This window comes from Modestobacter sp. VKM Ac-2978 (genome assembly GCF_026968025.1).
GTDB lineage: Bacteria > Actinomycetota > Actinomycetes > Mycobacteriales > Geodermatophilaceae > Modestobacter.
The window spans coordinates 55,015-110,597 of sequence record NZ_JAPVBP010000006.1; the positions used below are offsets into that span (position 1 = coordinate 55,015).

The 55,583-nt window shown below is 73.7% G+C and carries 56 protein-coding genes and 1 pseudogene (1 of these 57 running past the window's edge); 36 read left to right on the forward strand and 21 right to left on the reverse strand.

Translation table 11 applies throughout. The features are described from left to right. Positions 1–575, reverse strand: the 5' portion of a protein-coding gene (locus O2W53_RS15425) for a carbohydrate ABC transporter permease (RefSeq protein WP_269163942.1). Its footprint begins 391 nt before the window's first position; 575 of the gene's 966 nt are visible here — the first part of the coding sequence; the start codon lies at positions 573–575; its stop codon lies off the left edge, out of view. Between the two features lie 413 nt (positions 576–988). On the opposite strand from O2W53_RS15425, the gene O2W53_RS15430 reads away from it, so the two are divergent. From O2W53_RS15430 to O2W53_RS15445, 4 genes are read left to right on the forward strand one after another with little or no spacing between them, the layout of a single operon-like run. Further along, on the forward strand, positions 989–2,182 hold the full coding sequence (locus O2W53_RS15430; protein WP_269163943.1) for a Gfo/Idh/MocA family protein: 1,194 nt from the start codon (positions 989–991) through the stop codon (positions 2,180–2,182). Positions 2,183–2,184: 2 nt separating this feature from the next. Then, positions 2,185–3,102, forward strand: a complete 918-nt coding sequence (locus O2W53_RS15435; protein ID WP_269163944.1) for a PmoA family protein — start codon at positions 2,185–2,187, stop codon at positions 3,100–3,102. After that, on the forward strand, positions 3,099–4,196 hold the full coding sequence (locus O2W53_RS15440) for a LacI family DNA-binding transcriptional regulator (RefSeq protein WP_269163945.1): 1,098 nt from the start codon (positions 3,099–3,101) through the stop codon (positions 4,194–4,196). The genes O2W53_RS15435 and O2W53_RS15440 overlap by 4 nt, the downstream gene beginning before the upstream one ends. A gap of 18 nt (positions 4,197–4,214) precedes the next feature. After that, on the forward strand, positions 4,215–5,306 hold the full coding sequence (locus O2W53_RS15445) for a M24 family metallopeptidase (protein WP_269163946.1): 1,092 nt from the start codon (positions 4,215–4,217) through the stop codon (positions 5,304–5,306). Between the two features lie 42 nt (positions 5,307–5,348). On the opposite strand, the gene O2W53_RS15450 is transcribed toward O2W53_RS15445, so the two are convergent. Then, positions 5,349–6,533: a pectate lyase family protein gene (locus O2W53_RS15450; RefSeq protein WP_331253804.1), complete on the reverse strand. Its 1,185-nt coding sequence runs from the start codon at positions 6,531–6,533 to the stop codon at positions 5,349–5,351. Positions 6,534–6,818: 285 nt separating this feature from the next. Then, a complete protein-coding gene (locus O2W53_RS15455; protein ID WP_269163948.1) occupies positions 6,819–8,567 on the reverse strand; it encodes an ABC transporter ATP-binding protein in 1,749 nt (582 codons plus the stop codon). Positions 8,568–8,730: 163 nt separating this feature from the next. On the opposite strand from O2W53_RS15455, the gene O2W53_RS15460 reads away from it, so the two are divergent. After that, positions 8,731–9,147: a MarR family winged helix-turn-helix transcriptional regulator gene (locus tag O2W53_RS15460; protein ID WP_269163949.1), complete on the forward strand. Its 417-nt coding sequence runs from the start codon at positions 8,731–8,733 to the stop codon at positions 9,145–9,147. 43 nt (positions 9,148–9,190) lie between these two features. Here O2W53_RS15460 and O2W53_RS15465 read toward each other — a convergent pair whose 3' ends face one another. The 4 genes from O2W53_RS15465 to O2W53_RS15480 form a co-directional block, all read right to left on the reverse strand. Beyond that, a complete protein-coding gene (locus O2W53_RS15465) occupies positions 9,191–10,108 on the reverse strand; it encodes a hypothetical protein (protein ID WP_269163950.1) in 918 nt (305 codons plus the stop codon). 710 nt (positions 10,109–10,818) lie between these two features. Next, positions 10,819–11,442 (reverse strand): dihydrofolate reductase family protein, encoded by a 624-nt coding sequence (locus O2W53_RS15470; RefSeq protein ID WP_269163951.1) that lies wholly within the window; start codon positions 11,440–11,442, stop codon positions 10,819–10,821. Between the two features lie 87 nt (positions 11,443–11,529). Further along, positions 11,530–12,402 (reverse strand): metallophosphoesterase, encoded by an 873-nt coding sequence (locus O2W53_RS15475; RefSeq protein ID WP_269163952.1) that lies wholly within the window; start codon positions 12,400–12,402, stop codon positions 11,530–11,532. Further along, positions 12,399–13,886, reverse strand: a complete 1,488-nt coding sequence (locus tag O2W53_RS15480) for a phosphatase PAP2 family protein (RefSeq protein ID WP_269163953.1) — start codon at positions 13,884–13,886, stop codon at positions 12,399–12,401. Before O2W53_RS15480 ends, O2W53_RS15475 begins: the two co-directional genes overlap by 4 nt. A gap of 135 nt (positions 13,887–14,021) precedes the next feature. On the opposite strand from O2W53_RS15480, the gene O2W53_RS15485 reads away from it, so the two are divergent. The 4 genes and pseudogenes from O2W53_RS15485 (at position 14,022) to O2W53_RS23940 (ending at position 16,520) form a co-directional block, all read left to right on the forward strand. After that, positions 14,022–14,636: a hypothetical protein gene (locus O2W53_RS15485; RefSeq protein WP_269163954.1), complete on the forward strand. Its 615-nt coding sequence runs from the start codon at positions 14,022–14,024 to the stop codon at positions 14,634–14,636. A gap of 108 nt (positions 14,637–14,744) precedes the next feature. After that, a complete protein-coding gene (locus O2W53_RS15490; RefSeq protein WP_269163955.1) occupies positions 14,745–15,359 on the forward strand; it encodes a hypothetical protein in 615 nt (204 codons plus the stop codon). Between the two features lie 313 nt (positions 15,360–15,672). Next, positions 15,673–16,215, forward strand: a pseudogene (locus O2W53_RS23935) (alpha/beta fold hydrolase); the annotation flags it as partial. 101 nt (positions 16,216–16,316) lie between these two features. Beyond that, positions 16,317–16,520 (forward strand): alpha/beta fold hydrolase, encoded by a 204-nt coding sequence (locus O2W53_RS23940; RefSeq protein ID WP_442929286.1) that lies wholly within the window; start codon positions 16,317–16,319, stop codon positions 16,518–16,520. 15 nt (positions 16,521–16,535) lie between these two features. Here the strand turns inward: O2W53_RS23940 and O2W53_RS15500 are convergent, their stop codons facing one another. Then, entirely contained in the window at positions 16,536–18,110 is a 1,575-nt protein-coding gene (locus tag O2W53_RS15500) for a molybdopterin-dependent oxidoreductase (protein ID WP_269163957.1), read from the reverse strand. Between the two features lie 183 nt (positions 18,111–18,293). Between O2W53_RS15500 and O2W53_RS15505 the strand changes: the two genes are divergently transcribed. Both O2W53_RS15505 and O2W53_RS15510 read left to right on the forward strand, forming a co-directional pair. After that, positions 18,294–19,121: a dienelactone hydrolase family protein gene (locus tag O2W53_RS15505; protein WP_269163958.1), complete on the forward strand. Its 828-nt coding sequence runs from the start codon at positions 18,294–18,296 to the stop codon at positions 19,119–19,121. Positions 19,122–19,230: 109 nt separating this feature from the next. Next, positions 19,231–19,641 (forward strand): hypothetical protein, encoded by a 411-nt coding sequence (locus O2W53_RS15510; RefSeq protein ID WP_269163959.1) that lies wholly within the window; start codon positions 19,231–19,233, stop codon positions 19,639–19,641. 16 nt (positions 19,642–19,657) lie between these two features. On the opposite strand, the gene O2W53_RS15515 is transcribed toward O2W53_RS15510, so the two are convergent. The 3 genes from O2W53_RS15515 to O2W53_RS15525 all read right to left on the reverse strand — a co-directional run bounded on the left by O2W53_RS15515 (position 19,658) and on the right by O2W53_RS15525 (position 21,935). Next, entirely contained in the window at positions 19,658–20,014 is a 357-nt protein-coding gene (locus tag O2W53_RS15515) for a VOC family protein (RefSeq protein ID WP_269163960.1), read from the reverse strand. 22 nt (positions 20,015–20,036) lie between these two features. Beyond that, positions 20,037–20,546 carry a hemerythrin domain-containing protein gene (locus O2W53_RS15520; RefSeq protein WP_269163961.1) on the reverse strand — a complete coding sequence of 170 codons (510 nt, stop codon included), beginning with the start codon at positions 20,544–20,546 and terminating at the stop codon, positions 20,037–20,039. A gap of 108 nt (positions 20,547–20,654) precedes the next feature. Next, positions 20,655–21,935, reverse strand: coding sequence for a right-handed parallel beta-helix repeat-containing protein (locus O2W53_RS15525; protein ID WP_269163962.1), 1,281 nt, complete (start codon positions 21,933–21,935; stop codon positions 20,655–20,657). 335 nt (positions 21,936–22,270) lie between these two features. Here O2W53_RS15525 and O2W53_RS15530 point away from each other — a divergent pair, with 335 nt between their 5' ends. Then, positions 22,271–23,293, forward strand: coding sequence for an ABC transporter ATP-binding protein (locus tag O2W53_RS15530; RefSeq protein ID WP_269163963.1), 1,023 nt, complete (start codon positions 22,271–22,273; stop codon positions 23,291–23,293). Then, on the forward strand, positions 23,290–24,216 hold the full coding sequence (locus tag O2W53_RS15535; RefSeq protein WP_269163964.1) for an ABC transporter permease subunit: 927 nt from the start codon (positions 23,290–23,292) through the stop codon (positions 24,214–24,216). The genes O2W53_RS15530 and O2W53_RS15535 overlap by 4 nt, the downstream gene beginning before the upstream one ends. Before the next feature lie 39 nt (positions 24,217–24,255). Here O2W53_RS15535 and O2W53_RS15540 read toward each other — a convergent pair whose 3' ends face one another. The 3 genes from O2W53_RS15540 to O2W53_RS15550 all read right to left on the reverse strand — a co-directional run bounded on the left by O2W53_RS15540 (position 24,256) and on the right by O2W53_RS15550 (position 26,839). Further along, positions 24,256–25,050 (reverse strand): aminoglycoside N(3)-acetyltransferase, encoded by a 795-nt coding sequence (locus O2W53_RS15540; RefSeq protein ID WP_269163965.1) that lies wholly within the window; start codon positions 25,048–25,050, stop codon positions 24,256–24,258. A 50-nt stretch (positions 25,051–25,100) separates the two neighbouring features. After that, complete coding sequence (locus O2W53_RS15545) at positions 25,101–25,916, reverse strand: response regulator transcription factor (protein WP_269163966.1); 816 nt, start codon at positions 25,914–25,916, stop codon at positions 25,101–25,103. A 134-nt stretch (positions 25,917–26,050) separates the two neighbouring features. Next, a complete protein-coding gene (locus tag O2W53_RS15550; protein ID WP_269163967.1) occupies positions 26,051–26,839 on the reverse strand; it encodes a LuxR C-terminal-related transcriptional regulator in 789 nt (262 codons plus the stop codon). A 379-nt stretch (positions 26,840–27,218) separates the two neighbouring features. Between O2W53_RS15550 and O2W53_RS15555 the strand changes: the two genes are divergently transcribed. From O2W53_RS15555 to O2W53_RS15625, 15 genes are all read left to right on the forward strand, one after another. After that, positions 27,219–27,545 carry a TcmI family type II polyketide cyclase gene (locus O2W53_RS15555; protein ID WP_269163968.1) on the forward strand — a complete coding sequence of 109 codons (327 nt, stop codon included), beginning with the start codon at positions 27,219–27,221 and terminating at the stop codon, positions 27,543–27,545. 47 nt (positions 27,546–27,592) lie between these two features. Beyond that, on the forward strand, positions 27,593–29,308 hold the full coding sequence (gene accA, locus O2W53_RS15560) for an acetyl-CoA carboxylase carboxyltransferase subunit alpha/beta (protein WP_269163969.1): 1,716 nt from the start codon (positions 27,593–27,595) through the stop codon (positions 29,306–29,308). A gap of 1 nt (position 29,309) precedes the next feature. Continuing rightward, complete coding sequence (locus tag O2W53_RS15565; RefSeq protein WP_269163970.1) at positions 29,310–29,834, forward strand: acetyl-CoA carboxylase biotin carboxyl carrier protein; 525 nt, start codon at positions 29,310–29,312, stop codon at positions 29,832–29,834. Further along, positions 29,831–31,336, forward strand: a complete 1,506-nt coding sequence (locus tag O2W53_RS15570; RefSeq protein WP_269163971.1) for an acetyl-CoA carboxylase biotin carboxylase subunit — start codon at positions 29,831–29,833, stop codon at positions 31,334–31,336. Before O2W53_RS15565 ends, O2W53_RS15570 begins: the two co-directional genes overlap by 4 nt. Beyond that, positions 31,318–31,587 (forward strand): acyl carrier protein, encoded by a 270-nt coding sequence (locus tag O2W53_RS15575; protein ID WP_269163972.1) that lies wholly within the window; start codon positions 31,318–31,320, stop codon positions 31,585–31,587. The genes O2W53_RS15570 and O2W53_RS15575 overlap by 19 nt, the downstream gene beginning before the upstream one ends. A 99-nt stretch (positions 31,588–31,686) precedes the next feature. Continuing rightward, a complete protein-coding gene (locus O2W53_RS15580) occupies positions 31,687–32,181 on the forward strand; it encodes an SRPBCC family protein (protein ID WP_269163973.1) in 495 nt (164 codons plus the stop codon). Further along, complete coding sequence (locus O2W53_RS15585; RefSeq protein ID WP_269163974.1) at positions 32,178–33,152, forward strand: ACP S-malonyltransferase; 975 nt, start codon at positions 32,178–32,180, stop codon at positions 33,150–33,152. The genes O2W53_RS15580 and O2W53_RS15585 overlap by 4 nt, the downstream gene beginning before the upstream one ends. Next, positions 33,149–33,580 (forward strand): cupin domain-containing protein, encoded by a 432-nt coding sequence (locus tag O2W53_RS15590; RefSeq protein WP_269163975.1) that lies wholly within the window; start codon positions 33,149–33,151, stop codon positions 33,578–33,580. Before O2W53_RS15585 ends, O2W53_RS15590 begins: the two co-directional genes overlap by 4 nt. Continuing rightward, positions 33,577–34,866 (forward strand): beta-ketoacyl-[acyl-carrier-protein] synthase family protein, encoded by a 1,290-nt coding sequence (locus O2W53_RS15595; RefSeq protein ID WP_269163976.1) that lies wholly within the window; start codon positions 33,577–33,579, stop codon positions 34,864–34,866. The genes O2W53_RS15590 and O2W53_RS15595 overlap by 4 nt, the downstream gene beginning before the upstream one ends. Beyond that, positions 34,863–36,104: a beta-ketoacyl synthase N-terminal-like domain-containing protein gene (locus O2W53_RS15600; protein WP_269163977.1), complete on the forward strand. Its 1,242-nt coding sequence runs from the start codon at positions 34,863–34,865 to the stop codon at positions 36,102–36,104. The genes O2W53_RS15595 and O2W53_RS15600 overlap by 4 nt, the downstream gene beginning before the upstream one ends. After that, positions 36,101–38,533 carry an FAD-dependent oxidoreductase gene (locus tag O2W53_RS15605; RefSeq protein WP_269163978.1) on the forward strand — a complete coding sequence of 811 codons (2,433 nt, stop codon included), beginning with the start codon at positions 36,101–36,103 and terminating at the stop codon, positions 38,531–38,533. The genes O2W53_RS15600 and O2W53_RS15605 overlap by 4 nt, the downstream gene beginning before the upstream one ends. Positions 38,534–38,645: 112 nt before the next feature. Continuing rightward, complete coding sequence (locus O2W53_RS15610; protein ID WP_269163979.1) at positions 38,646–40,709, forward strand: hydantoinase/oxoprolinase family protein; 2,064 nt, start codon at positions 38,646–38,648, stop codon at positions 40,707–40,709. Then, entirely contained in the window at positions 40,706–42,595 is a 1,890-nt protein-coding gene (locus O2W53_RS15615; RefSeq protein ID WP_269163980.1) for a hydantoinase B/oxoprolinase family protein, read from the forward strand. The genes O2W53_RS15610 and O2W53_RS15615 overlap by 4 nt, the downstream gene beginning before the upstream one ends. 51 nt (positions 42,596–42,646) lie before the next feature. Next, complete coding sequence (locus tag O2W53_RS15620) at positions 42,647–42,787, forward strand: hypothetical protein (RefSeq protein ID WP_269163981.1); 141 nt, start codon at positions 42,647–42,649, stop codon at positions 42,785–42,787. A 151-nt stretch (positions 42,788–42,938) separates the two neighbouring features. Beyond that, positions 42,939–43,508: a hypothetical protein gene (locus O2W53_RS15625; RefSeq protein WP_269163982.1), complete on the forward strand. Its 570-nt coding sequence runs from the start codon at positions 42,939–42,941 to the stop codon at positions 43,506–43,508. Positions 43,509–43,637: 129 nt separating this feature from the next. On the opposite strand, the gene O2W53_RS15630 is transcribed toward O2W53_RS15625, so the two are convergent. Beyond that, positions 43,638–44,123, reverse strand: a complete 486-nt coding sequence (locus tag O2W53_RS15630; protein ID WP_269163983.1) for a J-domain-containing protein — start codon at positions 44,121–44,123, stop codon at positions 43,638–43,640. A gap of 39 nt (positions 44,124–44,162) precedes the next feature. Here O2W53_RS15630 and O2W53_RS15635 point away from each other — a divergent pair, with 39 nt between their 5' ends. The 3 genes from O2W53_RS15635 to O2W53_RS15645 all read left to right on the forward strand — a co-directional run bounded on the left by O2W53_RS15635 (position 44,163) and on the right by O2W53_RS15645 (position 45,396). Continuing rightward, the gene (locus O2W53_RS15635; protein WP_269163984.1) at positions 44,163–44,702 is read left to right on the forward strand and encodes an NUDIX domain-containing protein; all 540 of its coding nucleotides are present in this window, start codon (positions 44,163–44,165) and stop codon (positions 44,700–44,702) included. Between the two features lie 29 nt (positions 44,703–44,731). Next, complete coding sequence (locus O2W53_RS15640) at positions 44,732–45,127, forward strand: STAS domain-containing protein (protein WP_269163985.1); 396 nt, start codon at positions 44,732–44,734, stop codon at positions 45,125–45,127. An 89-nt stretch (positions 45,128–45,216) separates the two neighbouring features. Further along, positions 45,217–45,396, forward strand: a complete 180-nt coding sequence (locus O2W53_RS15645; RefSeq protein WP_269163986.1) for a hypothetical protein — start codon at positions 45,217–45,219, stop codon at positions 45,394–45,396. Between the two features lie 88 nt (positions 45,397–45,484). Here the strand turns inward: O2W53_RS15645 and O2W53_RS15650 are convergent, their stop codons facing one another. The 4 genes from O2W53_RS15650 to O2W53_RS15665 all read right to left on the reverse strand — a co-directional run bounded on the left by O2W53_RS15650 (position 45,485) and on the right by O2W53_RS15665 (position 49,388). Further along, positions 45,485–46,051: a MarR family winged helix-turn-helix transcriptional regulator gene (locus tag O2W53_RS15650; RefSeq protein ID WP_269163987.1), complete on the reverse strand. Its 567-nt coding sequence runs from the start codon at positions 46,049–46,051 to the stop codon at positions 45,485–45,487. Then, positions 46,048–46,896, reverse strand: a complete 849-nt coding sequence (locus O2W53_RS15655) for an SDR family oxidoreductase (RefSeq protein WP_269163988.1) — start codon at positions 46,894–46,896, stop codon at positions 46,048–46,050. Before O2W53_RS15655 ends, O2W53_RS15650 begins: the two co-directional genes overlap by 4 nt. A gap of 105 nt (positions 46,897–47,001) precedes the next feature. Continuing rightward, positions 47,002–48,012, reverse strand: a complete 1,011-nt coding sequence (locus O2W53_RS15660; protein WP_269163989.1) for a sensor histidine kinase — start codon at positions 48,010–48,012, stop codon at positions 47,002–47,004. 173 nt (positions 48,013–48,185) lie between these two features. Then, positions 48,186–49,388: a DUF6986 family protein gene (locus O2W53_RS15665; RefSeq protein ID WP_269163990.1), complete on the reverse strand. Its 1,203-nt coding sequence runs from the start codon at positions 49,386–49,388 to the stop codon at positions 48,186–48,188. Positions 49,389–49,408: 20 nt separating this feature from the next. On the opposite strand from O2W53_RS15665, the gene uraD reads away from it, so the two are divergent. From uraD to O2W53_RS15685, 4 genes are all read left to right on the forward strand, one after another. Beyond that, positions 49,409–49,912, forward strand: a complete 504-nt coding sequence (uraD, locus tag O2W53_RS15670; RefSeq protein WP_269163991.1) for a 2-oxo-4-hydroxy-4-carboxy-5-ureidoimidazoline decarboxylase — start codon at positions 49,409–49,411, stop codon at positions 49,910–49,912. Positions 49,913–49,985: 73 nt separating this feature from the next. After that, positions 49,986–50,303: a hydroxyisourate hydrolase gene (gene uraH, locus O2W53_RS15675; RefSeq protein ID WP_269157566.1), complete on the forward strand. Its 318-nt coding sequence runs from the start codon at positions 49,986–49,988 to the stop codon at positions 50,301–50,303. A 54-nt stretch (positions 50,304–50,357) separates the two neighbouring features. Continuing rightward, on the forward strand, positions 50,358–51,263 hold the full coding sequence (pucL, locus tag O2W53_RS15680) for a factor-independent urate hydroxylase (RefSeq protein ID WP_269163992.1): 906 nt from the start codon (positions 50,358–50,360) through the stop codon (positions 51,261–51,263). A 106-nt stretch (positions 51,264–51,369) separates the two neighbouring features. Beyond that, entirely contained in the window at positions 51,370–52,104 is a 735-nt protein-coding gene (locus O2W53_RS15685) for an ANTAR domain-containing protein (RefSeq protein ID WP_269163993.1), read from the forward strand. A gap of 37 nt (positions 52,105–52,141) precedes the next feature. On the opposite strand, the gene O2W53_RS15690 is transcribed toward O2W53_RS15685, so the two are convergent. After that, a complete protein-coding gene (locus O2W53_RS15690) occupies positions 52,142–53,752 on the reverse strand; it encodes a methyl-accepting chemotaxis protein (RefSeq protein ID WP_269163994.1) in 1,611 nt (536 codons plus the stop codon). A gap of 195 nt (positions 53,753–53,947) precedes the next feature. On the opposite strand from O2W53_RS15690, the gene O2W53_RS15695 reads away from it, so the two are divergent. Next, the gene (locus O2W53_RS15695) at positions 53,948–54,439 is read left to right on the forward strand and encodes a phosphoribosyltransferase (RefSeq protein ID WP_269163995.1); all 492 of its coding nucleotides are present in this window, start codon (positions 53,948–53,950) and stop codon (positions 54,437–54,439) included. 13 nt (positions 54,440–54,452) lie between these two features. On the opposite strand, the gene O2W53_RS15700 is transcribed toward O2W53_RS15695, so the two are convergent. Further along, positions 54,453–55,574, reverse strand: a complete 1,122-nt coding sequence (locus O2W53_RS15700) for a class I SAM-dependent methyltransferase (protein WP_269163996.1) — start codon at positions 55,572–55,574, stop codon at positions 54,453–54,455. Positions 55,575–55,583 lie beyond the last annotated feature (9 nt).

Consider the following 55,583-nt stretch of genomic DNA (forward strand, 5'->3'; position numbering starts at 1 on the left):
CAGACGTTCAGGATGATCAGCGTGCCGAGGGCGTAGTCGGGGTCGGAGACCCAGCCGGGCGGGTTCTCGAACCCCACGAACCGGAGCACCTGGTTGAGCAGCCCGTCGGAGCCGAAGATCTGCCGCCACAGGATGGCGATCGCGACGCTGCCGCCGATCAGCGAGGGCAGGTAGTAGATCGACCGGTACAGCGCCAGGCCGCGCAGGCCGCGGTCCAGGATCATCGCCAGGAACAGGGCGAACGCCAGCTGGATCGGCACGGAGACGACGACGTAGATGAACGTGACCTTCAGCGACTGGTAGAACCGCGGGTCGTCGAACATCCGCTCGAAGTTGGCCAGCCCGATCCACTCGGGCGCCCCGATGAGGCTGTAGTCGGTGAAGGACAGGTACGCCGAGGCGGCGATCGGCCCGGCGGTGATGAACAGCAGGCCGGCGAACCACGGGGCGAGGAACAGGTACGGCGTGAGCCGACGCGTCCACCACTTCCGCCCACGGGGCGCAGCACGACCCGTGGCTCCGGGAGCCTCGTCGTGCGAGCGTTCGCGCGACTTGACGTCGAGCGTTGACGACACGGGCTCTCACCTCTCTGTGCAGCTCGTCGGACGACGTCGTCCGGTGCGTCGGATGTGCAGTGGCTCACATGTTGGTAAGCGCTTTCTAGACCCCCGGCCGAACTGCTGTCAACGCTCGACGAGACCGCCCGGACCACCCGGCTGCCGCTGTGCTCTGCCTCACAAGTGGGTAAGCGCTTTCTACTCGGGTCCGCTCGGGCATGTCAACGAGTCGACTCGGGCCACTCGGTCACGATCCGGCCACAAGAGTGACGTCGTCCAGCTGACCAGCGCGTTCGCGTCGACCGACGATCCCGAGTCCGACGCGCCCGGGCCGACTCCTCGGCAAGCCCTTTCCCATCTCGGCAGGTCTGGCTACGCTCAGCATCCCGTCGGCGACTGCGCCGACGACTGGCTCGGTCAAGGGGGATCACGTGCCAGAACAGTCCCGAACCGCCGGCCGGGTGGTGCTCGTCGGAGCCCACGGCCACGGTCGCTGGCACCTGCAGAACCTGCGCCGGCTGGCTGCGGCCGGCGAGGTCCGTCTGGTCGGGATCTGCGACCCGCGGCCGCTGGACGACGAGTTGCGTGCACTGGCCGGCGACGTCCCCGTCGCCGCCTCGCTGGACGAGCTGCTCGCAGCGACCAGCCCCGACGTGACCATCATCTGCACGCCGATCCACACCCACACCGACCTGGCGCTCACCGCCGCCCGGGCGGGCAGCGCCGTGCTGCTGGAGAAGCCCCCCACCCCGACGCTGGCCGAGTTCGACCGGCTGGTCGAGGGCATCGAGAGCACCGGGGCGGCCTGCCAGATCGGCTTCCAGAGCCTGGGCTCAGCGGCCATCGGCCGGGTGCGCTCGCTGGTCGAGGGCGGGGCGATCGGCACGGTCCGGGGCATCGGCGGCGCCTGCGCGTGGGTCCGGGACGCGTCCTACTACGGCCGGGCCAGCTGGGCCGGGCGGCGCAGCGTCGACGGGGTCCCGGTCGTCGACGGCGCGCTCACCAACCCCTTCGCCCACGCCGTCGCCACCGCCCTGGCCCTCGCCGGGGCCACCGGTGCCGGCTCGCTGGAGTCGATCGAGGTGGAGCTGTACCGGGCCAACCCGATCGAGGCCGACGACACCTCCTGCCTGCGGATCCGCACCGCCGACGGGCTCGTCGTCACCATCGCCGCGACGCTGGCCGCCGAGCACCCGCGGGACCCCGTCCTGGTCGTGCACGGGAGCACCGGGCGGATCACGCTCTCCTACAAGACCGGCGAGGTGCGGCTGCAGGCCGGCGGGGTCGACGAGACCACGACGCACGACGCCGCCGACCTGCTCGAGGACCTGCTGGCCCACCTCCAGGACCGCACCCGGCCGCTGCTCGTCCCCCCGGCGGCGACCCGCTCCTTCATGGAGGTCGTGGAGGCGGTGCGCTGCGCCCCGGACCCGGCAGAGGTCCCGGCCGCGCACCGGCGGGCCGAGGGCGAGGGCACCACCGCCCACCAGGTCGTCCCGGGCATCGACGCGCTGGTCGACCGGGCCGCGGAGGAGCTGCGGCTGTTCTCCGAGCTCGGCGCTCCCTGGGCCACGGCCCCGGCCGTGCGGCGGCCGGGTGCCGCGCCGTCCCCGGTGGGGCACTGACCGTGGCGCTCAAGGCCCTGCACCAGGGGCACGTCCCGGAGGAGCCCTCGCCGCCCGGCACGGTGCTGACCACGCTCACCGTGGCCGGCACGGTGGTCGCCACCTGCTGGGACGGCGCCGGGCTCCCCGGCGTGCTCGCCCCCCGGCCGTTCCTGCACCCGGTCAGCACGCTGGCCGGCACCCCGGTCACCGACGCCCAGCCGGAGGACCACCGCTGGCACCTGGGCGTCTCGGTCACCCTGCAGGACGTCGGCGGGGCGAACGTCTGGGGCGGCCGCACCTACCTCCGCGACCAGGGCTACACCTGGCGCGCCGACCACGGGCGCCAGGTGCACACCGGGTGGACGGCGCAGGCACCCGACGGTTTCCGGGAGACCCTCGACTGGCTGGGCCCGGACGGGCGCACGCTGCTCACCGAGGAGCGCACCGTGCAGGCAGCGCCCGCTCCGCTCGCCGGCGCCTGGACCCTCGACCTGACCACCACCCTGCGCAACGCCACCGACGCCCCGGTGGAGCTGGGCAGCCCCGCCACCAACGGGCGCAGCGGCGCCGGTTACGGCGGGCTGTTCTGGCGGCTCCCCCCGGTGACCGGGGCCCGGGTGTGGAGCCCGGACGCCGAGGGCGAGGACGCCGTGCACGGCACCCGGACGGCCTGGGTGGCCTTCGCCGCGACCGGCCCGGCGCCGTTCACCGTGGCGCTGGCCGGCACCGACGAGACCACCCAGGGCGACCCCTGGTTCGTCCGCGTCGACGACTACCCCGGCCTGGGCTCCCAGCTGGCCGCCGAGCACCCGGTGCGGCTCGCCCCCGGGGCGGCCACCACCCGCAGCTTCCGGGCCCTGGTGGCCGACGGGACGCCGAGCTCCCAGGCCATCGGGGATGCGCTCACGGCCCCGCCGGGCCAAGGTGGACGGCGATGACCGCTGCTCGGGAGAGCCCGACCGGCCGCCGGGCCACGCCGGACGAGGTCGTCGGGGCCCCCGTCGTCCGGCGCAGCGGCCCCGTCCTGCTCTCCGAGGTCGCCGCCCACGCCGGCGTCTCGCTGGCCACCGCCTCCCGGGTGCTCAGCGGCAGCCGCTCGGTCGGTGAACCGCACCGCGGCCGGGTCCTGGCCGCGGCCCAGGAACTCCGGTACACGCCGAACGCCCAGGCCCAGGCGGTGGCCCGGGGGGCCAGCAACGTGGTCGGCCTGATCATCCACGACGTCCTGGACCCGTACTTCTCCAGCATCGCCGGCGGGGTGATGCGGCAGGTCGAGGAGCGCGAGCTCGTGGTGTTCCTGGCCAGCACGCACAGCGACGTCGACCGCGAGCTGGAGTTCGTCCAGACGATGCGCTCCCACCGGGTGCGCGCGCTGATCATCTGCGGCAGCCGCACCACCGACCGGGCGCACAACGAGCGGCTGGCCCACGAGCTCGAGGGCTACGCGGCGGCCGGCGGCCAGGCCGCGGTGATCAGCCAGGACCGGCTGGGCACCCACGCCGTGGTGCCGCAGAACCGGACCGGAGCGCGCGCCCTGGCCCGCGAGCTGTGCCGGCTGGGCCACCGCCGCTTCGCGGTGCTCGCCGGGCCACGCGGGCTGCTGACCTCCCGCGACCGGCTGACCGGCTTCCGGGAGGGGCTGGCCGCCGAGGGGATCGACGTCGCCGACCTGCAGGTGCTGCACGGGGAGTTCACCCGGGAGGGCGGAGAGAGCCTGGCCGCCCGGCTGATCGCCCAGGGCCCGCTGCCGACCTGCGTCTTCGCCGTCAACGACGTGATGGCCCTCGGCGCGCTGGCCGGCTTCCGGGCCGCCGGCGTGCGCGTGCCGGACGACGTCTCGCTGGCCGGCTTCGACGACATCGCCCCGCTGCGCGACGTCGTCCCCTCGCTCACCTCGGTGCACCTGCCGCTGGAGGAGATGGGCGCCCGGGCGGCGCAGCTGGCGCTGGACACCGAACCACAGACCACGAGCCAGGCCGTCAAGGTCCACGCCGAGGTGGTGCTGCGCGACAGCACCCGCCGGCTCGCCTGACCACCACCGGAGGACACCGTGCACCCCCACCTGGACCGACCTTCGGCCGCCGATCGGGCGGTCAAGCGCGAACGCGTCCTCGACCTGCTGCACCGGACCGGGCACGAGCGGCTGGTGCTCACCTCGGTGGGCTCGCTGTCCTGGTACCTGGACGGCGCCCGGCCGGCCGTCAAGCTGTCCGCCGAGAACGGGGTGATCGCCGTCGTGGTCGACGCCGCCGGGGACACCGTGTTCGTGCCGAACAACGAGGCCGACCGGCTCGCCGCCGAGGAGCTGCCCGCCGACGTCCGGGTGCAGGTGACCGACTGGTGGGCACCGCTGCTGGGGCCCGACCTGGCGCCGGGCACCCCGGGGGTGCTGACCGAGGCCGACCCGGTCGCCGCGGAGGGGCTGCGGGCCGCCCGGGCGAGCCTGCTCCCGGTCGAGACCGAGCGGTACCGCCGGCTCGGCCGGGACGCCGCCGAGGCGCTGACCGCGACCGCGCTGTCGCTGCAGCCCCGGACGACCGAGCGCGAGGCCGCGGCCCGGCTGGGCGGTGAGCTGCTCGCCCGCGGGGCCGAGCCGTTCGTCGTCCTGGTCGCCGGGGAGGAGCGGCTGCCCTTCCGGCACGCGCTGCCCACCGACGGGGTGCTCGGCCGGCGGGTGATGCTCGTCGTGTGCGGTCGGCGGCACGGGCTGATCGCGAACGCGACGCGCTGGGTCGCCCTCGCGCCGCCGACCGCCGCGGAGGCCGATGCCGACGCACGGATCCGCGCGGTGGAGACGGCGTTCCTGGCCGCCTCCACCCCCGGACGCCCGCTCGGCGAGGTCTTCGCCGCCGGCGCCAGCGCCTACGCCGACCAGGGCTTCCCGGCCGACGAGTGGACCCGGCACCACCAGGGCGGCCCGACCGGCTACTGGGGGCGCGACCCGGTCGCCACCCCGGACAGCGAGGTCCGGCTGGTGACCGGACAGGCCGTCGCCTGGAACCCGTCCGCCCCCGGCGTGAAGATCGAGGACACCCTGCTGCTGGGCGACGGGGGTCCGGAGGTGCTCACCGCCGACGGCCTGTGGCCGACCACCCGCGACGAGCTGGGGCTGTTGCGCCCCGACGTCCTGGTCCGCCCATGAGACGACGCCTCCCCGCCGGACCGGCGGGGAGGGCGCCCTCGGTCAGCGGAGGCGGCCGGAGCCGGCCTTGACCCTCACCAGCGCCGGCACCGCGACCGTCGGGTCGATCCGCTCCACGAAGGTGGGCGTCCAGCTCACCGTGGTCGGGATGTCCGGGTCGTTCACGGCGTTGTAGGCCTCGACCAGGCTGGTCCGGCGCGGCCAGGAGCGGCTGCTGACCAGCGTCCCCGACTCGTCCAGGCCCGCGCCGTCGAGCACGTCACCGCGCCAGTCCTCGACGAAGGACGCCGGGTCGACCCCGGGGGCCAGCTGGACGAAGTTGTTGTCGGCGACGATCTCGGCCTCCACGCCGACGCCCCAGCTGTACTGGTAGGCCGCCGGGTCGGAGACGACGTACCAGTTGTTGTAGACGTGCACGTCGCCGTAGCGCACCCGGGGCGCGCGCTGGCCGATGTCCTCCCACAGGTTGTGGTGGAAGGTGACCCGCAGCCGGCCGCGGTCGGCGACCCGGCTGTTGGAGGAGCCGACGAGGTTGGTCTTGTCGTGGTCCCGGAACTCGTTCCAGGAGACCGTGACCAGGTCCGAGGAGTTGGTGATGTCCAGCAGGCCGTCGTGCACCTCGAACTTCTGGCCGTAGACGACGGGCAGCGCCTCCGGCGGGTTCTGCCCGTCGTCGAAGGTGTTGTGGTCGACCCAGACGTGGGTGGACTCGGCGAGCCACAGGTTGTCGTAGGCGGCGTTCCAGGCACCGGCGTCGCCGTCGGTCGGGTCCCAGGCGGTGAAGCAGTCGTAGGCGTCGGACAGCCGGAGGTTGCGGATGATCACGTCGTCCGAGCCGCGCACGGTGAGCGCGGCGCCGACGATGCCGGCGTCCCGGCCGACTCCGATGATCGTGACGTTGGAGCCCACGTACTGGCGCACCTGGGCCTCCTGGACGTCCGCGGACGCCGCCCGGGCGTCCTCCAGCGGACCGGTGGGCTCGGTCTCGGTCCCCCCAGACCTCCGGCGCGTAGGCCGCGATGTAGTCGGCCATGTCGAAGCCCTCGACCTCGTAGGACGCACAGTCGACGGCGCCGTCGGCGGTGCGCCGCTGGGCGTCCAGGACGCCGTGGACGTACACGATCCGCGGCGTGGTGTCCCCGCGCGCGGCGTCGCCACCCAGAGCGGCGCGGAACTCCTCCCAGGTGTGGACGTGGAAGACGTGGGCCGGGTCGGCCGTGGACCCACCGGTCGTGCCGCCCTCGGCGGCGGCCCAGCCGTCCTGCGCGCCGAGCACCTCCCGACCGAGGTCCCGGCCCGGGTCGCGGCCGTGCGCCGATGCCGCGGTCGGGGCGAGTGTGACGGCCAGGGCTCCGGCCGCGGTGACGATCAGGGTGCGACGCAGTGCGCGCATGCCACTCCTTCGAGGAGAATGGGAAAGCGGTTTCCCGAGTGATGCGCGTCACGCTAGTTGCGGATCGGAAACGGTGTCAAGACGTCCGAGACGACTCGCCGACCGCCATCCCGGCTCAGTCAGACGGCGAGCACGGCCTCCCGCTCGGCTGCGCCGGCGAGCTCGGCATAGCGGCCGCCCAGCGCCAGCAGCTCCTCGTGGGTGCCCTGCTCGACCACCCGGCCGTGGGCGAGCACCGCGATCAGGTCGGCGTCCCGGACGGTGGAGAGCCGGTGCGCGATGGTGATCGTCGTCCGGCCCTGGCTGGCCTCGTCCAGGGCCGCCTGGACGGCGCGCTCGGTGGTGTTGTCCAGCGCGCTGGTCGCCTCGTCGAGCACCAGCACCCGCGGGTCCCGCAGCAGCGTGCGGGCGATCGCCAGCCGCTGCTTTTCCCCGCCGGAGAAGCGGTGCCCGCGGGCACCGACCACGGTCTCGTAGCCGGCCGGCAGCGCGGCGATGACGTCGTGGACCTGGGCCCGGCGGGCGGCGTCGACCATCTCGGCGTCGGTGGCGTCGGGCTTGGCGTGCCGCAGGTTCTCGGCGATCGTGCCGTGCAGCAGGTAGGTCTCCTGGGCCACGACGCCGACCACGTGGGCCAGGTCGGCCAGGGAGACGTCCCGGACGTCGATGCCGTCGACGGTGACCCGCCCGGCGGTGGGGTCGTTGAGCCGGGCGACCAGGGAGGCGAGCGTGCTCTTGCCCGACCCGGTCTCCCCCACCAGCGCCAGGGTCGCCCCGGCGGGCACGGTGAGGTCGACGTCGTGCAGCGCGTCGCGGGTGCCGTCGGGGTACCGGAAGCCGACGTGGTCGAACCGCACCTCGCCGCGGACCGCGCGCGGGTCGAGGGGCACCGGGCGGGCCGGGTCGTCGATGTCGACCGGCAGGTCGAGGTACTCGAAGACCCGGCTGAACAGCGCCATCGAGGCGGTCAGCGAGACGCCGATGTCCAGCAGGCCCATCAGTGGGCGGAACAGCGCGCCCTGCAGCGCGGTGAACGCGACGAGCGTGCCGATGGTCATCCCGCCCGACGTCGCGGGCAGCCCGGCGATCAGGTAGATCAGCGCCGGGATGCCGGCGAACACGATGCTCATGGTGGCCATCCGCCAGCGGCCGGCGAGCTGGGACCGCACCTCGAGCCCGACCAGGACGTCGGAGGTGCCGGCGAACCGCTGGGACTGGGCCGGGCCCGCGCCGAGGGTCTTGCCCAGCAGCACGCCGCTGACGCTGAGCCCCTCCTCCACCTGGGAGTGCAGGTCGGCCAGGGACCGCTGGCGCTCGGCGGTGATGGCGCGGCGCATCCGGGCCACCCGCCGGGTCAGCCAGACGGCGGGCGGCAGGACGACGAGGGACAGCAGGGACAGCCGCCAGCTCAGCACGGCCATGGCGACGACGGTGCCGATCACGGTGGTGGCGTTGGCGGCGAACGAGGTGGCCGTGGTGGTGACCACCGACTGCATGCCACCGATGTCGTTGGTGAGCCGGGACTGGACCTCACCGCCCTTGGTGCGGGTGAAGAAGCCGAGCGACTGGCGCTGCAGGTGCGTGAACACCGCCGTCCGGAGCCCGTGCATGACGTGCTGGCCGACGGTGGTGGACAGCCAGGTCTGCAGCACGCCGAGGACGGCGGTGACCGCGGCCACGCCGACCATGCCGGCGACCGCCCAGCCGAGCAGGGGCACGTCCTGCTCGGGGATCGCCTCGTCGATGACCAGCCGGATGAGGAACGGCGTGGCCAGCGCGATGGCCGAGCTGGCGACGATGAGCGTGACCACGGTGGCGAGCTGCCGCCGGTACGGGCGGAACAGCCCCGCGACGCGACTCCAGCTCACCGGTGCGCGCTCCAGTTGGGCGCGGTCGGCCGGGTCGGGCCGCCCGCCGGAGCGCCCGCCTCCCCGACCTGGGTCCATGGGGTCGATGGCGACCACCCCTCTCTGCTTTCCTGAGGTTACCTCACCGTGTGGCAACCTCAGGGCCGCAGGTAGCATTCCCGCCGTGACGGACCGCGGCACGGCGACCCTCGGCGACCTGCTCATGCGGGTCGCCCGCACGCTGCGCCGCCGGTTCATCGCCGCGCTCGCACCCTGGGACCTCTCCCCCCACCAGGCCCGGGCGCTCCGGGTGGTCTGCGCCCGCGACGGCGTCCGGCTCTCCGAGCTGGCCGAGGCGCTGCGGATCGCCCCGCGATCGGCGACCGAGGTGGCCGACGGGCTGGAGGAGCGTGGGCTGGTCGAGCGTGCCACCGACCCGGGCGACCGGCGGGCGGTGCGGTTGACGCCGACCGAGACCGGCCGCCGGGTGCAGCGCGAGGTGGACGACGCGCGGGCCGCGGACTCCCAGGAGCTGTTCGCCCGGCTCTCGGCCGCCGACCGCGCCGAGCTGGAACGGATCCTGCGCCAGCTCACCGACTGACCGGCGGGCTCAGCCAGCGGCCTAGGAGCTGCTAACCCGCGAGTCAGCTCGGACAGCGCGTACGCGCTGTCGCTGGCGAAACACTAAGCACGTCGACCCCGACCCTGCGGTGATCGGCCGCAGACCGCCAAAGCACATACCGCCCCCCATGCTCGCCCATGAGGACCCACGGCCGAGACTCGTCGACGGTCCCGCCCTCTACGGCAGCGTCGTCCGCACGGACTGTTGCACACACCCACGAGGGCGTTATCACTGAGAAGTACGGGAGTTCCCGTTCCCGTCGATCCACAGCCACAGCCAGTTCCCGCGCATCATCGACGCCGTCGTTGATGGCGAGGAGAACTGCTGTCAACATTCCCATCACCGCGGCAAGCACGAGAATGGTCGAGCTGACCGCATCGGAACCCAGCAGCCAACGCATCAGTCCGTACAAGCCCGTGACGACCAGCACCGTGGCGAGGGCGACGGCCAGTGGAATGATCCCAACGAGGACCTTCGACATCGTGTCGCCAGCTAGAGCACCGTAGGGCAGTCCTAGACCTGCGGTGTACGCCCAGTGTTCCAGCGATCCCAGCGCGACGGTAAGGCCGCCCAGCAACGTGATAGCCAGCGGGAGTGTCCACGGTGCACTGGTCCCCAGCCGGCGGCTGCGCCACTCGATGACGACTCCTGCACCGAGCAACAGCGAAACGGCCGCCAACACAATTTGCCAGGCCGTCTGGACCGGCTGAGAAAAGAACAAGCGAAGTTCCCAGCTGAGCAAGGCGCAAAGCGCACACAGGGCAGAAATTCTACCTAAGCGCGCCAATCGGGCAGCGTAGGTTCCCTGACTGACGGCAGCGACCAGCACGACTGCTGCGATCGCAATGCCGATGTTCGTGAAGGTCTCCGGCGCCACCGCTCCGAACGCCCCGACCACATAGCTGGTGATCAGGACGATAGGCAAAATGCACAGGTCCACAGCATCCAGTCGGGGACCCGGCGCGACTCCTAGACGCGTAGGCGTCGAAAGGGCGGCGACCTGAAGAACTCTTGCTCCTGGTCGAAGCGAGTGCGCGATGGACTCAGCGACTTTGGGACTCGCGGCCGCCACAGATAGCCCAGCACCCAAGAAGCGAGCCGCCAACGCCCCCCGGACGCTACCGATCGTTTTTCTCTTACCGACCACACCGGCGTCAACCCAGCGGAGCAGTCTGTTCAAGTCGCCCTTCGACCGTAATACGCACCAGCGGGTCCCTGACGGCTCGGGGTCTCGGGGTTTTTCGATGGCCAGCAGATGACTCTCGATGCCGGCCTGGTGCAGGGCTCCGAGAATTTCAGTTGCCCCCTCGGCCCCGGCCGCTGCTCGGGACAAAGGACTCTCCCGGACCGCCACCAGGACCGTGCGACCCGGAGCGAGGTCTGCCAAGCCATCCCGGACGGCGACTCCTAGGCGCTCCAGGAGCACAACTGCGTCTTCTCGGCGCCCGGGCTCTAGCGACAAGTGGAACCAGATCTTCAAGGGCACCCCGCAACCCGACCGGTCCCCGAGCGAGACCACCTCATCATCGTCTTACCGACTCGGGAACAAGGCCAGCAGCGGCCGATCCTCCACCGTTCGCCCGGCTCTCGGCCGCGGACCGCGCCGAGCTGGAACGGATCCTGCGCCAGCTCACCGACTGACCGGCGAGCTCAGCCCTCGTCGAGGGCGAACGAGCCGGTCTCGACCTCGCCGACCCGCTGGTAACTGGCCAGGACGGCCCCGGTGCCGGACACCGTCGACGTGACCAGCCGCCAGGTGCGCGGCACGGTGCCCTCGGCGAACAGCTTCCGCCCGGAGCCGAGGACGACCGGGAAGACGACCAGCCGCAGCTCGTCGACCAGGTCCTCGGCCAGCAGGGTCTGCACCAGTCCGAGGCTGCCGTGCACCTGCAGCTCACCGCCGTCCTCGGCCCTGAGCGCGCGGACGGCGTCGGCGACCTCCCCCTCGATCAGCCGGGCGCCCGACCAGTCGACCGACTCCAGCGTGCGCGAGGCGACGTGCTTGGGCAGCGCGTTCAGCGACCAGGCGATCCGGTCGCCCTCGGTGGGCATCTTCGGCCAGTGCGCGGCGAAGATCTCGTAGGTGCGTCGGCCGAGCAGGAAGTCCTGAGCGGTGGCGAACCAGGCGTCCATCTGGCCGCCCATCACCTCGTCGAAGTGCGGCACCAGCCAGCCGCCGTGGGAGAACCCGCCGGAGGTGTCCTCCTGCGGGCCGCCCGGGGCCTGGGCGACCCCGTCGAGGGTGAGGAACGTGGTGACGACGAGCGGGCGCATGGCAGACCTCCGGAGTCCGGCCGCCCGGATGGCGGCCCGTGCACTCAGAGACCCGGCGGCCGGGCCGAAGTCATCGGCGGGAGGCGCTCACTCCGCCGGCTCCAGCTCGAAGAACACGACCTGCGGCGGGGCGTTGACCCGCATCGGCAGCGCGCTGAACCCGAGCCCGCAGGTGACGTACAGCGCGTTGCCCCCGGCGCCGTACTCCGCCGGTGACCACCCGTCGGCGACCACCTTCTCCTCCTCGGTCAACCCGAGCCAGCTCCAGCGCGGCAGGCCGGGCAGCGCGATCTGCCCGCAGTGGGTGTGCCCGGCCACCGTCAGCGGCGCGCTGCCGGGCGGCATCTCGGGGAAGGCCGTCGGGTTGTGCATCAGGACCACCCGCGGCGCGTCCTCCGGCAGCCCGCTCAGCGCCTGGTCGACGTCGACCAGACCGGGGCGCACCGGGCCGACCCCGACGACGTGCAGCGGGTCGGTGCCGGTGCCGGGGACCGGCACCGACTCGTTGAGCAGCACCGGGACCCCGGCGCCCTCCAGCGCGGTCGTGAGCTCCTCCGCGGCGTCGCTGGCGTAGTCGTGGTTGCCCAGGACGGCGTAGGTGGGGATCCCGGCGTCCAGCAGCGGGGCCAGCAGGTCCAGCGCCGCCGCCACCTCGGGTTCGACGTCCGGACCGGCGTGGTAGACGAAGTCCCCGCCCAGCAGCACGAGGTCGGGCTCGGCCTCCACCACCCGCTCGACCGCCCGCTCGACCATCCCGGTGTTGGCCCACCACATGCCGATCTGCATGTCGGCGAGGAGGGCGACCTCCAGCCCGGCCGCCTCCGCGGACAGCCGGGGGAGCTCCACCTCCTCCCGGTCGTCGTCGAGGACCAACCGCGGTTCGATCAGGACGCCGTAGCCGATGAGCAGGACCAGGGCCGCCAGCAGGGCCAGCCCGACACGGACGGACCAGCGCCTCATGCCCGGCCGGCCATCGCCGCGCCCCGAGCGGGGTGCCGGAGACCTCGGCCGGAGGCGATGCGGAAGGCCCAGGCGCACGCCAGGACCCACACGGTGCCCAGCAGCAGACCGGCGGCGACGTCGGTCGGGAAGTGGGCGGCGACGTAGATCCGGGTGATGCCGATCGCCGGCGCGAGCAGCACCGGCAACGCCAGCACGGCCCACCGCCAGCGACTGACGCCGTAGCCGATGACCAGCGCGGCCAGCGCGCCGTAGAGGGCGACGGCCATCCCGGAGTGGCCGGAGGGCCAGCTGGCGCCGGCCGGCAGCCCCTCGGTCAGGTCGACCACGTCGGGCCGGACACGGCCGACGACCAGGCCGACGACGAAGTAGATGATCACCTCGCCGACGATCACGACGAGGACGAAGACGACGGGGCGCCAGCTGCCCACCCAGGCCAGTGACAGGACCGCCAGGGTGAGCCCGACCGCGATGGCCGCCCGGGTGCCGGACAGCATCCCCACCGCGTCGGCCACCGTGGTGAGCGTCTCGGTGCGCTGGTCGACGAACCAGACGGTGACGCTCTGGTCGAACCGGCCCAGAGCGGTGTCCCTCAGCACGCGGGTGACCAGCAGCCCCAGCCCGACGAGCACGGCGAACAACGCCGCCGCCGCACCGACCAGCTGCAGGACCGTCGTCCGTCCAGCGGGGAGCACCGGCTGGTGGGTGGGCGCCGGCCGCGGGGCCTCCGCGGGGTCGACCTCCAGGGGGTCGAGCGGCTCGTCGCTGTCCTCGTGCCGGTCGTGCTGCCAGCCGCGGAAGGCGATCGTGGTGATCGCCAGCCAGGCCGCCCCCAGCGCCCAGCCGGCCAGCACGTCGGAGACGAAGTGCACGCCGAGGGCCAGCCGGGTGAACCCGATCGCGAACACCAGCAGCGCGAACAGGGCGATCAGCCACGGGCGCACCCGGCGGCTGACCACCGGCAGCAACACCAGCAGCAGCACGCCCCAGGTCACCACGGCGGTCATCGCGTGACCGCTGGGGAAGCTCTGGTTGGCCGGGGTCTCGACCACCGGGTTCAGCACCACCGGGCGGGCCCGGTCGGCCACGTACTTGGTGAGCAGGATGAGGACCGGCAGGCCCATCCCGGTGACCGCGACGAACGCGGCGAGCCGGCGGTGCCGGCGGATGAGCAGGAAGAGCGTCGCCAGCACCGTCACCAGCACCGAGGCGCCGGTGCCCCCGAGGTCGGTCACGGCACGCAGCACGCTCACCGTCACGGACGAGCCGCTGACCGCCTCATTCAGGTCCGCCGCGACCTCGCCGTCGAGGGAGGCCAGCGGCGACCAGCTCTCCTGGACCAGCAGCCACAGCGCGAGGAACGGCACGGCGCCGACGAGGAGGGCCACCAGTCCCAGCACCGCGCGGACGCCGAAGCGACTGGGCGCCTGCGGCGGTTCGCGGTCCGATGGCGCCTGGGTCGAGGTGGTGAGGGGCCGGCTCATGAGGAGCCCGCTACCCAGCTTCGCCGGGGAGCCCGACCATCGTTGCGACACCGTGACCTGAGCGACACGCCTACCGCGCCACCCGCCGGGTAGGCCGCTGGCTGATCCCTGCTCGCCGAGAGAACGGACGTCACCATGACCTCGCACCTCCCCCGGTACCGACGGTGGCCCGGCATCGCGCTCGCCGCCGCGACACCACTGCTGCTCGTGACCGGCTGCGGTGAGACCGAGGACTCCCCCAGCCTGAACGACGACGAGGGCGAGGTCGTGACGGACGAGGGCGGCGAGATCGTCGGCGGCCCCGAGGCCCCGTCGGTCGACGTCAACACCGACGTCGAGGTCGTCGGCGTCGAGCTCGCCTACCCGGTCGACGGGCTCTACGAGGTGGGTGCGGAGGTGCCGCTCTACGCCGCGCTGACCAACATCGGCACCGAGCCAGTCACCCTGGTCGACGTCACCGGCCCGGACTTCGAGGAGGCCGTCAGTCTCGACGGGAGCGCGGAGCCGTTGGACGCGGTCGAGATCACCGTCGCCCAGAACGACAACACCTACATCGGGGCCGAGGGATCGCCGTCGATCGTCCTCGTCGGTCTGGAGACGGAGCTGCGCTCCTCCCAGTCGATCCCGGTGACGTTCGTGTTCGAGGAGGCCGGCGAGATCACCGTCGAGGTCCCGGTGTCCGCCGACGACAGCGACCCCTTCGAGCGGTTCAGCTTCCCCGACCCGGCCGAGGACCCGAGCAACGAGTGACCGGGCGGGTTGCGATCCGGTCACGTTCCGCCGCCTGACGGACTTCCCCTCGGTCACCGGGCACCCCTCAGGGGAGCCCACGCACGCCGACCGAGAGGACACGAACCGATGACCGACCCACGGACGACGACCGGCGCGACCAAGGCAGCAGAGAAGAAGCGGCCGATGTGGCCGTGGCTCCTGCTGGCCGCCCTGCTCGCCGCGCTGCTGCTCTGGTGGCTCATCGCCGAGTTCACCGGAGACGACGACCTCGACGCCGACGCCGGCGCGGGCGCCGTGGTCGAGGAGACCACCACCGAGACCGAGACCGACATCACCGGCACCGAGACCGTGTCGCCTTCGGCGCCCGCGTCCGAGATCGGTCTGGGCACCGTGCTCGTCGGCGACCTGGACGTGCTGGACCCGTCCGTCGACCTGAGCGCCAGCATCGGGGAGCCCGTCCAGGCCAACACCGTCGAGGTGGCGGCGGTCGTCGCCGACGAGGCGTTCTTCGTCGGCCCCGAGGCCGGCCAGACGATCCTGGTCCGGCTGGGGGAGTTCGGTGGGACCGACTCCGAGGAGTCGCCGTTCGAGGTGGCGGAGGGTGACACCGTGAGCTTCGGCGGGACCCTCGAGCAGGTCGACGACGAGTTCCTCACCGAGCTGCAGCTCTTCGACCCGACGACGCAGTTCGAGACCGGCGACTTCTACGTGCAGGCCTCGGAGATCACCCTCGTCGAGTGATCCCACGCTGGACTCCCGATGGCGTCCCCGGGCCCGCGACTGCTGCGGTCCGGGGACGTCGTCGTCCTGCACCCTGCAGAACCCGTCGGACCCCACTGTGGAGAGGCGCTGTCGTGCCTTACGCCATGACCGAGCCGGACGCCCCGCGGGGGACCAGGTGAACACACGTGACCACGGGGTGGCCGCCGGTGTGCTGACCACTGCGGTCCTCATCGCCGGGGCCGCCGCACGCCGGGAGAACGCCCGCCGGCTGGCCCGCCGGACGAACGGGTTCTCGCCGTCCGTCCGCACCGACGACGGGGTGCGGCTGCACGTGGAGGTCGCCGACGAGGTCGACGCACCGACGGTGGTGCTGGTCCACGGCATCGGCGTCTCCGCGGAGATGTTCGATCCCCAGTGGACGGCCCTGCGCAGCCGCGCCCGCGTCGTCCGCTACGACCAGCGCGGGCACGGCTCCAGCGGCTGGGCCGGCGGGCGCGGGGCGACCGTGGCCGAGCTGGGCCACGACCTCGGCCAGGTCGTCGACCAGCTGGGTGGGAACGGGCCGGTCGTGGTCGTCGGGCACTCGATGGGCGGCATGGCCGTGCTCGCGCTGGCCGCTGAGCGGCCCGAGCTGTTCGGCACCCGGATCGCCGGTGCCGCCCTGATGAGCACCCGCGCCGCACCGCTCGACGGCGCCGAGCGGGCCAGCACCCCGATCACCGCACGGGCCCGCACCGGCCTGTCCACCGGGGGTGCGTGGCTGCTGTGGCTGGTGGCCCCCCTGGTGGGCGCGTTCCGTCCGTTCCGGACCCGGCCGGGACGGCGGCTCCTCCGCTGGCAGCTGTTCGCCGGTGACCCGCCCGAGGACGCGGCGCGTGCGCTGACCGGGATGTGGGCGGACACCCCGGTCGGGGTGTTGTCGGCCTACCTGCGGAGCCTGGCCACCTACGACCCGCGGTCGCCGCGCTGCGCACCGTGCCGGTCCTCGTCCTGGCCGGGACGTCGGACCGCACCATCCCCACCCGTTCCGCGCCTCGGATGGCGGCACAGATCGGTGAGGGGGCCGAGCTGGTCCTGGTGGAGGACGCCGGGCACCTGGTCAACGACACCCACCGCGACATCGTGAACGCGGCGCTGGGTGCCCTGCTGGACCGGGTCCAGGCGAGGGTCGGCGACTGACCCGCCCCTGGCCGGTCAGCTCTCGACGACGACCTCGATCACCGGGTACCCGGAGGCGCCGTCCGGGGCCACCGGGGTGCGCTCGTCGGTCTGGACCTCACCGAGCCCGTCGGTGGCCCGGGCGGTGATGACGTGGACGCCCGGGGTCGCGTCCCAGGGCAGGTACCACTGCCGCCAGCAGTCGACGTCGAGCCGTTCGGCCAGCTCTGCCTGCTGCCAGGGGCCGTCGTCGATGCGCACCTCGACGCCCTCGATGCCGCGGGTGGGTGCCCAGGCCACCCCGGCGATCGGACGCTCCCCTGCGGTGATGGTCCGCCCCGGGCCGGGGACGTCGATCCGGGTGGAGGTCTTGATCGGCCCCTCCTTGGCCCAGCCGCGGGGGACCCAGTAGCCGTCGACGTCCCAGTCGGTGAGCTCGATCGCGGAGAGCCACTTGGTCGCCGACACGTAGCCGTACAGCCCGGGGACGACCAGCCGCGCCGGGAAGCCGTGCTCGGCCGGCAGCGGCTCGCCGTTCATCCCGACGGCCACCATGGCCTCGGTGACGTCCAGGGCGGTGACGGTGGGGAACCCGGCGGTGAACCCGTCGACCGACCGGCCGACCAGCTGGGTCGCCCCCTCCTGCAGCCCGGCGCGCTCGAGCAGCCGGAACAGCGGGACCCCCTGCCAGCGTGCGTTGCCCACCAGGTCGCCGCCGACCTCGTTGGAGACGCAGGACAGGGTGATGTCGGCCTCGATCTGCGGCATCGCCATCAGCTCGTCGTAGGTGAGGGTGAACGGGTTGTCCACCATCCCCCGGATCTCCAGCTGCCACTCGGCCGAGTCGATGGTCGGCACCCGCAGCGCGGTGTCGATCCGGTAGAACTCCTCGTTCGGCACGAACAGCGGCGTCAGACCGGCGATCTCCAGGTCGGCACCCGCCGGCACCGGTCCCGCCGGCCGGACCGGCACGGGCAACCGGATCGCCGCCCGGAGTTCGGTCAGCCGTTCGCGCCCCATGAGCAGTCGGCTGCCGACGCCGCCGATCACCGCCACCGCGGCGGCGCCGCCGGCCAGCAGGAGGAAGTTGCGGCGGCCCGTCGTCCCGGGCCCGTCCGACGCCCGCGTCTCCGCGGCCGCGGCAGCCAGCAGGTGGTACAGGATCGTGACCCCCACCGCGGCGCCCAGCACCCCGGCCAGCACGGTGAGGACGGCGGAGGCGTCCGGCGCAGCGAGGCCGGCGGCGACACCGAGCGCGGTGATCAGCACGAACGCGACCGCACCCAGCACGAACCGGCGGCGTGCCAGCAGTCCGGTGCCGGCGCCCAGCAGCGCGGCGACCAGCCCGATCGAGGCCAGCAGCACCGGCTTGTCGTTGGTGCCCAGCGCGGCGATCGCGGCACGCTCCAACCAGCCGGGCACGCTGTCGATGACGGCGTCCCCCACCGAGATGACCAGCGAGGGCACCCCGTCGATGGCGCCGGCGGCCAGCTCGACCACCCCGATGCCCGCCGCAGCCGCCAGCAGCCCGGACAGCGCCGCACGGCCGGCCGGTGCCCGCAGCGCCGCGTCGTCGTCCCGCGGTCCTTCGACCGGTTGTGCGTCATCCATGTACCCAGCTTCACCCGACTCGGCGGGTGGGACACGCCGAGCCGGGGAACCGACGCAGGATCGTCACGGAACACCGGCTGGGCGGGCGTCGGTGCGGACCGAGCAGCGTCGCCGGGGAGCGTTCCGAGCGGTTCTCCTCGCCGAGGACTCGACCGATCGGCTCCCGTGCTCCACGATCAGCCGATGACAGAGTCGTCATCCGCCGTCCTGGCCGGCTGGGCGCCCGAGCCCTTCACCAACGCCGGCATCACCCACACCCTGCACACGCGCGGCTCCGGGCCGGGCCTGGTGCTGCTGCCCGAGCTGCCCGGCCTCACGCCGGAGGTGATGGGCCTGGCCGAACACCTGGTCGGTGCGGGGTTCACCGTCACCGCCGTGGACCTCTTCGGCGATCCGGGCCGGCCGACGAGCCCGGGCTACGCGGTGCGCAGCTCCGCCGGGGTCTGCACCAGCCGGGAGTTCCGCGCCCTCGCCCGTCGGGCCGACCGGCCGGCGGCCGAGTACGTCCGGGCCGTGGCCCGCCGGGTACGTGACCGGGTGGGCGGCCCGGGGGTCGGGGTGATCGGGATGGGCGTCAGCGGGGGTCTGGCGCTGGCCTCCGCCGCCGAGCCGGCCGTGCTCGCGCCCGTCGCCAGCCAGCCGTCGACGCCGCTCCCGCTGACCCCGGGACGCCGGCGGGACCCGGGGATGTCCGACCGGGAGCGTGCGGCGGTCCAGGCCCGGGTCACGGCCGAGGGCCTGCGCCTGATGGGCCTGCGGTTCAGCGAGGACACCGCGGCGCCCAGCGACCGCTTCCGGGCCCTGCGGGCGGTGTTCGGCGACGGCTGGCTGCCGGTGTCGGTGAACAACCGGCCGGGCAACGAGGCGGGCATCGCCCAGCAGGAGCACCGGGTGCTCACCAGTACCGACGCAGCGACCCCCGGCCACCCGACGTACGAGGCGCGCGAGCAGGTCGTGGCGTTCCTGCGGGAACGCCTGGCCGCCCTGCCGGCGACCGCCCGGTCCCTGTGAGGGACCTCCCGGTGGCGCCGGCCGGCGCCACCGGGAGGGACCCAGGGGAGCCCTACGCTGCGAGCAAACCGGCTGGCGTCAGGCTGACCTGACGAGGACCGTCGAGCGCATGACCAGCCCCGCAGAGCTCGCCGTCCAGCACACCCTGCGGACGGCGGTCGCCCGCTACGACGACCTCCGAGCCCGCGACTCGCTCGCCGATCCCAGCGCCGAGGACTCCGTCGCCGCCGAGCACCTCACCCAGCCCGAGGCCCTGGAGCTGCTCGCGCTGAGCCAGGTGATCACCAGGAAGGCGAGCTACGGGCAGCAGCTGGCGGTGCGGTCCGCCCGGGAGACCGGGGCGTCCTGGGCGGCGATCGGCCGGGCACTGGACATGACCAAGCAGGCCGCGTGGGAGGCGCACACCCGCTGGATCGAGGACCAGGCCGTCCAGCACCGGGACACCGGCGTGTCCGGTCTCGACGACCTGTCGGTCGCGCGGGCGCGCAAGCTCGCCGGCCGTCCGGACGACCAGCTCTGAGCCGGGAGCCGCTGGCTCACTCCGGGAGGTGGAGGCAGAACGGGTGGCCGGCCGGGTCGAGCATCACCCGGACGTCGGCCTGCGGCTGGAACTCGGCGACGGTCGCGCCCAGCGACCGGGCGAACTCCACGGCCGCGTCCAGGTCGTCGACGGCGACGTCCAGGTGGGCCTGCATCCGCGGGTCTCCGGGGCCGGCCGGCCAGACCGGGGGCACGTGGTCGGCCTCCAACTGGAACGACAGCCCCGGCCCGCCCGGGCGCAGCGTGGCCCACTCGGGGTCGTCGGTGGCGATCGGCCAGCCGAGCATCGTCGCGTAGAAGCGCGCGAGCCCGCGCGGGTCCGGGGTGTCGAGCACGGTGCCGGTCAGCGTCATCCGCGGTCGGTCCTGCACGTGGTCAGCCGTTCTGCTCGATGTAGGTGTCCGGGTCCTTGTCCTGGATCGGGATCCCGGTGACGTGCTTCGCCTCGTAGGTCAGGAACTGCACAGCGATGTCGTGGCGGGTCTGCAGGTCGGCGTGGTGCCGGAAGTCGAGCAGGTCCTCCCGCTCCTCCTCGGCCATGTGGTCGTCGTTGGCCTTGCGCGCCTCCCACACCGCCGTCCACCACTCGTCGGTGCCGACCTGGTGGTCCTGCGTCTTCCGGACGGCGTCCCGGATCTCGTTGTGGTCGGAGACCGCGTCCTCGACCTCGTCGCGCACGCCGCCGTCCGGGTTGCCCTTCCCCAGCTTCAGCACCTGGGGGTAGAAGTACTTCTCCTCCCCCTCGGCGTGCACCTCGAGGAAGGCCGCCAGCCGGTCCCACATGGCGCTCAGCGCCTCGTTGTCACCGCGCGGCATCTCGTCCAGGTAGGCGAACATGCGTCGCTGCTGGTGGTGCTGCTCGAGGATGATCTCGGTGATGTCCATGGGGCCAGCGTGCCCCCGATCCGGGCTCCCCGCGCGACGCCGAGGCGGGGCCCCGTGACGAGGCCCCCTCCCGCGGACGGGAGGGGGCCTCGCCCGGTGCCCGGGTCGTCAGTCGGCGCAGATGCTCGCCGGGTCACTGACCCCGCAGTTGTTGCCCCGGAAGGTGATCCCCGGGCCGGCCTCCTGCAGCAACGTGTTCGGGATCGGCCGGGTCACCCAGACGTCCACCGGCTCGTTGTCCAGGATCCGGTTGGACTTGACCTCGATGTTCTCCACCAGCCCCGGCCCGGCGACACCGGGCGGGAGGGTGCCCGGCGGCGGGGCGAAGCTGACCAGCGTCAGCCCACCGGCCGGGTAGTTGATCGGTTCCGCCCCGGCCGGGATGACCGGGCGATTGCCGGTGATCAGGTTGCCGACGACCCGCACGGAGTCGGCGTTCGTGATGGACATGCCGACCCCGGAGACCAGCTGGGCGCCGTCACGCCCGGCGATGCAGTAGCGGTTGTTGGCGATCGAGGCGTTGGCCTTGATCGTGAAGTCACCGCCCTGAACCTGCCGGGTGGCGTCCGGGACCTCCGTCACCGCGTCGTCGAAGAAGAGCACGCCGACGCAGTTGCCGGTCACCTTGTTGGCGGTGATGGAGCCGCCGCGCGACTCGCGGACGAAGATGCCGAGGTTGTAGCCCTCGACGTAGTTGGCGGTGATCCGCGCGTTCGCGTTGTCGGAGTCACCGACCCCGACTCCGGCGGTGCCGGCGAACCACGGCGCACCCCGGTCGACGCCCTTGTACACGTTCCCGGCGATCGTGATGTCCGTGGACGCCGCGGCGAGCGCGCCGTACCGCTCGTGGCCGATGCCCGAGGTGGCCTTGACGGTGAAGCCGTCGGCCTGCCACCCGACGACCCCGCTGGCCGGGTGGTTGCGGGTGCCGAGCTTCGCGACGGTGACCGGGCTGTCCGGGTTCAGGAAGAAGATCCCGGACACGTCGTCGGCCAGGGTGCTGGGATCGCCCTCGTTGTCCGTGCCCTCGCTGGCCGTCCAGCAGGCGTTGGGCGCCACGTCGGGCAGCGGTGCGCCCGGGCCCCACTCCGGCCAGGTGATGAGCGTCGTGTTGGGGCCGGACCCGATGATCTTGAGGCCCTTGCCCTCGACGCACACGGCCTCCTGGTAGGTGCCGGGCGCGATCTTGATGGTGTCGCCGGAGGACGCCCGGTCGACGGCCGCCTGGATCGACTCCCCCGGGCGCACCACCAGGGTGCTGGGGCCGCCCGCGGCGGCGGTGCCCACCGGCAGGGCCCCGACGGTCAGGGCTGCGGCCAGGACGATCGTCCGGCTGCGGGTCCGCCAGCTGACCCGGCGTGCCCTCGTTGTGCTGGTGCTGCTGTCCATTCTCGCCCTCCTGGAAGGAACCGCGCTGGTGAGCCGCGCCGGTGCGGCGCCCACTCCGGCGTCCCGGTCCCGCTTCCGGTCCCGAGGCGAGGACAACCCTCTTCGACGCGCCGCACCGCGCGCAGCCGCCGCGGGTCGACAACTCTCCCCACCCGAGGTGGCAACCCGCGACCTGCGGAGGAGGCGACCTGCGACCGGGGTCGCATCCCGGGCCCGCCCCGGGTCGCACCCGTTGGTTGGCCCGCGCACCGCAGGTCTGCCGCCCGTCGAGGGAATTGCGGATCGACCCCGAGTCGCCGTCGACAGCACCGCAGCCGCAGGAGCACAGTCCCGCCATGCCCCCAGCGCAGGCCGTCGGTGTGCGGCCACTCGTCGAGTCCGGCCCCGGCGACGAGGTGGTGGTGATCGCCGGCCTCACCAAGCGCTACGGGCCACGCACCGTCGTCGACGACCTCTCCCTCACCGTGCGGCGTGGGGAGGTGTACGGCTTCCTCGGCCCCAACGGGGCGGGCAAGACGACCACGCTGCGGGCGCTGCTGGGCCTGGTGCGCCCGACCAGCGGGACGGCGTCGGTGCTCGGCCGGCCGGCCGGCTCCCCGTCGGCGGGCGTCGGCGCGCTGATCGAGGGCCCGGGGTTCTACCCGTACCTCTCCGGCCGGGAGAACCTGCGGGTGCTCGCCCGGTACGCCGGTGCACCCGCCGGCCGGGTGGACGCCGTGCTGGGCACCGTCGACCTGACCGACCGCGCCCGGGACCGCTACAGCACCTACTCCCTGGGCATGAAGCAACGGCTGGGCGTCGCCGCCGCGCTGCTCAAGGACCCCGAGCTCGTCGTCCTGGACGAGCCGACCAACGGGCTGGACCCGGCGGGCATCTCCGACATGCGCGCCCTGCTGCGGCGGCTCTCCGCCGACGGCCACACCGTGCTGCTGTCCAGCCACCTCCTCGGCGAGGTCGAGCAGGTCTGCGACCGGGTGGCGGTCATCTCCTCCGGCCGGCTGGTGGTGGAGAGCAGCGTCGACGAACTGCTCGGGCTCCGCCGGCTGGTGATCGAGGCGGAGCCGCTGGGCGAGGCCGCCGCGGTCACCACCCGGCTGCTGGGCCCGGAACGGGTGTCGGTCGTCGACGGGGTCGTGCACGCCCAGGCGGGGCCGGAGGACGCCGCCCGGATCAACCGGGCGCTGGTGCTGGCCGACGTCGAGGTGTCCGGCCTCCGCCAGGAGGCGCAGACCCTCGAGGCGGTGTTCCTGCAGATGACCGGGTCCGAGCTGGCCGCCGCGGGCCCCGAACCGGACGGTCCTCCGGCGCGACGGACCGGACGGCTGTCCCGGGTCTCCCGGAGAGGAGCGGCGCGGTGAGCGCGACGACGCAGACCGATGACCCCGGGGTGGGGACGGCGCAGCCCGCACGCCCCGCCCCGACGACCGGCCGGACGGCGGGGTCGCTGGGGGCCATGGTCCGGGCCGAGCTGACCAAGCTCCTCCGGCGGCCGGCCACCTGGGTGCTGCTGGGGCTGTGGCCGGCGCTGCAGCTGGTGTTCAGCACGGTCATCCCCTACGTGAGCTACCAGCGCGGCGCCACGTTCGAGGGCCTGCCGCCGGAGGTGCTGCTGGCGAGCATGCTGCCCGACCAGCTGGTGCTGAACTCGCTCTCCGGGCTGCCGCTGTTCGGTGGTGCCCTGCTGCTCACCCTCGGTGCCCTGCTGGCCGGCAGCGAGTACGGCTGGGGCACCCTGAAGACGCTGCTCGGCCAGGGCCCTCGCCGCCTCCAGGTGCTGGCGGCTCAGCTCCTGGCCCTGCTCGTGGTGCTGGCCGTGGCCGTGCTGGTGAGCTTCGCGCTGACCGCCCTGGCGAGCGGGGCGATCGCCGCCGGCGAGTCCGCCACCGCCGACTGGCCGACGGTCGGCCGGCTCCTGCGCGGGCTCGGCGGCGGCCTGCTCATCGCGGCCACCTGGGGTGCGCTGGGCCTGTTGCTCGGGCACGCCCTGCGCAGCACCGCGCTGCCGATCGCGCTCGGGCTGGTCTGGGTGCTGGCCGTGGAGAACCTGATCGTGAACGTCGCCGCGCCGTTGCTCGGGGCCTTCGACACCGCCCAGGCCGCGTTGCCCGGGGTCAACGCCGGCTCGCTGGTCGCCGCGCTCGCCGGGCCCGATGCGGCCCTGCGCACCCCCGGGGTGGCGGCGACCGTCGACGGGACCCAGGCCGCCTGGGTGCTCACCGGGTTCCTCGTGCTGTTCACGATCGTGACCGGCCTGCTGCTGACCCGGCGCGACGTCGTCTGAGGGGGTGCCGTCCGAGGCAGCGCGATGTCCCGCCACCTCTCAGACGGCGGAGCTCTCACTGATCAACTCGCCGAGCCGCCGGGCGGCGAAGGCGACCAGGCCACGTGCAGGTAGCAGGACGACTCGAGCGGTGCCAACCGTCGTCGGGCGGATGCCGGCACGCTCCTCGTACTGCCGGCCCAGGAGGGGGAAGTACGTCCCGTTGTCGTCGCCGACGTCGAGGGTCTCCCACCAGACCCGCTCGCCGTCCACCTCGACCGGGTACCGCCGTTGTTTGAGCCGCCGGTGCTGCACCAGCGATTCGGCGTGGTGCAGGAAGCTGTTCCGGTCGTGGCCCACACCCACCAACAGGATCTGGCCGTCCAGGTCGTGCAGCTGCTGGAAGGGTGAACCCGCGCCGACCGCGAAGTGCCAGGGCTGCCCGGCGACGATCTCAGCTGCGTGTGCGCCGACCGCAGCCACCGAGGCCTGCGGGTGCCGGCTGCGTACCGCGTCGGGCAACGTCCGGACCGCCTCCGCCACAGCCCCCATGGGCGAGGGCAGGTCGGGGGTGAAGAACGGCACATCGGCGCGGCGTGCGCGGACGTCACCCCCCGGGACACCGGTCACGGACGGCGCTGGGTCGGCAACCTGCGGGGTGAACGCCGGCACGACGAGCGTCCCGTCCACTCCCACCGCCCGGCGGAGGCTCTCGGCCACAGTGGCTGCTCCGCCGATGACCGTGCCCAGGCTGGACAGCGACGCATGGACGATCACGTTCATCCCGGGGGCGACCCCGGCCCGCTTCCACCCGGCGAGCAAGTCGTCAGCAGACAGTGCGATGGGTGCGCTCACGTGTCCATTCGACCGGCTGTCCATTCCGGACTGCAGAGCCGGGGACTTCCTCAGGCTGCCGGGAGGTCCTCCCGGTTGACCAGGATCGCCAGCTGGGTCCGGGTCCGGACGTCCAGCCGGCGCATCACCGCCGTCAGGTGGCTCTTCACCGTCGCCGAGCTGAGGAACAGCCGGCCGGCGATCTCCTCGTTGCTGAGCCCCTGCGCCACCAGCTCGGCCACCTCGCGCTGGCGCTCGGTCAGCCGGTCGAGGGCCCGGGCCACCACGGTCTGGCTGGGCACCTCCCCGGTCAGGTGGCGCACGAGCTGACTGGTCACGGCGGCGTCGAGGGCGGGCTCCTGGCGGGCGAGGGCGCGCACCGCCTCCACCAGCCGCTGGGCCGCCGCACGACGCGGCAGGAACCCGCGGACCCCGCACTGCAGGACGTCCATCAGGCCGGTCCGGCCACCGCCGCCGGCCTCGGCGAGCACGAGGACGCCCACCCCGCGCTGGCACAGGTCACGCAGCAACGGCAGCGCGGCGCTCCCCACCAGGCTCTGCCGGACGACGACGACGCGGGTCCCGGGGCCGTCGGCGACCGCCACGACCTCCATGAGGTCGGCGGTCTCGACGACGACCGCGATGTCGGGCTGGGCCTCGAAGACCGCACGGAGCCCGAGCCGGAAGACCTCCTGGTCCTCACAGATCAGCACCTGGACCAGGTGCCGGGGCGTCCGCCGCGCGCAGGGCCGGAGGTCGGGCCGCGGTGGCGGGCCGTCGGGCACGACCACGACGTCGTGCAGCACCGCCCGGACGCTCGGTGGGTCGGCAGGCCGCGGGCGCGCATCGGTGTGCCCGGTCTCGGTCCGTGGGTCGGCAAGTCTCATGCGAACTCCCCCTGATGCCACCGCAAGGACCGCCCTCGACCGCCCGGTGGGCCGACGAGAGCAGCGGTGACAGAACGGTAACGGACAATCGAGTTCCTGTGTCGGTTCTCGTCCACGGAACTCACAGCAGGCGCTCAGGCCTGCAGGTCGCCGGCCGCACGGTGGAAGTGGATCGCCAGCTGAGTGCGGTCCCGCAGCCCCAGCCGACGCAGCGCCACCGTGATGTGGCCCTTGACGGTGGCCCGGCTGACGGCGAGCCGTTCGGCGATCTCGGCGTTGGTGAGGCCCTCGGCGACCAGCCGCGACACGGCCATCTGCCGCGCGGTCAGCACCCCGCTGAACGACATCCGAGCGCCGTCGGCCTGCCCCGGTGCGTCCAGCCGGTGCAGCAGCTCGCCGGTGGCCGCCGCGTCCAGCACCATCTCGCCCCGGGCCACCGCCCGCACGCCGTCGACCAGCCGCTGGGGGCTGACCGTGGTGTGCACGTAGCCGCACGCACCGGCCTGCAGGGCGTCGACCAGGTCGCTGCCCGATCCGGGCTCACCGAGCAGGACCACCCGGACCCCCAGTTCGCACAGCGCACGCACCAGCTCGGCCACGACCGGTCCCCACGCCCCGAGGCCGACGACGGTGACGTCGGGCCGGAGCCGGACGGCCAGGGCGAGGGCGTCGGCCGCCGATCCCGCGTCGGCGACCACGCGCAGGTCGGGCGCCCGGAGCAGCACTGCCCGCAGGCCGTGCCGGAGCACCTCGTGGTCGTCGCAGATGAGCACCCGGAAGGGGGCACCGCCGTCGTCCCGGACCGCGCCGTCACCGGCCGGGGCGCCCTGGCGACCGGCAGGTGCCCCGTCGCCGGCCGACCGGGCGACCGCGCCATCGGGCAGCGCCTCGCGGGCCGTGCCGATGTACGGGTCGCCGGTCATCCTTGTCAACTCCGCTCGTGCGGCGCGAGGAGGCGTCCGCCTGGATCTCACCGGTCTCGGAAGTTAGGGGATGACACACGGTGAGCGCCACCGGCTTGGGCGCGTTGTCACCGAACGCACCCAGGGTTCATACCCGGGTCGTGGTCCCCCCGGCCCCGGGTGCACCACCCGACCGCGCCGGGCGGTGGAGGTGACCGACGACGGACGGGCGACCCCGGGCGTCCGGGCGATCCGGTCCCCCTCCTCGCGGTGGAGGCGGCGCCCCCATCCACGCCTCCGGGTGCGCCTGCAGAACCGCCCGTGCGGCCGATGCCGACCGGGCCGGCGCAGACCTAGCGTTCGCCTCGTTGGTCCGATCCCGACGCCCGCAGGAGCAGCCGTGCACGAGACGATGATCATCGCGAAGATGGACCCGGCCCACGCCGACGACGTGGCCGCCGTCTTCGGTCGCTACGACGCGACCTCGATGCCCCACGAGATCGGGGTGCGGCACCGGTCGCTGTTCCAGTTCCACGGCATCTACGTGCACCTGGTCGGCTTCGACCGCCCCCCGGCGGAGGCGATGCAGGTCGCCCAGTCGCTGCCTGCCTTCCGCGCCGTGAGCGATGACCTGAAGCCCTACATCGAGGCGTACAGCCCCACCTGGCGCTCACCGCAGGACGCGATGGCCCGCCGCTTCTACCACTGGACGTCCTCGCCCGAATGAGGCGAGCGACAGCACACGGTTGAGAGGCCGAGATGACACGCTCCTCGATGACCACGCCCGGGGTGTCCGCACCGCCGGCGCCGACGGACTGGACCTCCTGTCCCGCCTGCGGGTGGCTGCTCTACCGCAGACGGCTCGAGCGTGACCTGCACGTGTGCCCGGAGTGCGATGCGCACCTCCGGCTCGGCGCCCGGGCCCGCATCGACCAGCTCGTCGACCCCGAGAGCTTCGCCGAGACGGTCTTCCCAGAACGGGAGGGCGACCCACTCGGCTTCACCGACCTGCGCGCCTACCCCGACCGGCTGCAGGACGCCGCGCACCGCTCCGGGGAGTCCGAGGCGGTCGTCGTGGGGGTGGCCACGATCGGGGGCACCCCCGTGGTGCTGGCCGTCATGGACTTCGGCTTCCTCGGCGGCAGCATGGGCGTGGAGGTCGGGCGCCGGGTGAGCGGCGCCGCCGAGCTGGCGCTCGAGCGGTGCCTGCCGCTGCTGGCCGTGTGCGCCAGCGGCGGGGCGCGGATGCAGGAGGGCGTCTTCTCGCTCTTCCAGATGGCCCGGGTGAGCGAGGCCTTCGGCCGGCTCCGCGAGGCCGGGCTGTTCTCGGTCTGCGTGCTCACCGACCCCACCTACGGGGGCGTGTCCGCCTCGTTCGCCACCCTCGCCTCGGTCCTCGTCGGCGAGCGCGGCGCGCACGTCGGCTTCGCCGGCCCCCGCGTCGTGCAGGAGACGATCCGGGCCGAGCTCCCCAGCGACTTCCAGACCGCGGAGTTCCTGCTGGCCCACGGCCTGGTCGACCGGGTGGAGAGCCGGGCCGAGCTGCGTCCGCTGCTGGTGCGGCTGCTGGCCCTGCACGCGCCGGACCGGCCCCGGGGGGAGGTCGACGAGGAGCCGGACCCCACCGCCCCCGACGTGACGCCGCCCCCGGACAGCGACCCGTGGGACGTCGTCCAGCGGGCCCGGGTGGTGGACCGGCCGACGACGTCGGACTACCTGCACACCGCCTTCGACGACTTCGTCGAGCTGCACGGCGACCGCGCCTTCGGTGACGATCCCGCCCTTATCGGGGGCGTGGCCTCGATCGGCGGCCACAGCGTCGTCGTCCTCGGGCACGAGAAGGGGCACTCGGTCCGCGAACGGGTGGCGCACGAGTTCGGGATGCCCCACCCGGAGGGCTACCGCAAGGCGATGCGGCTGCTCGGGCACGCGGAGGTGCACGGGCTGCCCGTCGTCACGCTCGTCGACACCCCCGGCGCCCATCCGGGACCGGAGGCGGAGGAGCACGGGCAGTCCCACGCCATCGCCGAGATCATCATGCGCAGCAGCCGGCTCCGCGTGCCGGTCGTCTCGGTGGTGACCGGGGAGGGCGGCAGCGGCGGCGCGCTGGCGCTGTGCACCTCCGACCGGCTGCTGGTGCTGGAGAACGCCTACCTGTCGGTGATCAGCCCCGAGGGCTGCGCGGCCATCCTGTGGCGGACGGCCACCGCGGCGCCGACCGCCGCCCGGGCCATGCGCCTGGGTGCGGCCCACCTGTACCGGTCCGGCATCGCCACCTCCGTGGTCGCCGAACCCCCGGGCGGTGCGCACACCGACCCGGCCGAGGCGGCGCGGCTGCTCCGCGCTGCGGTCCGCCGGGAGCTGGACGAACTCGCCGGGCAGGACGTCGACGCCCTGCTGGCGGCCCGGTCGCGGCGGTTCTCCCGCATCGACGTGGACGACGGACGGCCGGTGCGGGCGCTCCAGCCCGTCCTGCCGGTGGAGCGGTGACGTGCGCCCCGGGGAGCTCGCCCAGCGAGCCGAGGTGACCGGCCCGCCCGCCGGCGAGGACGACGAGGTGCGCTCGCTGCGGGAGGACGTGCTGCAGCTGGCCCGGACCCTCCCCGGGGACCTGCGCCGGCTCACCGTGCGCAACGGGGACAGCTCGATCGAGATCGAGTGGGCCACCGAGGACCGTCCGCCCGCCGACGGCGCCGGCGTCGCCGGGCCGCGCGGCCTCACGCTCGCCGCGGACCCCTCCCCCGACACCGACGTGCCGGCGGACCTCACCGCCGTCCACGCCCCCCTGGTCGGCACGTTCTACGCGGCGCCGGCCCCGGACGCCGGGCCCTTCGTCCGGGTCGGCGACGAGGTCGAGGCCGGTCAGACGCTCGGGATCGTCGAGGCGATGAAGCTGATGAACCCGATCGTCGCCGACGAGGCGGGGGTGGTCGCCGAGGTCGTCGTCGGGGACGCCGAGTCGGTGGAGTACGGCCAGGTGCTGATGTACCTGCGCTGCGACGGGGGCCCGCGGTGATCAGCCGGCTGCTCATCGCCAACCGCGGGGAGATCGCCGTCCGCATCGCGCGGGCCTGCCGGGAGCTGGGCATCGAGGTGGTCGCCGCCTGCTCCACCCCCGACCGGGACTCCGCGGTGGTGGAGATGGCCGACGAGAGCGTCCACATCGGCCCGGCCGCACCGCGGCACAGCTACCTGCACGTGCCCAACCTCATCGAGGCGGCACTGCGCACCGGCGCGGACGCCGTCCACCCCGGGTACGGCTTCCTCTCCGAGGACCCCGACTTCGCCGAGATCTGCGACAAGGAGGGCCTCACCTTCGTCGGCCCGCCGCCGGAGGTCATGCAGCAGATGGGCAACAAGGCGACGGCGCGGCGGCTGATGGCCGACGCCGGGCTGCCACTGCTGCCCGGTGTCGTCGAACCGGTCCGGACGGCGGACGAGGGCCGCGCCATCGCCGACGCGATCGGCTACCCGGTGATCATCAAGGCCGTCGCCGGCGGGGGCGGGCGCGGGATGACGGTGGTGACCTCCCCCGCGGAGTTCACCGAGGCCTTCACCAGCACGCGGGCGGTCGCCCGGGCGGTCTTCCGCGACCCGACGGTCTACGTGGAGCGCTACCTGACCCGGGCCCGGCACGTGGAGGTCCAGGTCCTCTGCGACGCCCACGGCTCCGGGATCTCCCTCGGCGAGCGCGACTGCTCGCTCCAGCGGCGGCACCAGAAGCTGCTGGAGGAGGGTCCGGCCGGTCACCTCTCCCCCGAGCAGCGGGAGGAGCTGGGCGCCCTGGCCGTGCGCGGGGCGCTCTCGGTCGGCTTCACCGGGGCGGGCACCGTGGAGTTCCTCGTCGACGAGGCGGGCGCGTACTTCATGGAGATGAACGCGCGGATCCAGGTCGAGCACCCGGTCACCGAGATGCTCACCGGGGTCGACCTGGTCCGCGAGCAGCTGCTGGCCGCCAGCGGCCGACGTCTGCAGCTGCGCCAGGAGGACGTCGTCCCGCGCGGGGCCGCGGTCGAGTGCCGGATCAACGCCGAGGACCCCACCCGCGGCTTCGCCCCCGCACCCGGGCACCTCGACGTGCTGCGCCCCCCGGGCGGCCCGTGGACCCGGTTCGACACCGGCTACCGCCAGGGCGACGACGTGAGCCCGCACTACGACTCACTGCTCGGCAAGCTCGTCGTCTGGGCTCCGGACCGGGACCAGGCGATCCGGCGGATGGACCGCGCGCTGGCCGAGCTGCGGATCGAGGGCCCGGGCCTGCGCACCACCGTCGGCCTGCACCGCGCCCTGCTGCGCCACCCCGACGTGCGCGCCGACTGCCACGACATCGAGTTCCTCGACCGCGCACTGCCCGACCTGCTCGTGCAGTCGGCGGCCCTCGCCGAGAGCTCGACCACGGGGCTGCCCGTCCCGCACGGCCCCCTCCAACTCGTCCCGGCACCCGAGCAGCACCGGCCGGGACCGCCCGTCCCCGTCCCGTCCCTGGAAGGAACACCGCCATGTCCGATCCCGCCATGACCAACGCCCCGTTCACCCTCACCGACCTGATGGACCTGCTGACGGAGAAGGCCGGCCTCCCGCCGGAGTCGCGCACCACCGACCCCGACGCCCACTTCTCCGACATCGGGCTGGACTCGCTGGCCTTCCTCTCGATGCAGACCGAGCTGCACGACCGGTTCGGCACCGAGATGCCCGACGACGACGCGGAGCGCTACACGCTCGGCGACATCGTCGCGACCGTCTCCGCGGCCCAGTCCCAGCCGGCCTGACGAAGGACCCCGTCCACGTCCCGCCTCGCGAGATCGGCGCGAGCCCCTGGACGGGGCCGAACCCCACCGCCACATCCCCTCGACCACCGGAGGACCCAGATGAGCACGCCCGAGAACGACGGCCGGACCGTCGGCCACACCGACAACTCGATCTTCATCGACGCCGGCATCGACCACGTCTGGACGATGACCAACGACCTGCCGTCGTGGCCGGACCTGTTCACCGAGTACGCCGAGGTGGAGGTGCTCGCGCACACCGGCTCGACCTTCCGGTTCCGGCTGAAGATGCACCCGGACGAGAGCGGCCGGGTGTGGAGCTGGGTCTCCGAACGGACCCTGGACGAGGAACGGCACGAGGTGGTGGCGCACCGGGTCGAGCCCGGCCCGTTCGAGTTCATGGACATCCGCTGGAGCTACGCACCGGAGGGCGCGGGCACCCGGATGCGGTGGGTGCAGGACTTCCGGATGCGCCCGGAGGCCCCCATCGACACCGCCGGCATGACCGAGCGGATCGACGCCAACAGCAAGATCCAGATGGCGGTCATCCGGGACAAGGTCGAGGCGGCCGCCCGGCATCCGGAGCCGGCGCGGTGACCGGCCCGCGCACCGGGGCGGCCGTCGTCCTGCCGGGCGAGTGGACGGCCGCACCCGGTGCCCTGGAGGCGTGGCTGCCCGACCCGGCCGCCCGGGACGTCGTGGCCGAGGCCTCCGACGTGCTGGGTCGGGACGTCGTCGCGTGGTGGGGCGACCCGCTCAACCTGCACGACCCGGCGGTCGCCCACCTGGCGGCCCTCGTCGTCGGCGTGGCGGGCTGCCGCAGCCTCGCCTCCGCCGGCCTGCAGCCGGTCGCCGTCGCCGGGCACGGCGTCGGCGAGTACGCGGCCCTGGTGGCTGCGGGCGCCCTCCGGCTGGACCAGGTGGTCGACCTCGTCGACTGCCGGGCCGAGATGCTGGCCCACGGCCCGCGCCCGTCCACCGCGGGCATGGCCGCCGTCGTCGGGCCGGGCGCCGGCGAGGTCGCCCAGGCGGTGGTCGCGGACCTGGGGACCACCTCGGGTCTGGCGATCGCCGCGTACGACGGGCCGTCCCAGGTGGTGCTCTCCGGCTGGTGCCCGGAGCTGGCCCAGGCCCGGGAGGTCGTCGTCGCCGCCGGCCTGGACCTGGTCCGGCTGCCGGGGCGGGCCGCCGGCCACGGTCCGCTGGTGCAGTCGATCGCCGATCGCCTGGCGCCCTCGTTCGACGAGCTGGACTGGTCCGTCCCGGGCGTGCCCGTGCTGTCCAACGTCGACGCCCGGCCCTCCCGCGACCCGGAGCACCTGGCCCGGTGCCTGCAGGAGCACCTCATGTCACCGGTGCAGTGGGAGGCCACCGCACACGCCCTGGTGGCGGACGCGGGGGCGACCTGGGTCGTCGAGGTCGGCGCCGTCCCGACCCTGGGCCCGCTGATCCGCCAGGTCCACCCCGGCCTCCCGGTCCTCCTGGCCACCGGCCCGGGCCTGCCCGGCCCGGACCCCCATGCCGAACACGCGCTCACCGGCGCAGCCCCCAGCAGAGGAGAGAGATGACCACCATCCAGCACCCCACGACGAAGGTGCGGTGCGGACCCACCGTGTCCCGCTCGGACGCGGCCCCCAACCGCCGGCGCGGCGGTGACATCCGGGTGCTGCTCTCGCCGACCAGCGTGGGCGCCACCGCCGGCTTCATGGGCACCCTGACCCTCGAGCCGGGCGAGGTCGTGACCGAGCACTGGCACCCGTACTCGGAGGAGTTCCTGTACTGCGTCTCCGGCGACGTGCTGGTGACGCTGGACGGTGAGGAGCGCCGACTGGGCGGCGAGTCGGCGTTGCACATCCCGATCGGCGTGCGGCACCGGATCGTCAACGACGGCCCGGAGTCGGCGTTCTTCGTCTTCCTCGCCGGCCCGCTGGCCCCACGCCCCGAGCTGGGCCACGTCGACACCGAGCCCTCCCCGGGCTCGATGGGCGTCCGGTGAGCACGACCGGGCGCCGGGTGGTCATCACCGGCATCGGCGTGGTGGCACCCGGCTCGATGGGCCGCGAGGGGTTCTGGGAGATGATCACCGCCGGCCGGACGGCGACCCGGCGGATCACCTTCTTCGACCCCAGCCGCTTCCGCTCCCAGGTCGCCGCCGAGGTCGACTTCGACGGGCGGAAGCTGGGGCTGACCGCCCACGAGGTGTTCCGCAACGACCGCTTCGTGCAGATGGCGATGGTCGCCGCCGACGAGGCGGTCGCCGACAGCGGGCTGGCGCTCGGCGGCGGTGTCGAGGCCACCGACCCGGACCGGGTGGGCGTCGTCCTCGGCAGCGCGGTCGGGGCCACCATGCGGCTGGAGGACGAGTACGTCGCGGTCAGCGACGCCGGCACGCACTGGCTGGTCGACCCGCAGTACGCCTCGCGGTTCCTGCACCACGCGCTGGTGCCCAGCTGCGGGGCGACCGAGCTGGCGGTGCGCTTCGGCGCCTCGGGGCCGGCCACCGTGGTCTCCACCGGCTGCACGTCGGGCATCGACGCCGTGGGGTACGGCAGCCAGATGATCGAGGACGGTGACGCCGACGTCGTCATCGCCGGGGCCAGCGACGCCCCGATCTCGCCGATCTCGATGGCCTGCTTCGACACGATCCGGGCCACCACCGGCAACAACGACGACCCCGAGCACGCCGCCAAGCCCTTCGACGCCCGCCGGGACGGGTTCGTGATGGGCGAGGGCTCCGCGGTGCTGGTGCTGGAGGAGCTCGAGCACGCCCGACGGCGGGGTGCGGAGGTGTACTGCGAGGTCAGCGGCTACGCCAACCGCTGCAACGCCCACCACATGACCGGGCTGCGCCCCGACGGGGTGGAGATGGCCGAGGCGATCCGGCTGGCCCTGGACCAGGGCCGGATCGACGCCGACGAGGTGGGCTACGTCAACGCACACGGCTCGGGCACCAAGCAGAACGACCGGCACGAGACGGCCGCGGTGAAGCTCAGCCTCGGCCCGACCGCCCAGCAGGTCTCGATGAGCTCGATCAAGTCGATGATCGGCCACTCGCTGGGCGCCATCGGCTCGATCGAGATCGCTGCCACCGCACTGGCGGTGCAGCGCGGCGTGGTGCCGCCGACGGCGAACTACGAGGTGCCCGACCCCGAGTGCGACCTGGACTACGTGCCCAACACCGCGCGGGAGCAGAAGGTCGACGTCGCGCTGTCGGTGGGCAGCGGCTTCGGCGGCTTCCAGTCCGCGATCGTGCTGGCCCACCCGACGAGGAGGACCCCATGACCGGGCTGGTCGTCACCGGTATCGGCGTGGTCGCGCCGACCGGCGTGGGCGTGGAGGCGCACTGGTCCTCCCTGGTGCGCGGCGAGCCGGCCATCCGGCCGATCGTCGGCTTCGACCCGACGCAGTACGGCGTCTCGCTGGCCGGGCAGGTGACCGGCTTCGTCCCGGCCGACCACGTCGACCCCCGGCTGATGGTGCAGACCGACCGCTGGACCTGGATGTCGCTGGCGGCGGCCACGCTCGCGGCGCAGGACGCCGGGTACACCGCACCCGAGGACGCCTACGCGACCTCGGTGTTCCTGGCCGCGGGCTCCGGCGGCAACGAGTTCAGCCAGCACGAGATCCAGGGGCTGTGGGCCAAGGGGCCCAAGTCGGTCGGCGCCTACCAGTCGATCGCCTGGTTCTACGCGGCCAGCACCGGCCAGATCTCCATCCGGGACGGCTACAAGGGCCCCTCGGGTGTGGTGGTGAGCGAGGGCGCGGGTGGGCTGGACAGCATCGGCTGGGCCCGCCGCGTCGTGCGCCGCGGCACCCCGGCGGTGCTGGTCGGGGGCACCGAGGCCGGGGTGACCCCCTACGCCCTGCTCTGCCAGGCGACCAGTGGGCGGTTGTCCACGGCGACGGCCCCCGAGGACGCCTACAAGCCCTTCGACCGGCGGGCCTCGGGCCACGTCGTCGGCGAGGGCGGGGCGATCCTGCTGGTCGAGGAGCCCGGCGCCGCCCGGGCCCGCGGGGTGGAACGGGTGTGGGGCGAGGTGGTCGGCCACGGCGCCACGCACGACGCCCACCACCACGCCGACCCCGCACCGGACGCCCGGCAGTACGCCCGGGCGATCCAGCTCTCCCTCGCCGACGCCGGGATCACCCCGGACGAGGTGGACCTGGTCCTCGCCGACGCGGCCGGGGTGCCGGAGCTGGACGCCCTCGAGCTGGAGGCGCTGCAGCGCGTGTTCGGCGGGCGCGCCGACCCGGTGCCGGTGACCGCGCCGTCGTCCTTCACCGGACGGCTGATGGCCGGTGGCTCGGCGCTCAACGTGGCCACCGCCCTGCTGGCCATGCGGGACGGGATCGTGCCCGGCACCGCGTACCTCGACGACCCGGTCGACGCCCCCGGGCTCGACCTCGTCCAGCACAGCCGGGCCCAGCAGGTCGAGACGGCCGTCGTCCTCGCCCGCGGGTTCGGCGGCTTCAACAGCAGCCTGGTGCTGCGCCGGCCCACCGAGGAGAGGACGTCATGACGACGTTGGAGGACGCGGCTCCCACCACCGACACCGAGCCGGGCGGCGCGGTCCGCACCCTGCTGCGGATGCGGGTGCGGGAGGGCTGCGAGGAGCAGTTCGAGGAGGCGTGGCGTACGGCGGCGGTCCAGATCGCCGGGGAACCGGGCAACGTCAAGCAGGAGCTGATGCGGGACGCCGACGACGCCCGCACCTTCCTCATCGTCGGCGAGTGGGCCGACCGGGCGGCGGCGGACGCGTTCGGCCGGTCCGCCGCCCGGGAGGCGCTGACCGCCTCGCTCCGGGACCTGCGGGAGGACGCCGACCGCAGCACCTACGAGATCCGCTACGGCATCGCCGGCGGCGAGCAGGCCTCGCACGTCCGGGTGGACATCAGCACCCGGGTAGCCCCGGGCGAGGAGGAGGCGTTCGAGCGGGCCTACGCCGTCGTCACCGACCGGCTGCGCGGGACGCCGGGCCTGATCCGGGAGGAGCTGCTCCGCGAACCCGGCTCGGACATCTTCCACATCTTCGCCGAGTGGGAGTCCGACCAGGACTTCCGCAACTGGGTGGACGACCCCTCGCACGCCGACCAGAGCGGGCCGCTGATCCGCTGGCTGTCGGTCTTCTTCGAGCGCAAGCTCTACGAGATCCGCTTCCGCCCGCAGGAGGCCGGGGTCCGCGGCGTCCGGGCCACCCGTCCCGCACCGGCCCCGGCGGCGCCGGAGACCACCAGCGTGCCGGCACCCCGGGCCGAGCCGGCGGTCGCGGCCGCTCCCCCGCCGGTGGACGTCCCGACCCGCACCGCGTGCGAGGTGCTGGTGGTCGGCGCGGGCCCGACCGGGCTGACCGCGGCGATCGAGCTGGCCCGGCGCGGGATCGCCGTCCGGGTGGTGGACAAGCGTGCCCAGCCGGCCGCCCAGGCGGACAAGGCCATCGGCGTGCACTGCCGGACGATGGAGATCTGGGAGGACCAGGGCATCGTCACCGAGGCGATGGACGCCGGCAGCTGGCTGCACGGGCAGACGGTGTTCGTCAACGGCAAGCAGACCCACCAGGTCGACTGGTCCGGGCTGGAGGAGCTGCCCTACGCCCACCTCGGGCTGCCGCAGTACGAGACCGAGCGGATCCTCGGGGACCGGCTGACCTCCCTCGGCGTCCCGGTCGACCGGGGGGTCGAGGTCACCGGCTTCAGCCAGGACGACGACGGCGTCACCGCGGAGCTCGTCGACGCGGCGGGCAACCGGTCGAGCACCCGCGCGCAGTACCTGATCGGCGCCGACGGGTCCGGCAGCGTGGTGCGGGAGCAGCTCGGGCTCACCTTCGACGGTGGCCTGTCGATGTTCCCGCAGCTGTTCATGCTCGGGGACGTCGACGTCGACTGGGAGATGCCGCCGGGCCACCTGGTGCGCTGGGTGCGGATCGAGGAGGACGGCGACTTCACCGGGATGCTGGTGTGCGTGCCGCTCAAGGGCGCCCACCGCTACCGGGTGGCGACGCTGGCCCCGCAGCGGCTGCAGAAGACGATCGGCAGCGGGGTGGTGCCGCCCGGGTTCTGGAAGGAGTACGACCCGCCGGGACTGGCCGACATCCAGGCCGCGATCGACGACCTCGGCCCGGCCGGGACGACGGCGAGCAACCTGCGCTGGTCGTCGATCTTCCGGGTCAAGCACGGCATCGTCGACCGGTACCGCACCGGCCGGGTGTTCGTCGCCGGGGACGCCGCCCACCTGCACCCGCCGGCCGGGGGCCAGGGCATGAACACCGGCATCCAGGACGCCTGGAACCTGTCCTGGAAGGTGGCCCTGGCCGTCCGCGGGCAGGCCTCCCCCGGGCTGCTGGACAGCTACGAGGCCGAGCGCCGGCCCGCCGGCAAGGCCATCGTCGACCGCGCCGTGGCCATCGCGTTCACCGACGAGATGGACATGGACGACGAGCGGGCGCAGTTCCTGCTCGAGATGCAGATGACGATGAACTACGCCGGCAGCCCGCTGGTCGGGGAGTCGGGCGGCTCGGCGGCGTTCACCGGTGGGCCGCAGCCCGGGCACCGGGCACCGGACGTGCTGGGGCTGCGCCGGTTCGGCGTCGCGCACGACCTGCGGCTGTTCGAGCTGACCCGGGGCACGCACGCGACCCTGCTGCTGTCCGCCGGTGAGGGCGTCGGGGCCGAGGAGCTGCGCGCGCTGGAGGAGCTGGCCGCATCGGTCCGGCAGGACACCGGGGGGCAGGTGCGGCCGTACCTGATCGCCGGCCCGGACGTCGCCGTCCCACCGCTGGTCGACCTGCCGGTGCTCCGGGACGCGCGGGGCGCCTACGCCGCCGCGTACGGCACCGCCGGTGCCGGGACGGCGGCGTACCTGGTGCGGCCCGACGGGCACGTCGGCTTCCGGACCCGGCCGGTGAGCGAGCCGGCGCTGCGCGAGCACCTGGCGGGGGTGTTCGCCGGCTGAGACCCGGGCCCGCGCGGCCGGCGACCGCCGGCCGCGCGGGCCCACCGGGTAACACGGAGTTCATCGGTCGACGTCTTCCGGTCGAGGTATCTCAGCACTAAGGTTTCTCGACATGAGCTCACGCCGGGTCCGCATCGGGATCGACACGGGCGGCACCTTCACCGACGTGGTCGCCGTCGACGAGGAGACCGGGGAGGTCGCGACCACCAAGACGCCGTCCACACCGGGCGACCCGGCCGACGGCTTCCTCGCCGGCGTCCAGAAGGTGCTGGGCCAGCTGGGCCTGGACGGGTCGGCGGTGACCGCGGTCAGCCACGGGACGACGGTCGCCACCAACCAGCTGCTCGAGGGCAAGCTGGACCGGATCGGGTTCATCACCACCGAGGGCTACGAGTCGGTGCTGGAGATCGCCCGGCAGTCGGTGCCCGACGGCTACGGCAACAGCTACTTCTGGGTCAAGCCGCCGCGGATCGTGCCGGCCGACCTGGTCCGCACCGTGGGCGGCCGGCTGGACGTCACCGGCGCCGAGGTGCGGCCCTTCTCCCGCGAGGACGCCGTCGCGGCCGCCCGGTTCTTCAAGGACGCCGGGATCACCACGATCGGCGTCTGCTTCCTGCACTCCTACGCGAACGACGCGCACGAGCGGGCGATGCTCGACGTGCTCCACGTGGAACATCCGGGCGCCGTGGTCTCGATCAGCTCCCAGGTGCTGCGCGAGTACCGCGAGTACGAGCGCTCGGTGACCACGCTCGTCGACGCCGCGGTGAAGCCCAAGGTCGGCGCCTACGTCAGCAACATCCGCCGCCGCCTCGACGAGATCGCCCCCGCCGTCCCCTTCTACGTGATGAAGAGCAACGGCGGCGTGCTCAGCGCCTCCGAGGTGGTGCACCAGCCGATCACCACGATGCTCTCCGGCCCCGCCGCGGGTGCCCTGGGCGCCGCACTGATCGCCGGCACCGCGGGCTTCGACCGGGTGCTCACCTGCGACGGCGGCGGCACCTCCACCGACGTCACCGTGGTGATCGACGGCGAGCCGACGCTGACCACCGAGGGCTCGGTCGGCGACTACCCGTCCAAGATCCCGATGATCGACGTCGTCACCGTCGGCGCCGGCGGCGGCTCGATCGCCTGGCTGTCGCCGGAGGGCACGCTCAAGGTCGGGCCGAAGTCGGCCGGAGCCGACCCGGGGCCGATCTGCTACGACAACGGCGGCGAACAGCCGACGGTCACCGACGCGCACGTCGTCCTCGGCCGGATCCCCCCGCACCTGCTGGGTGGGGAGATCCCGCTGTCGGTGGACGCCGCCCGGGCCGGGCTGGAGCAGCTCGGCGGGAAGCTGGGGCTGACGGTCGAGGCGCTGGCCACCGGGATCCTGGAGATCTCGGCGTGGAACCAGGCCAACGCGCTGCGCCAGGTCACCGTCGCCCGCGGCCTCGACGTCCGCGACTTCACCCTCACCACCTTCGGTGGCTCCGGCTCGCTGCTGGCCTGCCGGCTGATGGACGTGCTGGGGCTGCCGCGCACCCTGGTGCCGCCGAACCCGGGCAACGTCAGCGCCTTCGGGCTGCTGACCGTCGACGTCCGCAACGACTACGTGCAGACGATGGTCGCCCGGCACGCCGACGTCTCCCCCGCCACCCTGGCCACCGCCTTCGCCGAGCTCGAGGGGCAGGCCGAGGTCGCCCTGGACGGCGAGGGCTTCGCGCGCAGCGAGCAGCGGATGCAGCGCACCGCCGACCTGCGCTACGTCGGCCAGGCGTTCGAGGTGCGCGTGCCGGTCGGCGACGGGGAGCTGGACGACGCGGCGATCGACGCCGTCGCCACCGCCTTCCACGCGGCGCACCACCAGCTCTACGGCTACGACTTCGCCACCGACCCGCGGCAGGCCGTGGAGTGGGTGAACCTGCGGGTGAGCGGGATCGGGCCGATCCGCCGTCCGGAGATCGTCGAGCCGGCGCCGTCCGACCGCGACGCGCGCCGCGGCACCCGTCCGGTGTTCTTCGACGAATGGGTCGAGGCCCCGCTGTACTGGCGGCCCGACCTCTCCCCCGGCGACGTCGTCGCCGGCCCGGCGATCGTCGAGGAGTTCGGCTCCACCGTCCCGGTGCACCCCGGCTTCTCCGCCACCGTCGACCGTTTCGGCAACCTGCTGCTCACGAAGGAGACCACCCGATGAGCACCGATCAGGGCCAAAGTCGCGATTTCGGCCCCTCCGCCGCCGACCCGGTGCTGGTCGAGATCGTCGCCGGCACGCTGGCCGCGATCGAGAAGGAGGTGGAGACGTCGATCGGGCGGACCTCCCGCTCCCCGATGATCCGGGACGCGCACGACTTCCGGGCCGGCATCCACGACCGGCAGCTGCGCAAGCTCACCGGCCGCTCGTACTCCGCGCTGGTGCAGCCGGTGGTCCGCGACCACCCGATCGACACCATGAACCCCGGCGACGTCTACTTCCACAACGACGTCTACCTCTCCGAGGGCGGGATCGGCCACCTGCCCGACCTGTGCGTGACGGTCCCGGTCTTCGCCGACGTCGAGGGGGCCCCGACCGTGGTCGCCTTCATCCAGGCGTTCGGCCACCACGACGACATCGGCGGCGCGGTGCCGGGCTCCATGCCGTCGGCGGCCACCAGCGTGTTCGAGGAGGGCCTGATGGTCCCCCCGATCAAGCTGTGGGACCGCGGCGTCCGCAACGACGCCGCACTGACGATCATGACCCGCAACTCGCGGATGCCCGACTCGCTCGCCGCCGACCTGGACGCCGAGTGCTCGGCCTGCCTGGCCGGCGCGCGCCGGCTCGGTGAGCTGTTCGACCGGTACGGCGTCGAGGCGGTCGAGGCGTGCTTCGAGTCGATCCTGAGCAGCTCGACCGAGGTGTACCGGCGCGAGATCCTCTCCCAGATCCCGGACGGCTCCTACGTCTGGGAGGACTACGCCGAGCACGACGGCGTCGACGAGCCCCAGCTGCACCGGCAGCGGATCACGCTGACCATGGACTCCACGAAGGACGTCCCGCTGGTCATCGACTTCACCGGCACCGGCCCGCAGGCGAAGGGCCCGATCAACCACTGCGGCGACTACGCCGACGGCAACTTCCTGAAGAAGTGGCTGGCGCCGATCCTGCGCAACCTGGCCGAGTCGCCGGAGCGGATGGCACAGCTGGACGTCAACGAGGGCGTCGTCCCGCTGATCGAGATGAGGTTCCCGGAGAAGGGGACGCTGCTCACCCCGATCTTCCCGGCGCCCACCAACGCCCGGACGTTCGTGATCCTGCGGCTGCTCGGCGTGCTGGCCGGGGTGCTGGCCAAGGCCACGGGCGGCCGGATGCCCGCCGACCAGGAGACGATCCGGTACACCGGCGTCTACGGCACCGACGCCAACGGCGAGCCGTACCTGATGCGCGAGGTGCTCGGCGGCGGCTCCGGCGGGCGGTACTACGCCGACGGCGAGGACACCATCCACGTCGTCCCGGACTCCCGGAACCTGCCCACCGAGTTCACCGAGTCCCGCTTCCCGCTGCGGATCGAGCGGCTCGCGCTGGCGAAGGACTCCGGCGGCCCGGGCCGGTACCGCGGCGGCTGCGGGTACGAGAAGGACATCCGGGTGCTGCGCGACGCGCACTTCATGTCCATCGCCGACCGGTCGATCCTGTCCTGCTGGGGCGTGAAGGGCGGCAGGGCCGGGCGGCCGTTCTCGATCACCGTCGACCCGGGCGGACCCGACGAGCACGAGGTCGACGCGCTGGCCGACGCCGAGCCGCTGAAGGCCGGCACCGTCGTGCGGGTGCGGACGACGGGCGGCGGCGGCTGGGGCGACCCGCTGGACCGGCCGGTCGACGAGGTGCTGCGGGACATCTCCTGGCACAAGGTCAGCGTCGCCGGCGCCCGCGACGACTACGGCGTGGTGCTCCGGGACGACGGCACGGCCGACGAGGCGGCGACGGCCAAGTTGCGCGAGGAGCTCCGCGCGGCCCGCCCGGAGGTGCAGCCGTTCTTCGACCGCGGCCCCGGCTACGCGCTGCTCTCCGGCGGCGAGTCGCACAACGAGTTCGACCTGCTCTGAAGGAGGACCCCGGCTGGCCGGTACCGGCCGGCCGGGGCAGGCTCGGCCGTGATGAGCGAGAGCGAGCACGAGACCGATCAGCCCAACCTGCACCCCGGCCAGTACGACGAGGGCGGCACCGGCGGCATGGCCACCCGTGAGCTGCAGGCCCGGCACGCCGACGACGAGGACGGCGACCGGGAGCACGGCTGACGAGGAAGCGGACCGGGCCGCACCGCGCGCCCCGTCACGTGTTGGCGTCGAGTTCTCGCCGGTGGGCATGCCGTGGCCGGCTGTGGCAATCACTGTGGTGTCCGGAACCTGCGGCGGGCGTCCCGCGCCCGGCTCGACGAGAGGAACCACCGTGCAGCAGCACACCCGTCCCATCGCGAAGCTCTGCCTCGCCGGCATCCTGGCCGTTGCGCCCCTCACCCTGGCGGCCTGCGGCAACGAAGGCTCCGGCGACGACTCCGCCGCCGGAGAGTCGGCCTCCGACAGGGTGCGGAGCGCCGGGGACCTGCTGGAGGAACGAGAGGGGGAGGACGGCGAGGCCGACGCCGGGGACGACGCGGACGCCGGTTACAACGGCAGCTACGACTCCGGGTTCCCCGAGCAGGCGAGTGCCCTCGTGGGCGAGGAGGTGACCGTGTCGGCGACCGTGGACCAGGTGGTCGACCCGAACTCCTTCTCCATCACCGGCATCGAGGAGACCTCCGCCGAGCCGCTGCTCGTCGTGGGCTCGGACATCGCCGGCGTCCTCGAGGAGGGGCAGGTCCTCCTCGTCACCGGGACCGTGCAGAGCGGGTTCGACGAGGCCGCCGTCGAGGAGGAGCTGGGCCTGGACCTGACCGACGACGGCTACACCGACTTCGCGGGCCAGGAGTACATCGTCGCCGACAGCGTCGACATCCAGGTGCCGGCCGAGCAGGAGTGACCCACCCGGGCACCGCGCGACCTCGTGCGGTGCCCGGGCGGGCAGCGCACGGTCGAGCCGGGTGGCCGGCGCCGGTCGTGCGGCGCACCCTCCACCGTGCTGGACGCGACCGAGCACCGGACCGGCCGGTCAGCCGGCCCGCCGCCCGAGCCACCGCCGGCGGCGGGGTGACGGCGCCGGCTCCGGCGCCGCGGGCCCGGGGACGACGACCGGGCGGCTGAGCCGCCACTCGGCGACCATCTCCTCGACGTCCGGCATCCCGACGGCGATCCACGGCCCGTCGACCGGCTGCCGGTAGTACCGGTCGACCCGGGCGACGTGCGCCTCGACGACCGCGCGGGCCAGCTCCTCGGTGGGCTGCCGGGCGACCCGGGCGGGCAGCTCCTCGCGCTCCTTCCGCAGGGCCAGCCCCGTGGGCATGATCGCGGCGACGTCGGCCTCTTCCCGCCGCGCCCACTCCAGCGCCCACTCGTAGGTGGTCTTCTCCTGGTCCCGCCGGGGCAGCGGCTTGCCGGCGCCGGCCAGCCCCTCCAGGTCTCCCCGCTCGCGGGCCTGCGCGATCTGGTGCTCGACCCAGCTCTCGAACGACACACCTTCCGGCTTGCGTTCCGTCATCGGCGTCCTCCTCCGCACTCCTCTGCCAGTCTGGGCCGCATGCGGACGACGGGCACCCGAGAGGTCTACCGGAACCCATGGCTCCGGCTGCGCGAGGACGCCATCGAGCTGGACGACGGATCGCCGGGCGTCTACTCCGTCGTCGAGCGGCCGCACTTCGGCCTGGTCATCGCTGCCGAGCGGGACGGCTTCTGGCTGGTCGAGCAGTTCCGCCACCCGCTGGGCCGCCGCTCCTGGGAGTTCCCACAGGGCACCTGGTCGGCGGGCGGGACCGGGACGGCAGAGGAGCTTGCCCGCGCCGAGCTGGCCGAGGAGACCGGGCTGAGGGCGGCCCGGCTGAGCCACCTCGGGCACCTGGACCTGGCGCCGGGGCTCACGACCCAGGAGTTCGACGTCTGGCTGGCCGAGGGGCTGACGCCCGGCCCCACCGCCCGCGAGGCGACCGAGGCCGACATGCGCTCGGCGTTCGTCCCCGAGGCCGAGCTCCGGGCGATGGTGCGCGACGGCCGGTTCACCGACGGCCCCTCGCTGGCCGCCTACAGCCTGCTGCTGCTCGCCCGAGGACAGGCCGAGGAGTGAACCGTGCCCCGGCCGGGAACCGAGGAGCCATGGACGAACCTGCCCCCAACGTCGAGGTCACGGTCACCACACACGACGCGGAGTCCGCCGAGATCACGGTCGTCGGCGAACTGACCGAGCACGCCCGCCGGCCGTTGGTGCGCGAGATGACCGACCTGATGCTGGCCGGTGCCACGCTGAAGCAGGTCCGGGTCGACCTGTGCGAGGTCACCTTCATGAACTCGGCCGGGATGGCGACGCTGGTGCAGTTGCAGCGGATGGCCCAGCCCCGGGGCATCGACACCCCCCTCGTGGTGCACACCGCCGCCGTCGCCCGCCCCCTGCAGCTCAGCGGCCTGTGGCGGCGCTTCACCATCGTCGACCGCCGTGACGGCCACCCGGAGGAGGTGCACGAGGCCACCCCGCACGGCCACGACCACAGCTGACCGCGCTCCCGCCCGGCTCCGCTCGTTTGCTGCAGGCCTCACCGGGCACCTCCCTCCGGGCCACCATCAGCTTCGAGCCAGGAGGTCTCATGTCCCGCTCCACCCGTCCCCGGACCGTCCGCCGCGCCTTCGCTGCGTTCGCCATCGCCGCCGCGTCGTTGACGACGGCCGCCTGCGGAGACGACGTCGTCGACGACGGTGTCGAGCAGGAGGTGGACGAGGGCGTCGGCGAGGTGGAGCAGGAGCTCGACGAGGACACCGAGGGCTGACCCCAGCGCGACGGCCGGTGCCACGGCCGGCTCGGCCGGGGTCCGCCGGACGATCAGTCCGGTGGACCCCAGCGGAGGCGAGGTCGGATCAGCTGGGGTCGGGCGTGCCGCCGGGCACGCGGCCCAGGCTGATCAGCCAGCGGCGCAGCAACCCGGCCAGCTGCGTGCGCTCCTCGGGCGAGAGGGCCGCCAGCATGTCCCGCTCGGTCTCCAGGTGGTCCGGCAGCGCCGTGTCCAGCGCCGTCCGCCCGGCGTCGGTCAGGGTGACCACGACGGCCCGCCCGTCGGCCTCGCTGCGGCCCCGGGTGATCAGGCCCCTCTCCTCCAGCCGGTCCAGCCGCTGGGTGATGGCGCCGGAGGTGACCAGGGCGGTCCGCATCAGCGCGGTCGGGGTCAGCTGGTAGGGCTCCCCCGCCCGGCGGAGCGCCGCGAGGACGTCGAAGGACGGCGCATCGAGCCCGTGCCGGGCGAAGGTGGCCCGCTGGGCGAGGAAGACCTCCCGCTGCAGCTGGCTGATCCGGCCGATGACGCCCATCGGGGAGCAGTCCAGGTCCGGCCGCTCCTGCGCCCACTGCGCCAGGATCACGTCCATCGCGTCCCCGGCCGTCCCGTTCCCGTCCTGGGCGCGCGCCGGGTCGTCCAGCAGGTCGCTCACGGCGCCGGCTCCCCAGGGCGCGGCAGGTCGGCGAGGTGTTCGGCGAAGGTGCGCGGCGGGCGGCCGAGCAGGCCGGTGAGCACTCGCGGACTGCCGACGAAGCCGTGCGCCCGGTAGTGGTCGAACATGGTGCGCTGGCAGCGGGCCGCATACCCGGTGGGGACCTCGCCCCCGGGGATGACGTCGTCGGCGACGACCTCGTCATCGAGCCACTCGCCGATCAGCTCGGCCAGCCGCGGTGCGGTCAGTGCCTCCGGACCGGCCGCCTCGAAGGTCCCGCCGTCCAGGCCGTCCTCGGTGAGCAGCACGGCTGCGGCCTCCGCCACGTCCCGCAGGTCGACCACGGACTGCGCCGTCCGCAGGCCCCAGAAGCTGCGGAGCACCCCGCTGGTCTGCGCCGCCTCGAGCTGGGTGTCCAGGTTGTCGGCGTAGGAGCAGGGTTGCAGCACCCGCCACGACGCCAACCCGCTGCTGTCGAGGGCCTCCTCCGCCAGGTCCTTGCCGGCGTGGTGCGGCATGACCCGCAGCTGCGGGCGCATCACCGAGTGGTAGACCACCCGGGGCAGCCCGGCCCGGCGGGCCTCGGCGAACAGCGCCGCCGCACCCTCGGCCTCGTCCGGGTCGAAGTTCGGCCAGATGAGGTACATGGCGTCCGCGCCCCGGAACACCGAGGACCAGGCCATCGGCGAGGTCAGCTCCGCGACGACCACCTCGGCGCCGAGCTCGGTCAGCTCCGGCCGGGGGCCTCGGCTGGAGACCACGGCGCGCACCGACTCCCCCCGGGCACGCAGCGCACGCACGACCGCCGTCCCCGTGGGCCCACCGGCCGCAGTCACCACGATCACACCGGACACCTTAGTTCTGAGAGACCGGTCCGGCCGGTCACCGTGCCCACGAGGGGCGGACGGAGCACCGGATGCGCGCGTCGGCCGACCCCGGGTCGCTGCGGCTCAGCGCAGCGGTGAGCTCAGCCGGACGGTCAGGCCGTCGGGCCCGGGGAGCAGGTCGACGTGGTCCCAGAGCTTGCGGGCCAGCCACAGGCCCATGCCTCCCTGGGAGAGGTCGTCCCCGTGCGCGGGCTGGAAGCCGGCGAGCGGGTCGGCGAACCCCGTGCCGCAGTCGGTGATGGTGCAGACCACCCGGTCGGCCGAGGCCCAGACCCGGGCCGACACCGGCGGCGTGCCGTGCCGGAACGCGTTGGCCGCCATCTCGCTGACCGCCAGGTGCAGGTCGGCGCCCTGGTCGTGGTCGGGGACGCAGGTGGCCAGCACCGCGGCCAGCTGGTGCCGCAGGGTGCCCAGTGACCGCGCTCCGTCGACGGCGAACAGGGGCGGACCGTCCTCCATCGGCTCGCGCGGCAGCGGCAGGGCCGGCAGGTACTGCGCCGGCGGCAGGTAGCCGGCGCTCGCCACCCGGACGCCGTCGACGAGCAGGTGGGGATGTGTCTGCCCGGCGCTCGCGACGACGTCGGGCGACAGCTGCCGCTGGTCGTAGACGCACAACGCGTCGAGCGGGTGGTCGGCGAGCAGGTCGTTCACCACCGACTCGTAGCGCTGCGCCTCCCGCCACGTGCGAGGTTCCGGGCCGAAGTCCGGTGTGCCCAGGACCCGGAGCGAGCCCGACGGCGACGCGGCGGCCCGTTCGAGCAGTTGACGGGTGGCGAGGACGGCGTCCGGGGCACGGGCGCCGCGCATCGACACGCGGGGATCGCTGAGGAGCTGGGTGTCCCGGGCCCCCACCGCCGAGCGCAGCAGCTCGGCCGTCTCCTCCGCGCAGGACAGCACCGTCACGTCCCCGGCGGCGAGGCCGGCCTCCAGCCACGGGACGGCGTTCTGGAGCAGCGCGTCGTCGGAGCCGCACACGAGCGCCGTGTGGCCGCGCGTCCGCTCGGGCCCGGAGCCCGGCTCGTCGTCGCGGGCGCGCGGCACCGAGCGCGCGACACGAGCTCCGAGAACGGACACGACACCTCTCGACCGACGGTGGACCCTGGAGACTGCTGGCATTGTCAATCACCCGCCCCAGGTCTCGGCAACCGCCCCCGGGATCGGTACTCCCTCGTGTGGGTGACCCGCCGCACGCTCGCACCAAACGCGACGACCCACAGCCGGAGCGTCAGACGGCGCGCGTGTCGGGCTCAGCGGCGGCGACCCGCCAGGGCGTCCAGCGCCGGACGGTCCAGCCCGGTGGCTGACTCCACCTCGGCGACGTCGAGGGCCCCACAGTCCAGGCCGCGGAGCACCACGGTGGCCAGCGCGCGTGCGGTGGCCGGCTCGTCGAGCACCCCGCCCTCCACCCGGCTGACGTACCCGGCGAGCCGCACCGCGGCGGCCGGCAGTGCGGCGCGGAAGAACGCGTAGGTGGCGACGTAGCGGGTGACCAGCTGCGCCGGGTGCAGGTCCCAGCCCTGGTGGAAGCCGCGTTCCAGCGCCCGCCGGACGAGCCCGGCGTGCAGCTGCCAGGCGGCGTGCACCTCCGCGGTGGTGCCGACGGGGAGCACGTTGGTCGAGCCGTCGACCGCGCACGCCCCGGTCCCGGCCACGGCCACCTGCATGGCCTGCTTGGCGGCGTCCGCGGCCGGGTGGTCGGAGGACTGGTGGGCCGCGGAGATGCCCAGGGAGGCGCTGTAGTCGTAGGTGCCGAAGTGCAGGCCGGTCACCCGGCCCCCGCCGGCGTGCAGCATCCGGGCCAGCGTCGTCGTGCCGTCGGCACCCAGCACCGCCTGCGGCGTCTCCACCTGCAGCTCCAGGTCCAGCGCCAGCCCGCTGGCCTGCTCCAGTGCGTCGAGCACCGGCAGGAACGCGGCGACCTGCTCGACCGCGGTCACCTTGGGCAGCGTGACGATCGCCCGGTCCCGGCCGGCCGCGGCCAGGCCGGTGAGGAACAGGTCCAGCGAGCGCACCCCGCGGCGGCGGGTCGGCCCTTCCAGCGACTTGGCCCGGATGCCGAGGGAGGGCGGCAGCCCCGTCTCGGCCGCGAGCACCGCAGCGGCCGTGGTGACGTCGCCGTCCTCCGCCTCGGGCGGGCCGCGGTAGCCGTCCTCGGCGTCGACCCGCAGGTCCTCGACCGGCTCGGTGGCCAGCTTCGCCCGCACCCGGGGCAGCACCTGCTCGACCAGGCCCACGTCCAGGCCGAGGTCGGGCAGGCCGTGCTCGTCCAGCGCGGCCAGCGCCGCGGCGCCCCAGTGCGCAGCCAACCCGGGGACGACGGCGTCGGCGGGCACGTAACAGGTGTGCACCGGCTGCCGCGCTGACGACTCGCCCGGATAGGCGGCGAGCCGCGCGGCGTCCACGGGCGCCAGTCGCCGATCGAGCTCGTCGTACAGCTCCGCAGGGATCATCGACTGGCATCCTGTCAGCCGTGCCCGACTCCCCGCTGGACAGATTCAACGCCGAACCGGCAGCGCGGGCCGAGGAGCTGCTGCGAGCCTGCAACGCAGCGCCGTCCTTCGCCAGCACCGTCGCCGCCGACCGCCCCTACGATTCGGCCGACGCCCTGGTCGCCCGCGCCGAGGAGGTCAGCCGCGCCCTCCCCTGGGCCGAGGTGAGCGCCGCGCTGGCCGCCCACGCGCGGATCGGCGACCGGATGCAGGGTCCGTCGGCGGAGGCGAGGACGTCGCGCGAGGAGCAGAGCGGGATGACCACCGCCGCGGACTCGGTCCGGGCCGCGATGGTCGAGGGCAACCGCGAGTACGAGGAGCGGTTCGACCAGGTGTTCCTGATCCGCGCAGCCGGTCGGTCGGCCGAGGAGATGCTCGTCGAGCTGCACCGCCGGCTGCGCAACGACCCGGAGACCGAGCGCGCCGAGGTCACCGAACAGCTAGCCCAGATCACCGGCCTGCGGGTCGCGGGGCTGCTCCAGTGAGCGAGCTCGCGAGCTCACCGATGTGCACAGCAGCGCCGCGAATGCGGCTGACGAGCGCCAGCGAGGAGGCGGCATGAGCGTCTCCACCCACGTGCTGGACGCCGTGGCCGGTCGCCCGGCGGCGGGGATGACGGTGCAGCTGCTGGACGACGCCGGCCAGGTCGCCGCCGGGGTCACCGACGCCGATGGCCGCTGCCGGCTCACCGAGGAGCCCACCGCCGCCGGGCCGCACCGGATCGTCTTCGGCACCGGCGAGTGGGCCGCCGGGCTGGGCCGGGAGACGTTCTGGCCGGAGGTGGTGCTGACCTTCACGGTCGCCGAGCCGGCCGAGCACCACCACGTGCCGTTGCTGCTCTCCCCGTTCGCCTACTCCACCTACCGGGGTTCGTGAACCTCCGGTTCCACGTGCAACATCCCCGCAACGCAGATGAGTGAAGGTGCGCGCATGGCGATCGTCCTCGGGCCCAACCAGTACGGGAAGGCGGAGGTGCGGGTCGTCGCGGTCGACCGCTCCACCGCGCGGCACTCCCTCGTCGACCTCGACGTCAGCACCGCCCTGCGCGGTGACTTCGCGGCCGCGCACACCGTCGGCGACAACGGCCACGTGCTGTCCACCGACGCGCAGAAGAACACCGTCTTCGCCTTCGCCCGCGACGGGATCAGCTCGCCCGAGGAGTTCGGCCTGCGACTGGCCCGGCACCTGGCCGGCAGCTACGACTGGGTCACCGGGGCCCGGGTGGCGATCGAGTCCTACGGCTGGGACCGGATCACCGTGGGCGGGGCCCCGCACGACCACGCCTTCTCCCGCACTGGCGGCGACGTGCGCACCGCGGTGGTGACCGTGGACGGCGCGGACGTGCACGTGCTCGCCGGTCTCGGTGACCTCGTCGTCCTCAAGACCACCGGCTCGGAGTTCTGGGGCTTCCCCCGCGACCGCTACACCACCCTGCCGGAGACCACCGACCGGATCCTGGCCACCGCGGTCACCGCCCGCTGGCGGTACACCGGGCTCGACGTCGACTGGGACGCCAGCTACGACGCCGTCCGGACGACGCTGCTGGAGACCTTCGCCGCGACCCACTCCCTGGCGCTGCAGCAGTCGCTCTACGCGATGGGCGAGGCGGTGCTCGAGCAGCACGCCGACGTGGCCGAGGTGCGGATGTCCATGCCGAACAGGCACCACTTCCTGCAGGACCTCTCGGCGTTCGGGCTGGACAACGACCTCGAGGGCCCGGGCGCGGTGGTCTACCACGCCGCCGACCGGCCCTACGGGCTGATCGAGGGCACCGTGCTGCGGGACGACGTCCCGGCCGCGCCGGCCGCCTGGCTGGGCACCCCCGGCTTCTGCTGACCCTCCGCAGGTGTGGACGCACACCGCGCCTGGGTAGCAGGGCCCTGGCGACACCCCCGGTCCAACCACGGCCGGCTCTGGGGTGCGCACTCCCGGAGAGGGAGGCATGGACCTCACGCAGGACTTCACTGCCCGCGTCACCGCCGCCGAGTCGGAGCTGCCCGGCCCGGAGCTGTTGCCCCTGCGGCTGGCCCGCGCCTGCGCTCAGGTGCTGCCGGTCGCCGGCGCCGGCCTCAGCGTCTACTTCTCCGCCGACCGGCGGTTGCCGCTGGGCGGCAGCGGCCAGGAGGCCGGCATCGCGGAGCGCCTGCAGTTCACCGTCGGTGAAGGCCCCTGCCTGACCGCACACGGCACCGGCAACCCGGTGCTCGCCGACGAGGACGAGCTGCGCACCCGCTGGCCGGTGTTCCACGACGCGCTCGTCGCGCGCACCGCCTTCCGCGGTGTCATCGCCCTGCCGCTGCACGGCGGACTGCAGGGCATCGGCTCACTGGACCTGTTCGTGCAGCCGCCCGGCTCCGTCCGGGACCTGAGCCTCGCCGACGCCCTGACGGTCACGACCGCACTCAGCAACAGCTTCGCCGCCGCGATGGACCAGGAGCCACGCAGCGAGTTCGGGCCGGCCTGGCTGGACGCGCCCGCCGCCGGCCGCCGGGCACTGGTCTGGCAGGCGGTCGGCTTCGTCAGCATCGGGTTGGAGCTGGACAGCACCGATGCGCTGGCCCTGCTGCGCGCCAGGGCCTACGGATCGGGCCGGGACCTCGACGAGGTGGCCGAGGCCGTGCTGGAGGACCGGCTCAGCCTGGCCGACCTGTCGGAGGCCGCCGAGACCGGGCACTGAGGCCGGTGCGGCCGGCACGTCCGGCCGCACCGGCAGGTCAGCGCTGGAAGGTGTCGACCGACCGCTGCAGGCCCTCCGACATCCGCACCAGGTCACCGGTGGCCGTCTGCATCGCTGCCACGCCGCTGTGGGTCTCCTGTGCTGCCCGGGCGACCTCGGCGACCGTCTCGGCGATCGACCGCCCGCTCTGCGCGGCCTCACCGATGGCCCGGCTCATCTCGTTCGTGGTGGCCGTCTGCTCCTCGACCGCCGAGGCGATCGTCGTCTGGTAGTCGTTGATCTGGGCGATGACCGACGTGACCCCGCCGATGGCACCGACCGCGCTGTCGGTGTCGGCCTGGATGGCCTCCACCCGTCGGGCGATGTCCTCGGTGGCCTTCGCCGTCTCCTGGGCCAGCTCCTTGACCTCGTTGGCGACCACCGCGAAGCCCTTGCCGGCCTCCCCGGCACGCGCCGCCTCGATGGTGGCGTTCAGCGCCAACAGGTTCGTCTGCTCGGCGATCGAGGTGATCACCTTGACCACGTTGCCGATCTCCACCGAGGACTCACCCAGGCGGGCGACCGTCTGGTTGGCGCTCTCCGCCGCGGTCACCGCGCTCCCGGCGACCCGCGCGGCCTCGGCGGCGTTGTGCGCGATCTCCCGGATCGAGGCGCCCATCTCCTCCGCCCCCGTGGCGACGGCGTCGATCGAACAGCTGACGTCCTTCGCCGCCGCGGTCACGGCGTCGGCCTGCCCGGTGGACCGCCCCGCCGCGCCGGCGATCGTCGCCCCCGTGGACGACAGCGACTTGGCGGCCCCGTCGAGCAGCCGGGAGGCCTCGGCCACCTCGTCGACCACGTCCGACACGCGGTCGAGCGTGGTGTTCAGCGCACCGGCGAGCTGGTCCAGCTCGTTGCGGCCGGCGCCGACGTCCAGCCGCTCGTGCAGCTCCCCGGCCGCGAGGACATCGGTCATCCGGCGCAGTGGCCGGGTGACGCTGCGGGACACCAGCAGCGAGATCAGGGCGATCACCAGCACCACCGGCGTGGCCCACAGTGCCAGGGAGAGCAGGTGGTCGAGGAAGGCGCCGTTCAGGTCGGTGACGTAGATGCCCGAGCCGACGACCCAGCCCCAGGGCTCGTAGCCCGCGACGAAGGAGATCTTCGCCTGCGGCTCCTCCTCGTCCGGCTTGGGCCACATGTACTCGACGAAGCCGCTGCCGTCGCTCTCGACGACCTGCACCATCTCCACGAACAGCGCCTTGCCGGTCGGGTCGGTGTTGCCGGTGAGGTCCGTGCCGTCCATCTCGGGCTTGATGGGGTGCATGACCATCGTCGGGTTCATGTCGTTGATCCAGAAGTACTCGGTACCGGAGTACCGGAGCCCGCTGAGCGCGCTCCTCGCCTGGGCCTGCGCCTGCTCCCGGGTCAGCGCACCGGTGGCCTCCTGCTCGCCGTAGAAGGCGACGACGCCGAGCACCGCCTCGACCGCGGACTGCGCCTTGTTGCGCTGCTCGGCCTCGATGGTCTGGCGCACCTGGAGGGCCCCGATGACGGCGATGGTGCCCATGCCGACCACGGCCGCCAGCACCAGTGCCAGGAGTCGGGTGCTGATCCGGATCCGGCGCAACCCCCCGCCGGTGAAGACGTCCCGCAGTCGTGTGCCCATGCCGTGCTCCCGTCGTCGACGGCGTGGATGCCGTAACGGGGTTGTCGACCGGACGGCACAGAAGTGCAGCCGAGATGGTTAGCACAATCCGATCGCAACACTCCGGCGACAGGCCGCGCACGCCCGTCTTGTGCATCACAAGTTGATCCGGCCAACCGGCAGGTCACCGCTGCCCGCACCTGCCACGATCGGGACGTGAGCGACGAGCGGGAGACCCTGACCTACGAGGACTTCGGCCGGGCGGCCCGGGAGCTGGCCCAGCAGGTCGCCGACAGCGGGTTCGAACCGGACCTGATCCTGTCCATCGCCCGCGGCGGGCTCTTCCTCGGCGGCGCACTCGGCTACGCGCTGGACGTGAAGAACCTCTTCGTGATGAACGTCGAGTTCTACACCGGCGTCGACGAGCGGCTGGAGCTGCCGGTGGTGCTGCCGCCGACGCTCGACGTCGTCGACCTGACCGGCACGAAGGTGCTGATCGCCGACGACGTCGCCGACACCGGCAAGACCCTGGAACTGGTCAAGGAGTTCTGCGCCGGCCACGTCACCGAGGTGCGCACCGCCGTGGTCTACGAGAAGCCGCGGTCACTGGTGCGGTGTGACTACACCTGGAAGCACACCGACGCCTGGATCGACTTCCCCTGGTCGACCCTCCCGCCGGTGGTCTCCCGCGGCGGTGCCGGCCACTGAGGGAGGACCCGGCCTAGCGGCGGGTGGATGCCGTGACGGTGAACGTGGGGTCGCGGGTCACCTGGCGGGTCGGTCCGACGATGCGGCGCAGCGCGTCGCGGTGCGGCAGGTGGCTGTTGTAGACGCACCACAGCTCACCGCCCGGCCGCAGCACCCGCGCTGCGGCGGTGAACAGCCGTTCGGCCGCTGCGGCGTGCACGGCGACGCCGAGGTGGAACGGCGGGTTGCAGACGACGAGGTCGACGCTCCCGTCCGGGACGCCGGCGGCAGCGTCGGCGCGGGTGACCGTCACCCGCTCGGCCAGCCCGTTGGCGGCGACCGTCGCTGAAGCCGATGCGCAGGCCGCCGCCGACTGGTCCGACGCGAGGACCGACAGCCCCGGTCGGGCCGCGGCGAGCCCCGCGGCCAGCACGCCGGTGCCGCAGCCGAGGTCCAGCGCCGTCGTGGCGTCCGGCACGGCGCCGGGGAGCGAGCGGAGCAGCGCCCGGGTGCCGCGGTCGACCTTCGCGCCGGCGAAGGCCGCGCCGTGGGCGCACACGGTCATCCCGAGGTCGGGGTGCTCCCGGCAGACGGGGAAGGACGACGTCCCCGGCTTCGGCTCCCGGGCGACCAGCAGCCGGGACTTTTGCCGGCCACGGGTCGCGTGCACGTCGCTGAAGCTCTCGGCCAGGACGTCGTTCATCGCGTGGGTCATGTGCTTGACCCGCCCGCCGACCAGGAAGGTGACGTCGGGGTCGGCGCCGGCGGCGACCACCTCGGCGAGCTCGCGCAGCGCGTCGAGCCCCTTGGGCGCCTGCGCCAGCACCACCCGGGCCCCGCGCACCAGCTCGGCCCCCAGGGGCAGCGACCGGTAGGTGCCGGCGTGCCCGGTGCGCTCGGCGTTGCCGGCCAGGGCCAGCTCACCGACCAGCAGGTCCTGGTGCACCCGGACGCCGGTCGCGCCGTGCAGCGCCACTGCGCCCAGGGTGAGCGCACCGTGCGAGTCGTCGAGCACGACCACGCCGTCCGGGTGCTGCCCGATCAGCTCGGCCGCCTCGTCGAGCAGCAGGCGGTCGGTGGCGTCGACGGCGACCAGTTCGGGCGCGTCGACGTCGGGCTCGCGGCGGAGCTGGGCGAACAGTTCGTCGGGGGCCACGTCCCCACT

Bases quoted from the DNA above. Each gene is read 5' to 3' on its own strand.
- O2W53_RS15665 (WP_269163990.1), bottom strand. From the start codon at position 49,388: ATGATCCCTGCGGAGCTGTACGACGAGCTCGATCGGCGACTGGCGCCC.
- O2W53_RS15620 (WP_269163981.1), top strand. From the start codon at position 42,647: ATGAGCGAGAGCGAGCACGAGACCGATCAGCCCAACCTGCACCCCGGC.
- O2W53_RS15515 (WP_269163960.1), bottom strand. From the start codon at position 20,014: ATGACGCTGACCGGCACCGTGCTCGACACCCCGGACCCGCGCGGGCTC.
- O2W53_RS15545 (WP_269163966.1), bottom strand. From the start codon at position 25,916: ATGAGACTTGCCGACCCACGGACCGAGACCGGGCACACCGATGCGCGC.
- O2W53_RS15500 (WP_269163957.1), bottom strand. From the start codon at position 18,110: ATGGATGACGCACAACCGGTCGAAGGACCGCGGGACGACGACGCGGCG.
- O2W53_RS15575 (WP_269163972.1), top strand. From the start codon at position 31,318: ATGTCCGATCCCGCCATGACCAACGCCCCGTTCACCCTCACCGACCTG.
- O2W53_RS15510 (WP_269163959.1), top strand. From the start codon at position 19,231: ATGACCAGCCCCGCAGAGCTCGCCGTCCAGCACACCCTGCGGACGGCG.
- O2W53_RS15600 (WP_269163977.1), top strand. From the start codon at position 34,863: ATGACCGGGCTGGTCGTCACCGGTATCGGCGTGGTCGCGCCGACCGGC.
- O2W53_RS15470 (WP_269163951.1), bottom strand. From the start codon at position 11,442: ATGCGCCCGCTCGTCGTCACCACGTTCCTCACCCTCGACGGGGTCGCC.
- O2W53_RS15440 (WP_269163945.1), top strand. From the start codon at position 3,099: ATGACCGCTGCTCGGGAGAGCCCGACCGGCCGCCGGGCCACGCCGGAC.
- O2W53_RS15645 (WP_269163986.1), top strand. From the start codon at position 45,217: ATGTCCCGCTCCACCCGTCCCCGGACCGTCCGCCGCGCCTTCGCTGCG.
- O2W53_RS15630 (WP_269163983.1), bottom strand. From the start codon at position 44,123: ATGACGGAACGCAAGCCGGAAGGTGTGTCGTTCGAGAGCTGGGTCGAG.
- O2W53_RS15485 (WP_269163954.1), top strand. From the start codon at position 14,022: ATGACCTCGCACCTCCCCCGGTACCGACGGTGGCCCGGCATCGCGCTC.
- O2W53_RS15635 (WP_269163984.1), top strand. From the start codon at position 44,163: ATGCGGACGACGGGCACCCGAGAGGTCTACCGGAACCCATGGCTCCGG.
- O2W53_RS15615 (WP_269163980.1), top strand. From the start codon at position 40,706: ATGAGCACCGATCAGGGCCAAAGTCGCGATTTCGGCCCCTCCGCCGCC.
- O2W53_RS15590 (WP_269163975.1), top strand. From the start codon at position 33,149: ATGACCACCATCCAGCACCCCACGACGAAGGTGCGGTGCGGACCCACC.
- O2W53_RS15640 (WP_269163985.1), top strand. From the start codon at position 44,732: ATGGACGAACCTGCCCCCAACGTCGAGGTCACGGTCACCACACACGAC.
- O2W53_RS15480 (WP_269163953.1), bottom strand. From the start codon at position 13,886: ATGAGCCGGCCCCTCACCACCTCGACCCAGGCGCCATCGGACCGCGAA.
- O2W53_RS15505 (WP_269163958.1), top strand. From the start codon at position 18,294: ATGACAGAGTCGTCATCCGCCGTCCTGGCCGGCTGGGCGCCCGAGCCC.
- O2W53_RS15685 (WP_269163993.1), top strand. From the start codon at position 51,370: ATGGACCTCACGCAGGACTTCACTGCCCGCGTCACCGCCGCCGAGTCG.
- O2W53_RS15690 (WP_269163994.1), bottom strand. From the start codon at position 53,752: ATGGGCACACGACTGCGGGACGTCTTCACCGGCGGGGGGTTGCGCCGG.
- O2W53_RS15475 (WP_269163952.1), bottom strand. From the start codon at position 12,402: ATGAGGCGCTGGTCCGTCCGTGTCGGGCTGGCCCTGCTGGCGGCCCTG.
- uraH (WP_269157566.1), top strand. From the start codon at position 49,986: ATGAGCGTCTCCACCCACGTGCTGGACGCCGTGGCCGGTCGCCCGGCG.
- O2W53_RS15605 (WP_269163978.1), top strand. From the start codon at position 36,101: ATGACGACGTTGGAGGACGCGGCTCCCACCACCGACACCGAGCCGGGC.
- O2W53_RS15580 (WP_269163973.1), top strand. From the start codon at position 31,687: ATGAGCACGCCCGAGAACGACGGCCGGACCGTCGGCCACACCGACAAC.
- accA (WP_269163969.1), top strand. From the start codon at position 27,593: ATGACCACGCCCGGGGTGTCCGCACCGCCGGCGCCGACGGACTGGACC.
- O2W53_RS15530 (WP_269163963.1), top strand. From the start codon at position 22,271: ATGCCCCCAGCGCAGGCCGTCGGTGTGCGGCCACTCGTCGAGTCCGGC.
- O2W53_RS15490 (WP_269163955.1), top strand. From the start codon at position 14,745: ATGACCGACCCACGGACGACGACCGGCGCGACCAAGGCAGCAGAGAAG.
- O2W53_RS15550 (WP_269163967.1), bottom strand. From the start codon at position 26,839: ATGACCGGCGACCCGTACATCGGCACGGCCCGCGAGGCGCTGCCCGAT.
- O2W53_RS15610 (WP_269163979.1), top strand. From the start codon at position 38,646: ATGAGCTCACGCCGGGTCCGCATCGGGATCGACACGGGCGGCACCTTC.
- O2W53_RS15525 (WP_269163962.1), bottom strand. From the start codon at position 21,935: ATGGACAGCAGCACCAGCACAACGAGGGCACGCCGGGTCAGCTGGCGG.
- pucL (WP_269163992.1), top strand. From the start codon at position 50,358: ATGGCGATCGTCCTCGGGCCCAACCAGTACGGGAAGGCGGAGGTGCGG.
- O2W53_RS15520 (WP_269163961.1), bottom strand. From the start codon at position 20,546: ATGGACATCACCGAGATCATCCTCGAGCAGCACCACCAGCAGCGACGC.